Genomic DNA, 42,216 nt, shown 5'->3' with positions numbered 1-42,216 from the left:
ATCAAGCTGGGCTTTGTGCTTTGTGGCGTGCGCCCACCCGATGCGCAAGTGCCGTACCGGGCCGGAACCCAAGCCGCTGGCCCGCCGGCGTCCCCCGGTATTGAGTAGCACGTGACTTTAGAGTCCAATCCACCATGACACGGAGATTGGACATGAAGAAACGTTTCACCGAAGAACAGATCATCGGTTTCCTGCGCGAAGCAGAAGCCTGCATGCCCGTGGCCGAGCTGTGCCGCAAGCACGCTTTCTCGGAAGCCAGCTATTACCTCTGGCGCAGCAAGTTTGGCGGCATGAATGTCTCGGAGGCCAAACGCCTCAAAGAGCTGGAGACCGAGAACGCGCGGCTGAAGAAACTCCTGGCCGAGACGATGCTCGAGAACGAGATTGCCAAAGAGGCTCTGCGAAAAAAGTGGTGAGCGCACCGTCACGGCGGGAGCTGGTGCGCCATCTGGTGGGCAAGGGGCTCAGCGAGCGTCGATCACTGCGCCTGGCCGGCATGAGCCCCAGTTCATTCCGTTACCAGCCCGCCACCAACCGCAATGCCGCCTTGAAAGCGAAGATCATCGCACTCGCGCAACGTCACCGACGCTACGGTGTCGGCATGATTTACCTGAAGCTGCGGCAGAAAGGCATGCAGGTCAATCACAAGCGGGTGGATCGACTCTATGCCGAGGCGGGGCTGCAAATTCGCCGGCGTAAGCGCAAGAAGGTGCCGGTGGCAGACGGTCACCCGCTGACCCGCCCCTTGGCCGCCAATCAGGTCTGGTCGATGGACTTTGTGTTCGACCGGACGGCAGAGGGGCGTGTCATCAAGAGTCTGACCGTCGTCGATGACGCCACGCACGAGGCGGTAGCCATTGTGCCGGAGCGGGCGATGAGCGGCCTGCATCTGACACGTATCCTCGACCAGCTGGCGCAGACACGTGGTTTGCCCAAAGCGATCAGGACAGATAACGGCAAGGAGTTCTGCAGCCACGCCATGCTCACCTGGGCACATGCTCGTGGTGTTCAACTCTTCCTGATTGGGCCTGGCAAGCCCAATCAGAACGCCTACATCGAATCGTTCAACGGGCGCTTCCGGGATGAGTGTCTGAACGAACACTGGTTCACCAGCCTGCGCCATGCCCAGGTCGTCATCGAAGCCTGGCGTAGGGAATACAACAACGAAAGACCTAAGAAAGCGCTTGGCGGTTTGACGCCAGCGGCCTACGCCAAATCACTCGCTGAGAAATCAGGTAAATTAACCTCGGACTCTAATGCTCAGTGCTACTGAGAACGGGGGGGGGCGTCGCGCGCTACCGAGCGGACAGAAGCTGGCGTGGCAAACAGGGCCGCTTCACAGCAATCTATAAAACAGCCGGTCGATGCGCAGTTTTCCTAGCCGTCCGAGCAGTTTGCGCACTTTTTCCGGGTAGTCCCGCAGCTTCTGCAGCTGCCGGTAGTGGCTCAATACGGCGGTGTGCTGGCGGATGTTGGCCAGTTCCTGGGTGATTTGTGGTTTCAGGGTGTGGTGTGGGTCGTGGATGAGCAGGCCGTTTTCCAGGTCGAGGGTAAAAGCACGCGGGTTCAGGTTGTTGCCGGTGATCAGCATGTACTGCTGGTCTACCCAGAGCCCTTTCAGGTGGTAACTGTTGCCCTCGTGCTGCCACAGGCGCAGGGTCAGTTGGCCGCTTTGCAGATAGGTCTGGCGCTTGCGGGCAAAGCGGCGCAGGTTCATTTCGTACAGGTAAGGCAGGCAGCCAATGACCTTGAACGGTTGCTCCGGCGGGATGTAGAAGTCGTTGGCCTGCTTGTCGCCAACGATGATTTCGACCTTGATGCCGCGCGCGAGCAGGGCGTCAAGCTGTAGCAAGACGCTACGTGGCAGATTGAAATAGGGGGTGCAGATCACCAGTTGCTGCGTTGGCTGGCGCAATAACTGCAGTAGCAGGCTATTGAAAGGGTTGCCGCGCCCTTGCCCGCAAATCGGGTGGATGCTGGCGGAGCCACGCGTTACGGCAGGTAGCCGGCATTGTGTGTGTGCCAGCTTTTGCCGCAACTGGCGTATTAGTTGCCGTTGAGCGCGGGCATCTGGCTCAGGCGGGCGATCCAGACGGATAAGTGCCGGATCGGTGGCCAGTTGCGCAACCAGGTAGTGCGACATGCTGTCGGCCAGCTCGGCATGCTGCAGCAGGTGGTAGCGATCGTAACGATAGCGCTCGCCCACGTGCAGGTAGACGTTGTTGAGGCTGGCGCCGCTGTAGAGCACCGCATCATCGATAATGAAGCCCTTCAGGTGCATCACACCGAACAGCTCTTTGCTTTGCACCGGCACACCATAAATGGCCAGGTTGGCCAATGGCTGCTGCTGTGCGCGCTGCCGGTACCAGGCGGCATTGCCCGCCTGCTTGCCTTGGCCAATCAGGCCGCGTTGGGCGCGGTGGGCATCAACAAACAACCGTACATCCAGCCGCGGATTGCTGCTGGCGGCCTGGTACAGCGCTTCCAGCACCTCGGCGCCGGCTTCATCCTGCTGCAGGTAGAGTGCGGCCAGGTGAATGCGGGTTTTGGCGCTGCGAATCAGCCGGAGCAGGGTCTGACGGAACTCGCTGGCTGAATGCAGCGTTTGCATGCAGTCGGCTGGCATGGCGAAGCCGGGCAGGCTTGCCAGGTCTGGCTTGCGGGAGAAGAACGGCATGAGCGGATCGATTGTCGAGACAAGCTGCGATGCTACCACTTGTACCAGCAAAAAGGGCCGGCTAGGCCGGCCCTGCTTGGCTTACTTGCCGGTCTTGAATTCCTGCCACAGACGCGTGGTCAGGCGCTGGGTTTTCGGATCCATGCTCGGCATCACGAAGCTCTTGGCGACCACATCCTTGCCCGGGAAGATGGACGGGTTGGCCAGGTTTTGCTTGTCGATGAACGGGCGGGCGGCCAGGCTGCCCGGTGCATAGCTCACAGAGTTGGCATTGGCGGCCGCTACCTTGGCGTCCAGCATGTAGTTGATCCAGGTGTAGGCGTTATCCACGTTCTTGGCATCTTTCGGCATTACCATGCTGTCGACCCAGATCGCTACGCCCTGCTTCGGTACCAGCGGCTGTACCTTCACGCCGTTCTTGGCTTCTTCAGCACGTTTCTTGGCGATGTTCAGGTCGCCACCGTAGCCCAGTACCATGCACAGCGAACCGCCGGCCAGTTCGTTGATGTAGCCGGAAGAGGAGAAGCGGGTGATGCTGCTGCGCAGCGGCTTGAGCAGGGCGGCGGCGGCCTTGTAATCGGCTTCGCTGGTGCTGGCCGGGTTTTTGCCCATGTAGTGCAGGATCACCGGGAACACTTCCGCCGGGGAATCCAGCATGCTCACGCCGCAGCTCTTCAGCTTGGACAGGTATTCCGGCTTGAACAGCAGGTCCCACTGGTTGTCCGGCAGTTTGCCGCCCAGCGCCTTGTTGACCTTGTCCGGGTTGATGCCGATGGTGTTGATGCCCCAGAAGTACGGCACGGCGAACTTGTTGCCCGGGTCGAAAGCGGTCATCAGCTTCATCAGTTCCGGGTCTAGGTTCTTGTAGTTGGGGATCTTGGCGCGATCCAGCGGCTGATACAGGCCGCCCTGGATCTGCTTGGCCAGGAAGGTGTTGGACGGATGCACCAGGTCGTAGCCGGATTTGCCGGTCAGCATCTTGGCCTGCAGGATCTCGTTACTGTCGTAGACGTCGTAACGCACCTTGACGCCGGTGGCTTTCTGGAAGGCCGGGATGGTGGACTCGGCAATGTAGTCCGACCAGTTGTAGATGTTCAGTTCCTTGGTCGCGGCAGCGGCGCTACCGGTGATACCTGCCAGGGCCAGCCCAAGCGACAGGGCCAGGATAGATTTCTTCATGGTTTCTCCTTGAAGTGCTCCCGCAGAAGCCTGTAAGTGTTATATGCAACAAGCCTGCTAATTAAACCCCCCCGTAGGGGAGAAAACAACTCTGATGCGTTAATAAATCGGAGTGCATAAACCAATGGCACGGCTTACGCCTGATCCAGCAGATGGTGCTGTTCCCATGGCGTGATCTGCTGCTGGAAATCGGCCAGCTCCACCCGTTTCAGGGCAATGAACTGGCTGACAAATTCGCTGCCCAGCACTTGGCTCAGCCTGCTGTCGGCCGCCAGCAGGCTTAACGCGGTGGTCAGATCCGGCGGCAGGGTGGCCTGTTTGTTATAGGCGCTGCCACGCAGGGGCGGGGCGGCCGGCAACTCCGCCTGCAGGCCAAGCAAGCCGCAGGCCAGTGTGGCGGCCAATGCCAGGTAAGGGTTGCAGTCGATGCCGGGCAGGCGGTTTTCCACCCGCCGTGCCTGCGGAGCCGAGGCCGGTACGCGCAGACCGCAGCTGCGGTTGTCGTAACCCCACTCCACGTTGATCGGCGCCGCGGTGTTGGCCGCCAGCCGGCGATAGGCATTGGGGTTGGGCGCCAGCAGCGCCATGGCGGCCGGCAGATGCTGCTGCAGCCCGGCGATGTAGTGCGAAAAGCGTGGATGCTCGCTGCCATCGTCATGGCTGAAGGCATTGCGGCCAACCTTGTCCAGCAGGCTCTGGTGGATGTGCATGGCGCTGCCGGGCTGGCCGGCAAACGGCTTGGCCATGAAGCAGGCTTTCAGGCCATGCGCCGCGGCCAGCGCGCGCAGGGTGCGCTTCAGCAGAAAGACCTGGTCCGCCAGCTGCAGCGCCTCGCCGTGCTGCAGATTGAGTTCGTATTGGCCGTTGCCGACCTCGTGCAGCAGGATGTCGGTGGCGATACCCTGCTGATGACACTGCTGTTCCAGCGCGGCAAAAAAGCTTTCCTGGCGCTGGGCATGATCCAGCGAGTAGGCGGCGCCCGGCGCTTCCGCCTGCTGGCCGGCGGCATTCAGCAGGTAAAACTCGATTTCCGGCGCCACCTGCGGCGTGAGGCCGGCCAGCTGGTATTGCGCCAGCACGTGCCGGAGCACATTGCGCGGTGCAAACGGCACCATGCGGCCGTCTTCGTAATGGCAGTCGTGTATCAGCTGGGCGATGCGGCGGCCGCTGCCCGGCTTCAGGCGGAGGCTGCGCTCATCCGGCAGCAGCAGCATGTCCGGATCGTTGTCCGGCACCAGCTGCTGCTGCGGCTCGCCCATCAGAGTCTGCAGCAGGCTGACTTGCGGAAAGTGCAGCTGGCCGCTGGCTGGGTAGTGGCTGACCGGTACCAGCTTGCCGCGCGGCAGGCCGTTCAGGTCGGGAATCAGGCATTCAATGTGGGTGATGGCGTGCGCTTGCAGCCAGTCGTGGCGTGTTTGAGTCATGGGGCAGGTCCGTGCTGATGGCAGTGGCAAAACAGGCGAGGCGCTGTTTGTCGCGGCCGCCGACGGCGCTGAGCGGCTGTTCGAACACGCCAAACGCCAGCTGGCTGCCGCGGTGAACTGGCCGGGGTACGGAACTGCGGTCCATGCGTGGCTCCTGGGGGAGGTGTGTCTATTTTTTTAGCCGAATATTAAATATTTCGTCAATTTTATTTAACGTGGCGGCAGGCGATTGGCACGCCACTGTGACGCCGGCGCCACGCGCGCGGCAACCGGCGCTGCATGGCGCACAAATGCGAAATGTGCAAAAATCGAGCCAACTAACGAACTACAGGTTTTTCCATGCTGGACCGGGACGGATATCGCCCCAATGTCGGAATCATCCTCGTCAATGGCAAGAACGAGGTGTTCTGGGGCAAGCGGGTGCGTGAGCACTCGTGGCAATTTCCGCAAGGAGGCATCAAACCTGGCGAAAGCCCCGAGGCCGCGATGTACCGCGAGCTTCTGGAAGAAGTCGGCCTGCTGCCGCAACATGTCAAGATTCTGGGGCGCACCCGCGACTGGCTGCGCTACGACGTGCCCAGCAACTGGGTACGCCGCGAATGGCGCGGTAGCTACCGCGGCCAGAAGCAGATCTGGTTCCTGCTGCGCATGGTGGGCCGCGAGTGCGATGTCTGCCTGCGGGCAACCAGTCACCCCGAGTTTGACGGCTGGCGCTGGAACGACTACTGGGCGCCGGTGGATGCGGTGATTGAATTCAAGAAAGATGTGTACGAGCGTGCGCTGACCGAGCTGACCCGCTTCCTCAAGGGCGTGGAAAGCTACGGCGACTATCTGAAACGGACAGGCGGGGGCGGCACGCCCTAGCCCGGAGTGGCCGGACTCGTGATGATCTCTTCTTTGCCACGGCCACGTGCTGCCTTTGCAGCCGTGGCCGTTGTTGCTGCCTGGTCGGCATGGCGGCCGCACGATGCCGCCACCTGGTGGCTGGAGGCGCTGCCGGCGGTGCTCGGCCTGCCGCTGGTCTGGCTGCTGTGGGGGCGTTTCCCGTGGACAAGGTTGGCCGCATGGGCGATGGCGCTGCATGCGATCATCCTGCTGATCGGCGCGCACTACACCTATGCGCTGACACCGCTCGGCTTCTGGCTGCAGGAGCTGTTCGACTTCAGCCGCAACCATTACGACCGCATCGGCCACCTGGCGCAGGGCTTCTTTCCGGCGCTGCTGGCGCGCGAGGTACTCCGCCGCCGCACGCCGTTGCGCGGTAGCTGGCTGGCCTTTCTCACCACCTGCTTCTGCCTGGCATTTTCTGCACTGTACGAATTGATTGAATGGTGGACCGCGCTGGCGCTGGGTTCCGGCGCCGATGCCTTCCTCGCCACCCAGGGCGACCCGTGGGACACGCAATGGGACATGTTCCTGGCGCTGTGCGGCGCCTTGCTGGCGCAGCTGACACTGGCGCCGGCCCACAACCGACAACTCGCGACGCTGCAGGCGGCGCGCTACTGATCTGAATGACAGCCATGACACAACAAAGCTACGACGAATCCTCGGTACGGGTACTCAAGGGGCTGGAGCCGGTAAAAGAGCGGCCCGGCATGTACACCCGCACCACTGACCCTACTCACATCTGCCAGGAAGTGATCGACAACGCCGCCGACGAGGCACTGGGCGGCTTCGCCCGCAAGATCGCGGTCACCGTGCACCAGGATGGCTCGCTGACGGTGGAAGACGATGGCCGCGGCATTCCGGTGGGCCTGCACCCGCAGGAAGGCGTGCCGGTGGTGGAGCTGGTATTCACCCGCCTGCACGCCGGCGGCAAGTTCAACAAGAAGGACGGCGGCGCCTACGCCTTCTCCGGTGGCCTGCACGGTGTTGGCGTGTCGGTGACCAACGCGCTGTCCACCCGGCTGGAAGTGGAAGTGAAGCGCGAGGGCGGCGTGCACCGGCTGGTATTCGCCGGCGGTGACGTGATCGAACCGCTGGCCCGCATCGGCGACTGCGGCGCGCGCACCAGCGGCACCCGCGTGCGGGTGTGGCCGGACGGCAAGTATTTCGAAAGCCCGCGCTACTCGATGCAGGAACTGGAGCGCCTGCTGCGCGCCAAGGCGGTGCTGCTGCCCGGCGTGGCGGTGACGCTGACTGTGGAGCGCCCCAGCGGCGACGAGGTGAGGGTGTGGCAGTACCCGGAAGGGCTGAAGAGCTATCTCGCCGAGCTGTGCGGCGATGACGAGCCGGTGGCGCCGCTGTTCGCCGGCGAAGCCTATATCGGCGACGACCACGAGCAGTTTGCCCGCGGCGAGGGCGCGCAGTGGGCGATGGCCTGGTTCGAGGACGGCGCCAGCGGCGAAAGCTACGTCAACCTGATTCCCACCCCGGTGGGCGGCACCCACGAGGCCGGCCTGCGCGCCGGCGTGTACGAGGCGGTGAAGAGCTTCATCGACCACCACAACCTGCTGCCGCGCGGCGTGAAACTGATGGCGGAAGACGTGTGGAGCCGGGTGCGCTTCGTGCTGTCCGCCCGCGTGCTCGACCCGCAGTTCCAGGGCCAGACCAAGGACAAGCTCACCAGCCGCGATGCGCTGAAGCTGGTTTCCGGCCTGGCGCGCGACCCGGTGGAGCTGTGGCTGAACCAGCACGTGGAAGCTGGCAAGCGCATCGCCGAGCTGGCGATCCGCCAGGCGCAGAGCCGCCTGAAGTCGGTCAAGAAGGTAGAGAAGAAAAAGGGCTCCGGCGTGGCGGTGCTGCCGGGCAAGCTCACCGACTGCGAGAGCGAGGACATCGAGCGCAACGAGCTGTTCCTGGTGGAGGGCGACTCCGCCGGCGGTTCGGCCAAACTGGCGCGCGACAAGGAATACCAGGCCATCCTGCCGCTGCGCGGCAAGGTGCTCAACAGCTGGGAGACCGACCGCGACCAGCTGTTCTCCAATGCTGAGATCCACGACATCGCGGTGGCCATCGGCGTCGACCCGCACGGCCCGGACGACAGCCCGGAGCTGTCCGGCCTGCGCTACGGCAAGATCGCCATCCTGTCCGATGCCGACGTCGACGGTTCGCACATCCAGGTGCTGCTGCTGACACTGTTCTTCCGCCACTTCCCGCGCCTGATCGAGAACGGCAACATCTACATCGCGCAGCCGCCGCTGTTCCGCGTCGACGTGCCCGGGCAGGGCAAGAACCGGCCGCCGCGCAAGCTGTACGCGCTGGACGAGGGCGAGATGACGGCGATCCTCGACCGCCTGCGCAGCGAGGGGGTGAAGGAAAACGCCTGGAGCATCTCGCGCTTCAAGGGTCTGGGCGAGATGAACCCGGAGCAGCTGAAGGACACCACCATGAATCCGGATACCCGCCGGCTGTCCTGCGTGCAGGTGCGCCCCGGCGCGCTGCAGGAAACCCGCGACATGTTCATCAAGCTGATGGGCAAGGGCGAAGCCTCCAGCCGCCGCAGCTGGATGGAAGAGAAGGGCAACGAGGTGGAAGCGGACATCTGAGCGCGGCCGGCGACGCTTGCCGGCCACGGTTTGCACCATGGCCGGTGGCCGCCGCAGCGCCAGACAACAAGGCCCTTGCGCACTGCGCAAGGGCCTTGTGCATTGGCCCGGTTGGCAGCCTGCGGCCAACCTTGGCCGCAGCTACTTCAGCCGCGATGGATCGTGGCGGCGCTCGGTGCAGCCGGTGGATAGCGTGACGCCCAGCAGCTTGGCCAGCAGCCGGGCCTGACCGGCGCCCAGCTCGGCCACCGCCGCGCGCTGCTTGTCGCTGACCATGCTGCCGTCGGCGGCGAACGCCTCGTGCGCCGAGCCGATCGCCAGCTGCTCCGGCAGCACGATCACCCCCAGGTTGCCGAGGATGGCGCGCACATGCACCAGGCCGCGCAGGCCGCCGAAGCCGCCGGGCGAGGCGCTCATCAGCGTGGCCACCTTGCCGCTGAACGGCGACGGCCCGTTGCTGCCGGGCGCCGGGCGCGAGGCCCAGTCGATGACGTTCTTCAGCAGCGGCGAGATCGAGCCGTTGTATTCCGGCGAGGCCAGCAGCAGGCCCTGGTGCTCCAGCATCAGCTGGCGCAGCGTCAATACATTGGCCGGCATGCCGTATTCGCTTTCGTCGTCGCCGTCGTACAGCGGCGTCGGGTAATCGCGCAGGTCGATGTGCGTCACCTCGGCCCCGGCCATGGCCGCGCCTTCCGCCGCGATGGCGACCAGTTTCTTGTTCCAGGAATCCTTACGCGCGCTGCCGGCAAAGGCCAGGATTTTGGGGGCATTGCTCACACTGTTCTCCTTGTTGCTGGTCTTGCCCGGTGGCGGAGAAGACTCTGTTTCCAGTGTAGGTAACGGCAGCCAAAACCCAAGTCCGCGGCATGCCCCGGGGCGCGGTCGCTCAGGCGGCGCGGCCGTGGCGCGCCTGTGCCGCCAGCGCCAGCCAGCGCTGTACCGCCGGGCGTTGCCACTGCTGCTGCGCGTAGCGCGCCAGCGGCGCCGGTACCGCATCGCCGTGCAGCACCAGGCGATTGAGCGTGGCGGCCAGATCCAGGTCGGCGATGCTCCAGGCGCCGAACAGGTTGGCCGCATCGTCCGGTAGCAGCGCGCTGGCGATGTCGAACAGCTTCTGTGCCGCCTCCTGCGCCGCCGGCGTCAGCGGTACCTTGCGCGCACCGGCGAAGATCACGTCGCTGCTGCGCTCCTGGCGGATCAGCTGCAGGTCGCTGCGCAGCCAGGCCTGCAGCTGGCGGGCGCGGGCGCGCGCCTGCGGTTCGGTCGGGTACAGCGGGGCGCCGGGGAAGACCTCGTCCAGGTATTCGCTGATGGCGGAGGACTCCGACAACGCAAACTCGTCGTGGCGCAGCGTGGGCACGCGGCGGGTGAGCGACAGCGCGGCATAGGCCGGCTGCTGCTGGGCGCGGGCGGCCAGGTCGACGCCGTGGAGCTGGAAATCGAGGTTTTTCTCGGTCAGCGCCACGAATGCCGACAGCGCGTACAGGCTGGAAAACTGGCTATCGACATACAGGTGCAGTGCAGGTTGCGACAAGATGATCCCCTTGCTGGTAGGTGAACGGCGCCGCGGCGATGGCGCGGCCGGTGCAAGGGCAGGTATAGCAGCGGGGCAGGGCGCCACGAAGCGAGAAGAACTGCTAAGCAAATTCAATGCGGCCAACGTTGGCCGCACCGTGGGCCGAGCGCCGGCATGCCGGCCACTCGCCTGGGGGCGGGCAGCGGCGCCTGGGTTTACAACCGCGCCAGCAGCGCCGCCAGCTGGTCGGTGGTCTGCCCCCAGCCGGCATGAAAGCCCATCGCTTCGTGCGCCTCGCGGTCGGCCACGCTCCAGTGCCGCACCAGCGCGGTGTAGCGGGTGCCGCCGGCCTCGGCGGCAAAAGTGAGAATCAGGGTCATGAACGGTTTTTCCGCCGGCAACCAGGCTTCGCTGTAGGCGTCGGTGACCACCAGCTTCTGGTTGGGGATCACTTCCAGATAGACGCCGGCGTTGGGGTAGTCGTTGCCGTCCGGATCGCGCATCACCACCAGGCTGCGGCCGCCGGGGCGCACGTCCAGCTCGACATGCGGCGTGGTGTAGGGCAGTGGCGCGAACCACTGTTGCAGCAGTGCGGGCTCGGTCCAGGCGCGATAGACCGTTGCCGGGCTGGCCGGCAGCAGGCGCGTGAGCTGCAGTTCGCGTGCCGCGAGCGGGCTGGGGGTGGACATATGGCTCTCCTGGCGCCGGCGGCGCGGGCGGGAAAGCTTCAGTCTAGACCGTGACGACGGCATTGCCAGCGCCGTCCCCCTGGCTGCTGGCGGCCCAGTGCATGAAGGCCTGCACCGCGGCGGAAGCGGCGGCGCCGGCCGCCTGCACCAGCACCACCCGCTGCGGCGGCAGCGCTTCCAGCAGCGGGCGGCAGGCGATGGCCAGGCCGTCGTAGCTGATGTCACCGGTGGGCCGCATGCAGGCCAGCGCCACGCCGCAGCCGTGCGCCACCAGCCCGCGCTGCATCTCGAAGCTCTGCACCGCCTGCGCCACCCGCGGCGTCAGCTGCTGCTGCCAGAACAGCGACAGCAGGTACTCGCGGCTGTGCGGGATGTCCTCCAGGATCAGCGGTTCCGCCGCCAGCTGCTGCAGCGATACCGCCGGCTGTGCGGCCAGCGGGTGGCCGGCGGGCAGCAGCGCATACGGCGGCAGCTCGGCCAGTACCTGGCGCGGCAGCTGCGGCTCGCTGGCCAGCTCGTAGGTCAGCGCCAGCTCCGCCTTGCCGCTGCGCAGCGCCCGCTGCACGCTGGCCAGGTCGCCCTCCAGCAGCGTCAGCTCCACCTCCGGGTGCTGGCGGCGGAAACCGGCCAGCAGCCGCGGCGCGAAGTAGGGTGCCAGATCCTGGAAGCAGATCAGCGACAGCTTGCCGCGCAGGCTGTCGGCCTCCGGCTGCCGCCCCAGCGCCGCGGCCTGCGCCAGCAGCTGCCGTGCCTGCTGCAGCACGCGCACGCCGGCATCGGTCAGCTCCACGCGGCGGCTGGCCTGGCGATGGAACAGCGGCGTGCCCAGGCTGCGCTCCAGCTCGGCGATGGCCTGCGACACCGACGGCTGCGACACGTGGCGGGCACGGGCGGCGGCGTTCACCCCGCCGTGTTCGGCGGTGGCGACGAAGTATTCCAGCTGGCGCAGCGAGAAGGTGATCATGTTTTTCGATATTGCAGAATAGAAAAGAGATATTTTTATTATTACCCGCGGCGCGGGGATACTGCACGGGCAGCACTGTGCGCCACTAACAAAACCCCTGATCCGGCGTTGCGCCTCCTTGCCGTACGCTTTGTACTGTCTGCGTCGGCGCGCCTTGGCTCAGGTTCTCTGCGAGGTCTTGTTAGCGGCGCTTATTTCCCCCCACCGGAGGCTTGCATGTCCATGGTTACCCTCAGCCCGCAGCAGATTGCCGACTACCAGCGCGATGGCGCCATCATCCTGCGCGGCGTGTTCCGCGACTGGATCGATACCCTGCGCGATGGTTTCGAGCAGGTGTTGGCCGCACCCGGCCCGTTCGCCATCGAGAACGTCGGCAACGGCGAAGCCGGCCGCTTCTTCGAGGATTACTGCAACTGGCAGCGCATCGCGCCGTTCGGCCGCTTCATCCACGATTCGCCGGCCGCCGGCATTGCCGGCCTGCTGACGCAGTCGCAGCAGGTGCAAATCTTCCACGAGCACATCCTGGTGAAGGAGCCGGGCACCGCCAAGCCGACGCCGTGGCACCAGGACATTCCCTACTACTGCGTCAGCGGGCTGCAGACCGCCAGCTACTGGATTCCGCTGGACCCGGTGCGCAGCGACAACACCCTGCGCGTGGTGCTGGGCTCGCACCGCTGGCCCAAGCTGGTGCGCCCCAAGCGCTGGGCCAGCAACGAGAACTTCTTTGCCGGCGAAGACGATTTCATGGCGATGCCGGACGTGGACGACGGCAGCTACACCATCCTGGCGCCGGAGATGGAGCCGGGCGATGCGGTGGTGTTCGACTTCCACACCGTGCACGGCGCCGCCGGCAACCTGGGCGGCAACCGCCGCCGCGCGTTCTCGGCGCGCTTCATTGGCGACGACGTGCGCTTCGAGCAGCGTCCGGGCCGTACCTCGCCGCCGTTCCCCGGCATCAACCAGCAGCAGGGCGAGCGCCTGCGCGAGGACTGGTTCCCGGTAGTGTGGCGCGCGGATGCGGCGGGCTAGCGCGACGCTGCCGTCCAGTCCGTGGCGCGGCTACAATCGGAGTATCTCCTCCGGGTAGCCGCGCCATGTCCCGTCTGCTGTATCTGCAATCCGGCGGCCCCACCGCCGTACTGAACACCTCCGCCCAGGGCGTGATCGAAACCGCGCGCGCCATGGGCGTGCCGGTGTGCGCCGCCGCCGACGGCCTGTTCGGCCTGCTGGGCGGGCGGCTGCTGGACTGCGATGCGCCGTCTGCCGCCGACATCGCCCAGCTGGGCCGGCTGCCGGGCGCGGCCTTCGGCAGCAGCCGCGACATCCTGCCACCGTATGACGAGGCGCCGCAGCTGTGGCAACAGCTGGCCGAGGTGCTGCAGCGTCACGGGATCCGCCAGCTGCTGCTCAATGGCGGCAACGGTTCGATGGAAACCGCGCTGCTGCTGCAACAGCTGGCCGAGCGCTTCTCGCTGCCGCTGAGCGTGGTCGGCATCCCCAAGACCATAGACAACGACTTGGAAGCCACCGACTTCAGCCCCGGCTTTCCCTCCGCCGCCAAATACCTGGCCAGCAGCCTGCGCGAGGTGCTGTTCGACATGCGCAGCATGGCGCAGGGGCGGGTGTTCATTCTGGAAACCATGGGCCGCCATGTGGGCTGGCTGGCCGCCGCCGGCTGCCTGGCGGCGTTGCCGGATGAGGCGCCGCCCTTGCTGTTGCTGCCGGAGGTGGCCTACGACGAGGCGCGGCTGTTCGCCGCCGTGCGCCGGCAGATCGCCGCACAGGGCTATTGCGCCATCGTAGTGTCCGAAGGGCTGCGCAGCGCCGATGGCCGCTTCGTGGCGCAGATGCATGCCGACAAGGTGTACGGCCACGAGCAGCTGGGCGGTGCCGGTAACTGGCTGGCGCAGCGCATCCAGCACGGCCTGCGGCTGCATGCCCACGTGGCGGTGGCCGACTGCCTGCAGCGCGCCGCCCGCCACCTGCTGTCGGCGGTAGACGCACGCCTGGCCTATGAGGTTGGCCGCAAGGCGGTAGCGTGGGCCGTAGCCGGGCAGAGCGGGGTGATGGCCGCCATCGAGCGCTTTGCCACCGCCGATGGCTGCGACTGGCGGGTAGTGCCGCAGCCGCTGGCGGCGGTGGCCAATCTGGAACGTGCGCTGCCGGCCGCTTTCATCGCCGCCGACGGTCTGGACGTGACAGCGGCCTGCCGCGCCTGGCTGCAACCCTTGCTGGCCGGCGAAGTGGCGCTGCCGTTTGCCGACGGCCTGCCGGCCATGCGCCGGCTGCACTTCCCACCGCTGGCAGCCACCGCGTAGCCCGGATAAGCCGCAGGCGCATCCGGGGATGCGCGGGTGACGGCTGCCGCCATGCCAGCCCCGGATGCGCTGCGCTTATCCGGGCGACTGCTTGTCCGGGCCAGCCTTTAGCCGGGCTGGCAGGCGTGGCGCATCGCGGCGAACGCCCCGGCGAGCCGGCACCCCGCCAGGGTTGACCGCATGCATGCGGCCAACCTTTCAGGCACCTTCCCCTTCCTCCTCCAGCCAGGCGCAGAAGTCGGCGCACAGCGGGTCTTCCGCCAGCGCCAGCGGCAGCACCCAGGAATAGCCGCGCACCCGCACCCGCGGGCCGGCCAGCGGCGCCACCAGCTTGCCGCTGGCCAGCAGCTCCTCGATCACCGGCAGCGGCCCCAGCGTGATGCCCAGGCCGTCGATGGCCGCCTGCAGCGCCAGGTAGTAGTGGTCGAAGTGCTGGTGGCCGGCGGCTTGCAGCGCCGGCTGCCCGGCGGCGGCCAGCCAGCGCTCCCACGCCACCGGGCGGGTTTCCGAATGCAGCAGGGTGTGCTGCGCCAGGTCGGCGGCGTCGCGCAGCGGCTGCCGCGCCAGCAGCGCCGGGCTGGCGGCCGGCAGCTCGTGCTCGGTGAGGAAGGTATGCGACACGAAGCCGTGCCAGTGGTCGTTGCCGCGGCGGATGGCGATGTCGAAGTCGGCATGCTGGTTGTTGATGGCGGCGTCCGAGGTGGCCAGCCGCAGCTCCACGCCGGGGTGGCGGCGCTGGAAGCGGGTCAGCCGCGGCAGCAGCCAGTGCATGGCCAGGGTGGGGGTGACGTTGATGCGCAGCAGCCGCGGCCGGTTGCTTGTGAGTTTTTCGGTGGCGCTGGCAATGTTGTCGAAGGCGCTCTGCAGCACCGGCAGGTACTGGCGGCCGGCATCGCTCAGCTGCACGCGGCGGCCGTGGCGCAGGAACAGTGCCACCCCCAGCCAGTCTTCCAGCTGGGCGATCTGGCGGCTGACGGCGCCGTGGGTGACATTGAGCTGCTCGGCGGCGGCGGAGAAGCTCTCCAGCCGGGCGGCGGCTTCGAACACGCGCAGGGCGTTGAGCGGGGGCAGGCGGCGATTCATGCATGTGAGTTTAATGCACAAACGATGGCGAAAAAACTCGTTTGTGGCCGCGCTGGCGGCGGGGCTAAGCTGGGCACATGGATACGACCGTGGTGCCCGACCGGCGGGCCTTGTTTGCCGGTTTCTTCATGGTGGGGCTGTCCGGCTTCGGCGGCGTGCTGCCGCATGCGCAGCACATGCTGGTGGAGCGGCGGCGCTGGCTGTCGGAGCAGCAGTTCGCCGAGGTGCTGGGCCTGGGCCAGGTGCTGCCGGGGCCGAACATCGTCAACGTGGCGGTGGCGGTGGGAGCGCGTTTTCACGGCGTCGGCGGCGCGCTGGCAGCCTGCGGTGGCCTGCTGCTGGCGCCGCTGGGCGTGGTGCTGCTGTTGGCCGCGCTGTATGCCGGCTACCGGCAGCAGCCGCTGGTACAGGGGCTGCTGCACGGGCTGGCGCCCACCGCCATCGGCCTGATCTTCGGCATGGCGCTGAAGCTGGCCAGCCGGCTGCCGCGGCACTGGCGGCCGTGGCTGCTGGCGGCGCTGACCTTCGGCGCGGTGGCGTTGTGGCAGCTGCCGCTGCTGCTGGTGTTGCTGTTGCTGGCGCCGCTGGGGGTGGCGCTGGCCTGGTACTGGCCGGAAGGGGGACGATGATGCTGTGGACCTTGTCTATGCTGTGTGCGCAGTTTTCGCTGCTGGGGCTGAGCTTCGCCGCGCTGGCGCTGTGGCAGCTGCCGCTGCTGCTGGTGTTCGCTGGGGCTGCTGTTGGCCTGCTACTGGCCGGAGGAGGCGCAATGATGCTGTGGACCTTGTTCATCCTGTTTGCGCAGTTTTCGCTGCTGGCGGTGGGCGGCGCCAATGCGGTGGTGCCGGAGATCCACCGCGTGGTGGTGGGCGAGCTGGGCTGGCTCAGCGGCGCGCAGTTCGCCGACCTGTTCGCCATCGCCCAGGCAGCGCCGGGGCCGAACGTGCTGGTGGTCAGCCTGATCGGCTGGCATATGGCCGGGGTGGCCGGCGCGGTGGTGAGCCTGCTCGGCATCTGCCTGCCGTCGTCGCTGTTGAGCTTCGCGGTAGCGCGCTGGTGGCAGCGGGTGCAGGGCGGCCGGCTGGCGCTGGCCATCGAGCGCGGCCTGGCGCCGCTGACGGTGGGGCTGGTGCTGGCCGGCGCCAGCTCGATGCTGCAGGCGCTGGCGCCGTCGTCCGCCGGGCTGCTGCTGTGCGCCGCCAGCGCGCTGCTGGCGTGGCGGCTGCGCCTCAACCCGCTGTGGCTGCTGGCCGGCGGCGGGCTCATGGGGATGCTGGGCTGGGTGTAGCGGCGTCCGGGCGCGGGGCGTCCTCGTCGTCGAACTGGCAGCCGCACAGCGGCTCGTCCACCGGCGGCGGCGGGGTGTCGCACCAGCTGGCGCGGAAGAAACGCGGCGAATCCCAGCGCTGGTGCGGCTGCCAGCCGTCCGGCGGCAGCTGCAGCCGGGTGATGCCGAAGCGCGCCAGAACCTGCGGCGAGTAGTCGAAGCCCAGCGCCTGCGGTACTGCCTGCCGCCACTGCGCATGTTGGCCGCAGACGGTAATCAGCTGGCTGACGCCGATGGCGGCGTAGAAGTCGCGCTCCTGCTGCTGCCATAGCGCGAGGTCGTCGCGCGCCGCCTGCTGCCGCGCCGGGTTGTGCGGCCAGCGGGCGCGGATGATGGCCTGCCAGTCCGGCTGCAGTGCGCCACCGTGCCACAGCAGCATGCTGCCGGCTTCCAGGTATTTGTTGCGCCCGGCCGGGAACACGTAGTTGGCGCAGGACGACGCGCACTGCTCGCGCACGCGCACGTCCAGCCCCCAGCCGTATACCAGGTAGCCCAGCAGCAGGCCGAGGCGCGCATCGCCGCCGGGGCTGTTGATCAGCAGCTGGCGCGGTTTGGCCGCGCTCTGCCAGTACAGCTGCTGCAGTTGCTGGATGGCGTCCGCCGCCAGCAGGCCGTCGTACTGCAGGGTCTGCCCGTCGGCGCTGAGGGTTACCTGGGCGCTGGCGCTGGCGGCCTCGTCGGCGTGGGCGCCGCCGCCCAGCAGTAGCAGCACGGCGGCGAGCAGGTGGCGGCGGGACATGATGGCTCCGTTGGCAAGGGTTGGCCGCAAGCGCGCAGGCTCAGTCGGCCAGCGCGATCACCACCCGCTTGTTGCGCGCGCCCTTGCTCTCGATTTTTTTCACCACCACCTGGCCGATCTCGGCGGTGCTGCGCACATGGGTGCCGCCACAGGGCTGCAGGTCGATGCCGTCGATGGCGATCAGGCGGATTTCCGGCAGCTCCAGCGGCGGCGTCACCGACATGGTCTTGATCAGCTCCGGCTGCGCCTTCAGCGCCGCGCCGCTGGTCATCTGCACCGATACCGCGTGGTCGGCGGCGATCAGCGCGTTCAGCTCGCGTTCGATGTGCTCCTTGTCCAGTTCCATGCCTTCCGGCAGGTCGAAATCCAGACGCCCGGATTCGGCGCTGAGGTTGCCGCCGGTAACGCCGGCCTTGATCACGCAGGACAGCAGGTGCAGACAGGTGTGGATGCGCATGTGGCGGTGGCGGCGCGCCCAGTCCAGCTCCAGCGTTACCGCCGTGCCGGCGGCCAGCCGCGGCGCGTCGGCGGCCACCTGGTGCACGATGGCGCGGCTGACCTTGTCGCGGCGGGTGTCGCCGACGGCGAGACGGCTGCCGTCGGCCAGCAGCAGGCTGGCGCTGTCGCCGGGCTGGCCGCCGCCCAGCGGGTAGCACAGGGTGTCGGCCAGCACGATGCCGGCGTCGTCATGGCTGAGCACGGTGGTGGCGAGGCTGGTCTGGTAGGGGGCGATGTAGAAACGTTCCGGCATGATGTCCTCTGCTGTTATGCGGCGCGTGCGCCGTGAGGGCGCCCCGAAAACCCGGATTGCTACGCGAGACAAGGCGCGAACGAAAAATCCCGACGCCGCATAGGGGTGCTATGTCAGGAGGGGGTTTTTTGTGAGTAACGCCGTATCGCAACGAAAGCCGGTGTTTTTCGAGGTGTCCGAGAATGACACAGTGCTGGCGACCGGCGCGCTTTTCAAGTGACATGGCGGCTGGCGGGCGCTTGCGCGATAATCGCCGGCTGCATTTTCACGCCACCACGCCATGTCGCCGCACACCCTGGAACACTATACGCCGCCGCCGGACGAGGGGCTGACGCTGCTGTACGCCGACGAGGCGCTGCTGCTGCTGGACAAGCCGTCCGGCCTGCTGAGCGTGCCCGGGCGCGGCGAAGGCTTCGCCGACTGCCTGATCGCCCGCGCCCAGCGGCAGTTTCCGGATGCGCTGGTGGTGCACCGGCTGGACATGGCCACCTCCGGCATCCTGCTGCTGGCGCGCGGCGCCGCGATGCAGCGCGCGCTGTCGCTGCTGTTCGCCGGCCGCGCGGTGCGCAAGCGCTATGTCGCGGTGGTGGCCGGCCACTTGCCAGGCGAGGGCCGCATCATGCTGCCGCTGGGGCGCGACTGGCCGAACCGGCCGCGGCAGAAGGTGGATCTGCTGGCCGGCAAGCCGGCGCACACCGACTGGCGGGCGCTGCACTACGATGCGGCCAACGTGTGCAGCCGGGTGGAACTGTGGCCGCATACCGGGCGCACCCATCAGCTGCGCGCGCACATGCAGGCGCTGGGGCACCCGATCCTGGGCGACAGCCTGTACGCCCCGTCGGCCGCCCTGGCCGCCGCACCGCGGCTGCTGCTGCATGCCAGCCGCCTGCAATTGCCGCATCCGCTGAGTGGCGCGCCGCTCGACATCCACTGCCCGCCGCCGTTCTAAGGCGAAAACCCCCGCTTTCGTCGCGATACCGCGTTGTCCACTTAGAAAGCGGGGTTTTCGGGCTGCTTCCTAGGCGCTGAAGATCAGCGCGCCGCCGAACACCGCCAGCATGGCGAAGGCGCAGGCGATCTTCACCGCGGTGCCGGCCAGAAAGCCGACAAAGGTGGCCACGCCGACCTTGCCGGCCTGCGGCAGCGAGCGCCGCGCCTGCAGCTCGCCTAGCACCGCGCCGACGATGGGGCCGACGATGGCGCCGAACAAACCGAGGAACATGCCCACCACGCCGCCGATGAAGGCGCCGAGCAGTGCCTGGCGGCTGGCGCCGCTTTTCCGGGCGCCGAGCAAGCCGGCCAGGTTCTCCACCAGCATGCCCAGCAGCGCCAGCACGCCGATGACGAGCAGCGGCCACATGCCGACGTGGCCGAAATCGCCCAGCCAGGCTGCCAGCAGCATGCCGCCGGCCAGCAGCAACAGGCCGGGCAGCGCCGGGTAGACGGTGCCGGCGAGGCCAGCCAGCATCAGTAGTACGGCAAGGGCGTAGCCCAGCCAGCTCCAGTCCATGAAGGGGCTCCTGCATTGGGTAATGGCAGAAAAGAACACGGCGCCGGCGGTAAGTTCCGCCGGCGCCGTGCTGTTGCGGCCAACCTTGGCCGTTAGCTGGTGTATTCCAGCTGCAGGATTTCCTGCGCGCAACGGCCCTTGCCGCGCGCCACGCGGCGGCGATAGCTGCCGTCAGACTGCATTTCCCAGGTATTGGCGTTGTCTTCCAGGTAGATCTTCAGGCCTTCCTTGATGATGCGGCGCTTGAGCTTGGCGTCCAAGATCGGCACGCAGGTCTCGATGCGGCGGAACAGGTTGCGGCCCATCCAGTCGGCGCTGGCGATGAACAGGTTCTCCGCCTTGTCGTTGTGGAAGTAGAACACGCGGGTGTGCTCCAGAAAGCGGCCGACGATGGAGCGCACAGTGATGTTCTCCGACAGCCCGTCCACCCCGGGGCGCAGCGCGCACACGCCGCGGATGATCAGCTGGATCTTCACCCCGGCCTGGCTGGCGCGGTACAGCGCGTCGATCACCTGCGGCTCCAGCAGCGCGTTCATCTTGGCGATGATGTGCGCCGGGCGGCCGGCCTGCGCATGCTGGATCTCGCGGTCGATGGCGCTCATCAGCATGTTGTTGAGGGTGAACGGCGACTGGTACAGGTGCTTGAGCTCGCCGGCGTGGCCGAGGCCGGTGATCTGCACGAACAGGTCGTTGACGTCGCTGGCGATCTCCTCGTTGGCGGTGAGCAGGCCGAAGTCGGTGTACAGCCGCGCGGTGCGCGGGTGGTAGTTGCCGGTGCCCAGGTGCACGTAGCGTTTGAGCTGGCCTTCCTCGCGGCGCACCAGCAGCAGCATCTTGGCGTGCACCTTGTAGCCGAACACGCCGAACACCACGTGGGCGCCGGCGTCTTCCAGCCGGTTGGCCCAGCTGATGTTGGCCTCTTCGTCGAAGCGCGCCATCAGTTCCACCACCACGGTCACTTCCTTGCCGGCGCGGGCGGCGGCGATCAGTGAGTCCATCAGCACCGAGTCGGTGCCGGTGCGGTACACCGTCATCTTGATGGCCAGCACGTCCGGGTCGGTGGCGGCCTCATTCAGCAGGTCGATCACCGGCTGGAAGCTCTGGAACGGGTGGTGCAGCAGGATGTCTTCCTGGCGGATGGCATCGAACAGCGGCGTCTTGCGCGCCAGCACCGCCGGCAGCGATGGCTCGAACGGGGTGAATTTCAGTTCCGGCCGTTCCACCTTGTCCGGCACCTGCATCAGCCGCACCAGGTTCACCGGGCCGTCGACGCGGAACACGTGCTCCTTGCTGAGGTTCAGCGTGGCGGTGAGGAAGTCCTCGACATGCTGCGGGCAGGTGTCGGCGATTTCCAGCCGCACCGCATCGCCGAACTGGCGCTGGCGCAGTTCGCCCTGCAGCGCGGTGCGCAGGTTTTTCACGTCCTCGTCTTCCACGTTCAGCTCGCTGTCGCGGGTGACGCGGAACTGGTAGCAGCCTTTCACCGTCATGCCGGGGAACAGCTCCTGCACGTGCGAGTGCAGGATGGAGGACAGGAACACGAAGGTGTCCGGGTTGCCGCCGCAGATCTCGGCCGGCAGCTTGATCACCCGCGGCAGGATGCGTGGCGCCTGCACGATGGCGATGCCGGATTCGCGGCCGAAGGCGTCGGTGCCTTCCAGCTCGACGATGAAGTTCAGGCTCTTGTTGAGCAGGCGCGGGAACGGATGCGACGGGTCCAGCCCGATCGGGGTGAGGATCGGCATCAGCTCGCGGAAGAAGTAGCTGCGCACCCACTCGCGGTGCTGGTGGTCCCACTCGTTGCGGCGCAGGAACACGATGTTGTGCTCGCGCAGCGCCGGCAGGATCTCCTCGCGCAGCAGCCGGTACTGCTCGCGCACCAGTTCGTGCGCCGCGCTGGCCAGCCGGCTCAGCGCCTCGCCCGGGGTGCTGCCATCGGCCAGGATGCGCTTGGGGGTCAGTACCGCGGCTTCTTTCAGCCACGCCACCCGCACTTCGTAGAACTCGTCCATATTGGACGACACGATGCACAGGAACTTGAGCCGCTCGAGCAGGGGCAGGCGTTCTTCTTCGGCCTGCGCCATCACGCGGCGGTTGAATTCGATCAGACCCAGTTCACGGTTGAGCAGATTGTCGTTTGGCGTGGTCATTTTTTATGCTGTCTAAATCGGGCGGGCGGAAAAAAAAGCCCTCTTGCGAGGGCCTGTTGCTTACTGCTGTGGCGTGAAGCCGGCCACCTGGTCGGCACCCTGGCCGAAGAAGTAGGCCTCCAGCTGGGCGGCCAGGTACTGGCGGGCGCGCTGGTCGGCCAGGCTCAGGCGGTTCTCGTTGATCAGCATGGTCTGGTAACGCAGCCAGCCTTGCCAGGCTTCCTTGGACACGTTGTCGAATACGCGCTGGCCCAGTGCGCCCGGCAGCGGCGGGAAGTCCATACCTTCAGCTTCGCGGCCGAGTTTCACACAGTTAACCATTCTTGCCATGGTGCAGTCCTTACAAAAAGTTTTGACACAGTAGAGGGCAATTGTGACACAGCGATGACAGGTCACCAACCTTGCCGCCGCGATCGCCTGTCGCCGCTCAAGCCAGCGGCTTGATGAACACCTTGGAGCGGCGGTTGTGGTTGTACAGTTCCTTGCGCGCCGCCGGCAGGTCGGCGATTTCGGCCGGCTGGAAGCCGCGCTCCATGAACCAGTGCGCGGTCTGGGTAGTGAGGATGAACAGCTTCTTCAACCCGCGCAGCTGCGCCTGTTTCTCCACGTGCCCCAGCAGCAGGTCGCCGAAGCCGCCCTTGCGCCGCTCCTGGCTGACCGCCAGGCAGGCCAGCTCCGCCATGCCCTCGTCGGGGAAGCTGAACATCGCCACGCAGCCGCAGATGCGCTCGTCGTGCTCCACCACGAAATACTGGCGGATGCTGATCTCGAAATGCTCACGGCTGCGCTTGATCAGGATGCCCTGTTCTTCCAGCGGGCGGATCAGCGCCATGATGTCGCCGACATCGTCGATGGTGGCCTCGCGCACCTTCACCAGCGCATCGCGGGCGATCATGGTGCCGGTGCCGTAGTCGGTGAACAGCTCCACCAGCAGTGCGCCGTCCTCGGCGTGGCTCACCAGATGGCTGCGGCCAACCCCTTCGCGGGTGGCGCGGATGGCGTAGGGCAGGCTGGCGTTCACCTCGTCGCTGTCGATGCCGCGCTGCTGGATGGTTTCCGCCTGCTCGGCGGAGATGGCGCTGTGCAGCACGCCGTCGGCATCGACCAGGCCGTTGCTCTGCAGCATGAAGATCAGCTTCTCCGCCTTCAGCTCGATGGCGGCCTGGCAGGCGACTTCTTCCATGGTCATGTTGAAGGCTTCGCCGGTGGGCGAGTAGCCGATCAGTGACATCAGCACCAGCTCGCCCTGGTCCAGGCGCTTGTTGATGGCGCCGGTGTCGATCTTGCGCACGCGGCCGCTGTACTGCATGTCCATGCCGTCGATCACCCCCAGCGGCTGGGCGGTGACGAAGTTGCCGCCGGCCACATGCAGGCAGGCGCCATGCATCGGCGAATTGGGCATGCCCATCGACATCACCGCTTCCAGGTCGTGGCGCATGCCGCCGACCGCGGCTTTCACCGCCTCCAGCGTGGCGGCGTCGGTGACGCGGCGGCCGTGGTGGAACTGGCGCGGCAGGTTGCGGATGCGCAGCTGCTCGTCGATCTGCGGCCGGGCGCCGTGCACCAGCACGATGCGCACGCCCAGGCTGACCAGCAGGTTGATGTCCTGTGCCAGGCCGTACAGATTGCCGCGGGCGATGCACTCGCCGTTGACGGCGATGACGAAAGTCTTGCCACGGAAGGTGTTGATGTAGGGCGCGGCCTCGCGGAAGGCCAGCACGAAATCGGGATGCAGCATGCACAGCTCCAGACAGAGGGGGCCGGAAAAAGCGCAAGGGTAGCAGGAATGCGGCGCGCACGGGGCGGCCAACGTTGGCCGCCGCCGCTCAGCGCTCCAGCCGCAGCTCGTCCGGGGTGTCGTCGTGGTCGCCGTGTGGGTGCTGCTGGTACAGCCGGCAGTACAGCTCGCGCGTCCTGGCGGCGCCGTCCGGGCATTCCAGATTGTCCAGCTGCACGGCTTCGCTGTAGCCGATCAGGCGGCAGTACGCGCGCTGCCACCAGCTGTCGGCTAGGCGGAAGCCGGCGGCGGCCAGCGCCGGCAGCAGCTGCGCCAGGCTGTGCTGCGGCAGCTCGTAATGCAGGACCAGCCGTGACAGCTGCGGCAGCGCCAGCACCTGCAGGCCGAACTGCTGGCGCAAAAAAACGGCCGCACGCTCCACCTGCTGCGTATCAGCCAGGTGCAGGGTGCGGCACTTGCGGGTGTCTGCGGCGGTCATGGTGGCGCTCCGGTCTGCGGCCAACCATGCGCCGCCAGCTTAGGACGGGTTTTTCTTCAGCAGGATCTGCTGCACCTTGAGCACATTCAAGGCCTGCTCCAGCTGGCTGTCAACCGCCTTGGCGCTGCCGTCGGCATCGCCGTTCTTGGCGACTGGCTTGGGCTGCTGCTGGGCCGGCTTGCTGCCGGTCTTGCTCGGCGCTTCGTCGCCGCCGTTCGGGTTGCTCAGGTGCTTGTCCAGATCGGCCTCGCGGATGCGGAAGCCGGCATCGCTGTTGTCCTCGGCATTGATGTCCGGGGTGATGCCCTTGGCCTGGATGGAGCGGCCGCTCGGGGTGAAGTAGCGCGCGGTGGTGAGCTTGATGCCGCCCTCGTTGGACAGCGGCAGCACCGACTGCACCGAGCCCTTGCCGAAGGTCTGGGTGCCGACGATCAGCGCGCGCTTGTGATCCTGCAGCGCGCCGGCGACGATCTCCGACGCCGAGGCCGAGCCGCCGTTCACCAGCACCACCAGCGGCACGGTTTTCAGTTCCGCCGGGCTCTTGGTGTAGTAGTCGCTGCCGCCGCGCAGATAGTATTTCGGGCTGGCATACAGGCGCATCTGGGCATCGGCCACGCGGCCTTCGGTGTACACCACCAGCGCATCCTTGGGCAGGAAGGCGGCGGACACGCCCACCGCGCCGTTGAGCAGGCCGCCCGGGTCGTCACGCAGGTCGAGGATCAGGCCGTTGAGCGGCGCCTTGTTGTCCTTGTACAGGCTGCCCAGCGCGCTGGCGAAGTTCTCCACCGTGTGCTCCTGGAACTGCGATACACGCACGTAGCCGAAGCCCGGCTCCAGCAGCCGCGATTTCACGCTGCGGGTCTGGATGGTGGCGCGGGTCAGCGTCAGCACGATGGGCTTGGTTTCGGTCTTGCGGGCGATGGTCAGCGTCACCTTGGTATTGGGCAGGCCGCGCATGCGCTTGACGGCATCGTTGATCGACAGGCCGCGTACCGGGGTGTCGTCGATCTTGACGATGAAGTCGCCGCTCTTGATGCCGGCCTTCTGCGCCGGGGTGTCCTCGATCGGCGACACCACTTTCACCAGCCCGTCCTCCATGCTGATCTCGATGCCGAGACCGACGAACTCGCCCTGGGTGCCTTCCTTGAAGTCCTTGAATTCCTTGGGATCGAAGTAGTCCGAGTGCGGGTCCAGCCCGGACAGCATGCCGCGGATGGCCTCGTTGATCAGCTTCTTGTCTTCCACCGGCTCAACGTAGTCCTGCTTGATGCGGCCGAACACCTCGGCGAAGGTGCGCAGCTCGTTCAGCGGCAGCACGCTGTCGCCCTTGTCGGCGAAAGCCTGGATGCTGAGGGTGAGCGCGCCGCCGAGCAGGGCGCCGGTGGTCAGCAGGGTCAGCTTGCGGATGCGTGTATTCATGTCGGGTTCTCGTCTGTTGCCTGCCTGCCGTCAGCGTGCCCACGAAAGCGGGTTGATCGGTCTGCCCAGGTAGCGTAATTCAAAATAAAGGCCGGTTTCGCCGCTTTCCATGCTGCCGGAGGTGCCCAGCACGTCGCCGCCGCGGATCGGGGCGCCGTTGCCGCGCACCATGGTGCCAAAGCCGGTGTACACGGTGAGATAGCCACCGCCGTGATCGACAATCATCGCATTGCCGAAGCCGCGCAGCCAATCGGCATAGACCACGGTGCCATCGGCCACCGCACGCACCGGCGTGCCGGCGGTGGTGCGGATGTAGATGCCTTTCCAGCTGTTGCCCTCGCCGCGGCGGGCGCCGAAGCGGCCGGCGATATCGCCGGACACCGGCAGCTTGAGCTTGCCCTGCAGGCTGCGGAACGCCTTGCCGGCGGCGCTGCCGTCCACCACGTCATCCACGGTTTCGACTGGAGGCGGTGATTTCGGTTCCGGCGGCGGCGCCTTGCCCTGTTTCTTGGCCTCAGCCACCTGCTGGCGGCGTTTTTCTGCGGCCAACCTGTTGGCTTCTTCGCGTGCCTTCTTGCGTTCTGCCGCCTTGCGCATGGCGTCCTGGCGGCGGCGCTCGAGGTCGGCGTTGATGCGGGCGATCAGGTTGGCCAGCTGTTTCTCGTCTTCCTTCAGCTGCAGCAGTTTGCCCTGCTGCGCCTTGATGCTGGCGTCCAGCTGGGTGGCCTGCGCCAGGCGCTGGTTCTTGGCAGCCTGCAGCTGGCGCTTCTCGCGCACCTTGTCGGCGGACAGTCGCCCCAGCCGCACCAGTTCGTCTTCCAGCCGCTCGGCCACCGCCGCCAGCTGGATTTCCTGCTCGTGCAGCTTCTCGATCTGCTGCTGCTGCGCGCGCGAGATGTGGGTGTAGTAGGTGAGGTCGCGGCCGGCCTGGTTGGGGTCGGCCTGGTTGAACATCAGCGCCATGGCATCGTGCTGACCGCGCTTGTAGCTGCCCTGCAGCAGCTTGCCCACCCGCTGCCGCGTTTCCGCCACCTTGAAGCGGATGGCCTGCAGCTCCTGCTGGTACTGCTCCAGCTGGTTGCTGGAACTGCCTTTTTTCTGTTCCAGCGCCGACAGCGCCTGATGCGTCTCTTGTAGCGCCTCTTCCGATTCGGCTATCGCGCTGGCCGCCTGCTGGCGTACCACTTCCTTCTTGGCGATGTCCTGCTGCAGGGTGGAGATTTCCTTGCGCACGGCCTGCAGATCCCGCTGCGGCGCAGCGGGGTCGGACTGGGTGTTGCCTGCTGCCAGTGCGGGGTTGGCCGCAGCGGCAAGCAGGGTGAGCAACAGCAGTTTGTTCACTGGAATTCGATCAGCGATTGGCCGGTCATCTCGGCCGGTTGCGCCAGGCCCATCATCGCCAGCAGGCTGGGAGCGATGTCGCGCAGCGCGCCACCCTGCTTGATGGCGGCGTTGCGGCCAACGTACAGGAACGGCACTTTTTCCAGCGTGTGCTGGGTATGCGCCTGGTGATGCAGTGCATCGTGCATCTGCTCGCAGTTGCCGTGGTCGGCGGTGATCAGCACTTCGCCGCCGTTGGCCAGCATGGCGTCTACGCAGCGCTGTACGCAGCCGTCCAATGTCTCCACCGCTTTCACCGCGGCGTCGAAGATGCCGGTGTGGCCGACCATGTCGCAGTTGGCGTAGTTGCAGATGATGGCGGCGTACTGCTGGCTGTTGATGGCGGCCACGATCTTGTCGGTGACTTCCGGCGCGCTCATTTCCGGCTGCAGATCGTAGGTGGCCACTTTCGGCGACGCCACCAGGATGCGGTCTTCGCCCGGGTACACCTGCTCTTCGCCACCGTTGAAGAAGTAGGTGACGTGCGGGTATTTCTCGGTCTCGGCGATGCGCAGCTGCTTCAGGCCCTTGGCGGCCAGGTATTCGCCCAGGCCGTTGCTGATCTTCTGCGGCGCGTAGGCCACCGGATTCTTGTACGCCTCGCCGTAGCTGGTCAGCGTCACGTAGGCGGCGAACTTGGGCTGGCGCGCGGCAAAGCCGTCAAACGCCGGGTCGGTCAGCGCGCTGGTGAGCTGGCGGGCGCGGTCGGCGCGGAAGTTCATGAACACCACCACGTCGCCGTCCTGCATTGGCAGCGCTTCGCCGATCACGGTGGCTTTGACGAATTCGTCGTTCTCGCCGCGTTCATAGGCGGCGGCCAGCGCGGCTTCGGGGCTGGCGGCGCTGAATTCGCCGACGCCGTCCACCAGCGCGTTGTAGGCGGTAATCACCCGTTCCCAGCGCTTGTCGCGGTCCATCGCCCAGTAGCGGCCGCAGACGGTGGCGACGCGGGCGTGCGGGCAGTCGGCCAGTACCGCGGCCAGACGTGCCAGATAGGTTTCGGCGCTACGCGGCGGGGTGTCGCGGCCGTCGAGGAAGGCGTGGATGGCGATGCGGCCAACCCCGGCGGCTTCCGCGGCGCGGATCAGCGCGAAGATGTGGTTTTCGTGGCTGTGCACGCCGCCGTCGGACATCAGGCCCATGATGTGCAGGGTGCTGTCCTGCTGCTTGGCGGTAGCGATGGCCTGCGCCAGTACCGGGTTCTGCGCGAAGCTGCCGTTCTCGATGTCGCAATCGATGCGGCTGATGTCCTGCTGTACCACACGGCCGGCGCCGATATTCAGATGCCCCACCTCGGAGTTGCCGAACTGGCCGGACGGCAGGCCGACCGAGCCTTCGGAGGCATCGATCACACCGTAGGCGTAGCGGGTTTTTAGGGCGTCGATATTGGGGGTGTTGGCGGCCAGGATGGCGTTGTCGTCGCCGTCCAGGCGATGGCCGAAACCGTCAAGAATCAGCAGAAGAACCGGCTTTACCGTACTCATGTCTTTTCCGTGCGTGCAATGTCGTGGGTGGGGCAGCGTGCAGGTGCTGGTAGGCCCCGCAGAGGCGCAAGCACGGCATAGTAGCAGGCCGCGCCGTCGGGGGGCGAGTGCCTGCCGGCACCCGAAGGCTGTAGCGGCGATGGTATTGGATCGCGACGTGGCTGTCAGGTGCGGCGCGGCAGGGTGTTGGTAGCCCGCCCGTTACGGGCTTAGCGGCCCTGCTTGCGGCGGATGTACAGCGTCTTGTGCACCCGTGCCACCACCTCGCCGTGGCGGTCGGTGATGTCCACCGTCAGCTGCGGCAGGTGCTTGCTGCCGTCGGCGGTGGCGGCGCGCGCCTGTTCCAGCCAGTCGGGGTCGATGTGGAAGCGCGCGGTGACGGTGCCGCGCCCCGGCTTGAGGTAGTCGATGCTGCCGGCCTTGTCCCACACGATGTAATCCTTGCCCAGGTTCTGCAGTGTCATCAGCATGAAGAAAGGGTCGGTCATCGAGTACAGGCTGCCGCCGTAGTGCACGCCGACGTAGTTGCGGTTGGTCAGCCCCAGGCGCAGGCGCACTTCCACCTGTCGCCAGTCCGGGCTGATGCGGCCAACCCGGATGCCGGCGCCGAGGAACGGCGGCCACAGATTGAAGATGGTTTTGGCGAGACGATGGTGCATTGCGGTGGTGTAAAACGGTTGTTTGAATGCCTTGCATCGTCGGGAAAACCTCCCGCCGCGTCAAGCCCTTGCCGCGCTCAGACCACGCTGCTGGCGGCCAGCACGCCGCCCAGCGTGGCGAGTATCGCGCCGATCACACGATTGAGCTGCTGCTGCCGTTGCAATAGCTGCGCGCGCAGGCTGGCGCTGGACAGGCACAGCGCCACCAGCGCGAACCACAGCAGGTGGGCCGCCGCCATGAACAGGCCGTAAGCCGCCTGCTGCCACAGCGGCGTGCCGGGGCTGACCAGCTGGCTGAAGGTGCTGACTACGAACAGCGTGGTCTTCGGGTTGAGTGCATTGCACAAGAGGCCGCTGCGCAGCGCCTGCCAGCCGCTGTGGCAGGGTTTGGCCGCCGCGGCGCTGTGCGCCGGCAGCGGCGGGCTGCGGAAAGTCTGGATGCCGATGTAGACCAGGTACGCCGCGCCCAGCCACTTGAGCAGGTTCAGCCACAGCGGCGAGGCGGCCAGCAGCAGGCCGACGCCCAGCAGGGTGTACAGCACATGCAGCAGCACCCCCAGCGCGATGCCCAGCGCTGCCAGCAGGCCGGCGCGGCGGCCATGCAGCAGGCTGTAGCGGGTGATCATGGCGAAATCGGCGCCCGGGCTGATGACGGCAAGAATGGTGATGGTGGCGACGGCCAGCAGTTCCAGCATGGTGTGTTCTCCTAATCGATGATCGTGGCTCACGCATTGCCGGCTGCCATGCGGCAGGGGCTTGCGGCTGGTAGCCATTTTCTGCATTGTCGCCGGCAAGGAAAAACGATGATTGCGAACACCGATGCGTGAAGAAAACTCACTGATGTTGCGTGGCCTGCCCAGCCTGAACAGCCTGCGGGTGTTCGAGGCGGCGGCGCGCTGGCAGAGCTTTGTCCGCGCGGCGGACGAGTTGTGCGTCACCCACGGCGCAGTCAGCCGCCAGGTGCGCCAGCTGGAGCAGTACCTGGGAGTGGAACTGTTCGAACGGCGCAACCGCGCGGTGTTCTTGACCCAGGCCGGCCAGCTGCTGCTGTCCGGCTGCAGCGAGGCGCTGGCCACCCTGGCCACCACGCTGGCCGCGGTGCGGGTGCAGCCGGCGCTGCGGCCGCTGGTGTTGTCCTGCGAGCCGACACTGGCCATGCGCTGGCTGATTCCGCGCCTGCCGCGCTGGCAGCAACGGGCGCCGGAGCTGCCGCTGCACCTGTTGGCCGCCGGCGGGGCGGTGGATTTCGCCCGCGCCGGGGTGGATGTCGCCCTGCGGCGCAACGATTTTGCCTGGGGCAGCGACTGCCACGCCGAAACGGTGGCGCCGGAGCTGATGGCGGCGGTGTGCGCCGTGGGGGCGAGCCCGGAGCAGGGCGCGCTGTTGCACAGCCTGAGCCGGCCGCAGGCCTGGCCGCGCTGGCAGGCCCTGGGCATGCCGCTGCCGCCATGCGCGGCACAGCAGCGCTTCGAGCATTTCTATCTCAGCCTGCAGGCGGCGCAGGCCGGCGTCGGCTATGCGCAGGCGTCGCTGTATATGGTGGCGGACGAATTGTGCGCTGGCCGGCTGGTGGCGCCGTACGGCGCGCTGGCCGATGGTTCGCACTATGTGCTGCTCTGCGCCAGCGGGCGACAGCAGGAGCCGGCGCTACAGCGTCTGCTGGCCTGGCTGCGCGAGGAGATGCAGCTCAGCCGCGAACAGCTGCAAGGCGTGGCCGGGCTGGCGCTGCCGGCGGGCTGAGCGGCGGCTGCGGCCAACCTTTCAGAACGGCAGCTGGCTCTGGGTGCCGTGTTCCAGTTCCACCCGTGCCCGTGCGCTGCCCTCGGCCAGCTGCAGGCGGATGGCCTCGCCCTCGTGCAGCTCGGTGGGCGAGTGGATCACCTTGCCGGCCGCGTTCTGCACGATGGCGTAACCGCGCGCCAGCACCGCCTGCGGGTTCATCGCCAGCAGGGTGGCTTCCAGCCGGCCCAGCGCCAGCTGCTGTTGCGCCAGCTGGCGATGCACCGCGCCCTGCAGCTGCTGCTGGCGTTGCTGCAGTGCCTGCTGCAGCCGCGGTAGCGCCGGTTTGCCCTGCACCAGCTGGTAGCGCAGCGAGTCCAGCCGCCATTGCCGCTGCCGCAGCATGTGTTGCAGCCGCTGCTGCAGTTGCTGCCGGTACTGCACCAGCCGGCTCTGCTGCTGTTGCAGCTGCTCGCCCGGGTGCTGCAGGCGGCGCCCCAGGTAGTCCAGCTGCTGCGCCTTGTCGGTGAGCAGCCGCGCCAGCGCGCGTTCCAGTTGGCGGCGGGTGAGGTCCAGCTGCTGCTGCAGCGCCTCGCGGCTGGGCGACACCATCTCCGCCGCCGCGGTGGGGGTGGGTGCGCGGCGGTCGGCGACGAAGTCGGCAATGGTGAAGTCGGTTTCATGGCCGACGCCGCTGACCACCGGCAACTTGCTGGCGGCAATGGCGCGTGCCACCGCCTCGTCGTTGAACGCCCACAGGTCTTCGATGCTGCCGCCGCCGCGGCAGACGAGCAGCACGTCGACCTCGGCGCGCAGGTTGGCCGCATTGATGGCGGCCACGATCTGTGCCGGTGCGCTACTGCCCTGCACCTGGCTGGGGTAGAGGATCACCTCGATGCCGGGCATGCGCCGGCGCAGGGTGGTGACCACGTCGCGCAGCGCCGCCGCCGCCGGCGAGGTGACGATGCCGACGCGGCGCGGGTTGGCCGGCAGCGGCTGCTTGCGTTGATTGTCGAACAATCCTTCGGCCTCGAGCTTGGCCTTCAGGCGGGCGAACGCCTCGTACAGCCGGCCCAGCCCGGCGGCGCGCAGGGTGTCGACGTTGATCTGGTAGTCGCCGCGCGCCTCGTACAGGGTGACGGTGCCGCGCAGCTCCACCTGCATGCCCTCGCTGAGGCGAAAATCCAGTTGCGACAACTTGTTACGGAACATCACGCAGCGGATCTGCGCGCTGCCGTCCTTCAGCGAAAAGTAGCCGTGGCCGGAGGCGGCCAGCGTGAGGTTGGAAATCTCGCCGCCGATCCACATCGGCGGCAGGCCGGATTCCAGCAGGTCGCGCGCCATGCGGTTGAGGGTGGCGACCGAAATGACATCGTTTTGGTTGGTGGGGAAAAACATGCTTGTCAAGTCATCCACAGCGGGTTGTGAGCGGGGGCGGGCGGTGATTGCATATCATGGATGTCATGCGATATATGCATAAATAAAATCAAAAACCTTTATAAACAATGGTTTAGCTTGGTGGTGCATTTTGTGGGCAGCGGGGTGGCAGGCTTGTGGCAGCTGGTTTTTTTAGCATTGGCCGCTATTGATCCACAGAGTTGTCCACAGCTTTTGTGGATGAAAGGCAAAAGCCCTGCAAAAATCGATACTTAGCCCGGGAACTTAAATAGCATTCAAGAAGCATGATGCGGCAGCCAAGCGTGTTGCGCCGATGCAGCCTACCCGATAAAGTTTAGCGCTTGCCCAATGAAGGGAGAATCCCCATCGTGTTGTCTATCATCGAGGCCGCCGGCTGGCCGATCTGGACCATTATCCTCGCCTCTGTCATCTCCCTCACCATCACCCTGGAACGCTTTTACAGCCTGCGGGCGCCGCTGGTGGTGCCCAAAGGCCTGCTGGCGCAGACCTTGCAGGAATTCCGCCGCAGCGGCGCCTCGCGCGACGCCATCGTGGAACTGCAACGCCATTCGCCGCTGGGCCGCCTGTTTGCCGCCGGCCTGCGCCAGGTGGGCAGCTCGCGCGAAGTGATGAAGGAGGCCATCGAAGACGAGGGCCGCATCGTGGTGCACCAGCTGGGCCGCTACCTCACCACGCTGGGCACCATCGCCGCCATGTCGCCGCTGCTGGGCCTGCTGGGCACCGTGATCGGCATGATCGAAATCTTCGGCTCGCAATCGCCGGCCGGCACCGACCCGCGCGTGCTGGCGCACGGCATCTCGGTGGCGCTGTACAACACCGCCATGGGTCTGGTGGTGGCGATCCCCAGCATGATGTTCTACCGCTACTTCCGCGCCCGGGTGGATGACTTCCTGGTGGAAATGGAAGCGCAGGCGGTGCGGTTGGTGGAAGCGATTCACGGCGACCGCCGCGGAGACTGAGCATGAATTTTCGCCGCCACGGCCAACGTGAAGAGCCGGAAATCAATTTCATCCCGCTGATCGACCTGCTGCTGGTGATCCTGATCTTCCTGATGGTCACCACCACTTACTCGCATTTCTCCGAGCTGCAGGTGAACCTGCCGCAGGCGGAGGGCAAGACGGACGAACCGAAGAACAGCCCGCTGCGGGTGGAGGTGAGCCAGCGCGGCGAGTACCGCGTCAACGGCCAGCCGCCGGCCGCCGCCACGGTCAGCGCGCTGAGCGAGCTGCTGAAGGCGCAGGCCGCCGGCAAGACGCAGCCGGTGGTGATCATCAATGCCGACGCCCAGGCCACCCACCAGGCGGTGGTGACGGTGATGGAGGCGGCGCGTTATGCCGGCCTGGCGCAGCTGACCTTCGCCACCCAGATGGGGCCGAAGTGAATCGGCTGGAACAACACTGGTACCAGCCACGCTGGTGGATGACAGCCCTTCTGGCCCTGCCCGAAGGGCTGTTTGCCCTGTTGGCCGCCGCGCGCCGCCTGCTGTTCCGCTACGGCCTCAAGCGCAGCCGCGCGCTGCCGGTGCCGGTAGTGGTGATCGGCAATATCAATGTCGGCGGCGTCGGCAAGACGCCGCTGACGCTGGCGTTGCTACAGGCGTTTGCCACCCGCGGCGTGAAGGTGGGGGTGATCAGCCGCGGTTACGGCGGCAGCCACCGCCAGCCCACCGAGGTTGGCCGCGACACGCCGGCCAGCCTGGTGGGTGACGAGCCGCTGTTGCTGGCCGCCGCCGGCGCGCCGGTGGTGGTGGGGCGCGACCGGGTGGCGGCCGGGCAATTGCTGCTGGCGCGGCATCCGAAAGTCGAATTGCTGCTCAGCGACGACGGGCTGCAACATTACGCCTTGCGGCGCACGCTGGAGATCGTGGTGATCGACGGCGAGCGCGGGCTGGGCAACGGTCACCTGCTGCCGGCCGGGCCGCTGCGCGAACCGGCGTCGCGGCTGGCCAGCGTGGATGCCGTGGTGGTCAACGGCGAGCAGCGCACGGCAATAGACTGGCCGCCGCGGCTGCCATTGTTCCGCCAACGCCTGCTGCCGGGCAGCTTCCAGCATCTGGTCGGCAGCCAGCCGCCGCGCCAGGCGGCCGACTTTGCCGGCCTGAAAGTGGTGGCGCTGGCCGGCATCGGCAACCCGCAGCGCTTCTTCGATACCCTGCGTGGTCTGGGCTTGGTGTTGCAGCGCACGATCAGCTTTCCGGACCACCACGACTTTGTAGCGACGGACATTCCAGACGATGCCGATGCGGTGATCGTGACCAGCAAGGACGCGGTGAAGTTGCAGTGCGTCAATCATGCTAGACTATGGTTCCTGCCGGTTACGGCACAGCTGCAGCCTGATCTGGCCGGCTGGATTTTGTCCCGATTGAAAGAACTCCATGGACGCTAAATTTCTCGAGATTCTGGTTTGCCCACTGTGCAAAGGCCCGCTGCTGCTGGACAAGGCCAAGCAGGAACTGATCTGCAAGGGCGACCGCCTGGCCTTCCCGCTGCGCGACGGCATCCCGATGATGCTGGAAAGCGAAGCGCGCGAACTGGCGCCCGAGGAAGAGGTGCAATGACCGGCTTCCTGGTGGTGATTCCGGCGCGGCTGTCTTCCAGCCGGCTGCCGGAAAAACCGCTGGCCGACATCGGCGGCAAGCCGATGGTGGTGCGCGTGGCCGAGCGCGCGCGCCTGTCTGCGGCCAAGCGTGTGGTGGTGGCTACCGACCATCCGCGCATCCTGGCCGTATGCGAACAGTACGGCGTGGAAGCGGTGCTGACCCGCGCCGACCACCCCAGCGGCACCGACCGTCTGGCCGAGGTAGCCAGCCTGCTGGCACTGCCGGACGATGCCGTGGTGGTGAACGTGCAGGGCGACGAGCCGCTGATCGAACCGGCGCTGATCGACCGCCTGGCCGCCTTGCTGGGCGAGAGCCGCGCGCCGATGGCGACCCTGGCCCACGATATCCACAGCGCCGCCGACATGTTCAACCCGAACGTGGTCAAGGTGGTGCTGGATAAACAGGGGCATGCGCTGTACTTCAGCCGTGCGCCCATCCCCTTCGCGCGCGATGCCTTTGCCACCAGCAAAGAATCGTTGCCGGCCGGTTTGCCGGTATATCGCCACATCGGCATGTACGCCTACCGCGCCAGCCTGCTGCATACCTACAGCCAGCTGGCCCCCGCCCCCCTGGAGCAGTTCGAGGCGCTGGAACAGCTGCGCATGCTGTGGCATGGCCATGCCATTGCCGTGGAATGCGTCGCCGATGCGCCCGCTGCCGGCGTGGACACCCCGGAAGACCTGGAACGGGTGCGCGCCGTGGTGGCCGGATACACCGCATAACACAACAATTAACTGAATGGGAGTAAACGATGAAGCTGATTCTGTTGGGCGCTCCGGGCGCTGGTAAAGGCACCCAGGCCAACTACATCAAGGAAAAGTTCGGCATTCCGCAGATTTCCACCGGCGACATGCTGCGTGCCGCGGTGAAGGCCGGCACCCCGCTGGGCCTGGAAGCCAAGGCGATCATGGATGCCGGCGGCCTGGTGCGTGACGACATCATCATCGGCCTGGTGAAAGAGCGCATCGCCGAGGCCGATTGCGCCAACGGCTTCCTGTTCGACGGCTTCCCGCGCACCATTCCGCAGGCCGAGGCCATGAAAGAGGCCGGCGTGGACATCGACTACGTGGTGGAAATCGACGTACCGGACGCCACCATCATCGACCGCATGTCCGGCCGCCGCGTGCACGTGGCTTCCGGTCGTACCTACCACGTGAAATACAACCCGCCGAAAGCGGAAGGCGTGGACGACGTGAGCGGCGAGCCGCTGGTGCAGCGTGACGACGACAAGGCCGAAACCGTGAAGAAGCGCCTGGACGTGTACCACGAGCAGACCGAAGTGCTGGTCGGCTTCTACTCGCAGATGGCGGCTTCCGGCGACAGCAAGGCACCGCAATACGTGAAAGTGAACGGCGTGCAGGCGGTGGAAACCGTGCGCGACCAGGTGTTTGCCGCGCTGGGTGCCTGATGCCCTGATGGCGAGCAACAGAAAAGGCGGGGGCAACCCCGCCTTTTTTCATGCCTGCGGCCAACCTTGCGCCGCGTCGGCAGCGTCAGCGCACTAGCCGTGTTGCAGCGGCCCCAGCAGCAGTGGCGGCAGCTTGTGCTGCTGGATCAGCCGCTGCAGCGCTTCCACCACCTTGGGGTCGAACTGGGTACCGGCGCGGCCGGCGATGTAGTCCATCACCTGTTGTAGCGGCCACGGCTGCTTGTACGGCCGCTTGTGCAGCAGCGCGTCGAACACGTCCACTACCGCCACGATGCGCGCCGACAAGGGAATCGTCTGCCCCAGCAGCTGATGCGGGTAGCCGCTGCCGTCGAAATACTCGTGGTGGCCGCCGGCGATTTCCGCCCCCATCGACAGATAGCTGGCGCCTTCCACCATCGCGCTGGCCTTGGACAGGATGCTGGCGCCGATGCCGGCATGCTGTTCCATGATGATGCGTTCGTCCGGGTCCAGCTTGCCCGGCTTGAACAGGATGTGATCCGGGGTGGCCACCTTGCCCACGTCGTGCAGGATACTGGCCATGCCGATCATGTCCATGAACGCCGGCGTCAGCACCGCCGGATACTCGCCCATCGCCAGCAGCTCGCCGGCGATGGCATCGCTCAGCTGTTGCACTCGCAGCACGTGCTCGCCGGTGTCGCTGTCGCGGAATTCCGCCAGGTCGGCCAGCGCCACCACGGTGGCCTCCTGCGATTTCAGCAGCTGGGTGTACAGGTACAGGTTGTCGTAGGCGGAGGAAATGCGCTGGCAGAACACCTCCAGCAGGTTGCGCTCCACGTCCTCCAGCGGCCACGGCGGCGAGAAATGCACCACGAACTCGCGGCCGTTCTGCGAGGCGATGTACAGCACGTCCACCGGGTGGCGGAACAGGCTGTGCTTGCACTGCAGCGTCTCGATGATGGCGGCGTGCAATTCGGGGTAGAGCGGCGCCATCTCCTCGGCTGAGCGGCCCAGCAGCGGCTCGAAGGCGCCGGTGGCGGCCAGCACTTCCAGCAGGGGGCGGTTGTGGTCCTGCTGGTGGGTGTTTTCCATGCACAGCACACCGTCGGTGCCGATGTCGAGGATGGCGCTGATCTGCTTGAGCACGCCGGAGGCGAACTCCTTCAGCGAGCGCAGCTGGTACAGGTCGGCGGCGCCTTCTAGGATCTTGGCCAGCCCCTGGCGGTTTTTCTCGATGGCCACCAGGTTTTCATAGGCGCGCAGCGAGGCGATCACGGTGGTGAACAGCTTCTGCACCGTCAGCTCGGTCTTGGTCTTGTAGTCATTGATGTCGTAGTCGAGGATGACTTCCTGCTCCGGCGCCTGCCCCGGTTGCCCGGTGCGCAGCACGATGCGCGCCAGGTGGTTGCCCAGCTCGTCGCGGATGCGGCGCACCAGCAGCAGGCCGGCGTTATCGGTTTCCATCACTACGTCCAGCAGGATCAGCGCCACGTCGTCGTGCTGGCGCAGCATGTCGTAGCCCTCGCGCGCGCTGTAGGCGCTCAGCAGCTGCAGCGGCCGCTCCTTGTACTGCATATCCTTGATCGCCAGCCGCGTGGCGCTGTGCACGTCCTTCTCGTCGTCGATGATCAGGATCTTCCACGGCTTGCGGGCCGGGCATGCCTCTTCCGCCTGGTCGGCCTCGTCGTCCAGCAGCCAGTCGTCGTTATTGTTGTCAATGCTGCTCATGATTGCTCCTCATGCTTGGGTTCCGGGGCGTTGCAGGGCAGTACCAGGGTAAATCGGGTCCCCTTTCCCGGGGTACTGTCTACATTGATCACGCCGCCCAGACGTTTGAACACGATGTTGAACACGATATGCAGGCCAAGGCCGCTGCCGCCGCTACCGCGCCGGGTGGTGAAAAACGGTTCGAAAATGCGGCCCATGTTTTCCGCCGCGATGCCCTTGCCATCGTCACTCACCACCAGCCGCACCTGGCTGTCGCCCTGCCGGCTGGCGCGCAGGGCGATGGTGCCTTCCTGCTCTTCATCATAGGCATGCAGCAGCGCGTTCATGACCAGGTTGGTAATCACCTGCGACAGCGCGCCGGGGTAGCTGTCCATCTGCAGCTGCGGCGGGCAGTCGATCAGCACCTGCAGCTGGCTGCGGCGCAGCTTGGGGCGCAGGCTGGTGATGATTTCGTTCAGGTAGTCGCTGAGGTCGAAGGCGCGGCGCGCCTCACTGGTCTGGTCCACCGCCACCTGCTTGAAGCTGTGGATCAGGTTGGCCGCACGTTCGGCGTTGGACAGGATCAGGTCGGTGGATTCCTGCGCATTGAGCAGGTAGTCCTGCAGGTCGCTCTTGCGGATCTGGCCGCCGCTGAACTGCTGGTTGATCTGCGCCGTGGTCAGCGACAGGTGCGAGGCGGCGGTGAGGGTGATGCCCACCGGGGTGTTGATCTCGTGCGCCACGCCGGCCACCAGCGAGCCCAGCGACGCCAGCTTCTCGGTCTTGATCAGCGTGTCCTGGGTGTCCAGCAGCTGGCGGTAGGCCGACTCGGCGCGCTCCTTCTCCGCCAGCGCGGTGGTTTCCGCCTGGCGGCGCAGCCCCAGCTCGTTGCTGATCTTGCGGATGATGGCGTTGACGCCGTAGACCAGCTCGGCGAATTCGCTGAAGCGCGCTTCCGGCAGCTGCGGGTTGTCGCTGCCCTCCAGCGCCGCGGCCCGTTGCAGCGCCTGTTGCAGCTGCTTGAGCGGGGCGAACACATAGCTGCGCAGCAGCAGGGTGAGGATGACGGACAGCATCACGGCAATCAGCAGCGCCTGCATGCCCTGGTGCAGCAGCTCGCGCTCCAGCCGTTCCATGATGCGCGCCCGCGACAGATACACCTTCACCGTGCCCAGGTTGTCGCGCTGCTGGTAGATCACCGGCAGCGCCAGCAGCTCGTCGCTGGCCGGCGCGACATTGCGGCCCAGGTACACCGGCTCGCCGCTGCTGTTGCGCTGGCGGCCCAGGTACAGCCCGGCATCGCCCTCCACCCGCAGGGCCACCACGGCCGGGGATTTCAGCTCGGCATCCAGCGTCAGGCGGATGAACTCGTCGTCCAGCTGCCACACGCCGTGCGGCAGCGACAGCGACAGCCGTTGCTTCAGGCCTTCCTTCTGCGCCGCATAGTCGCGTTCCTCGCTGGCCAGCGTGGTCTGATAGGACACATAGCCGGTGGTGCCCAATACCAGCAGCAGCACCAGCACAATCCAGATGATCAGTCGCGTCTTGATACTACGCATTGCGGGCTTCCAGGCAGCGCAGACGGCCTTATATTAAGCCATCTACCTGGGCATCATGGCTAAATTCTGCCGCGCCCGGCGCGCCGTGCAGCGTCGCCGCCACGGCCCTGCCGCTGGCGTGGCTATTGAAATACGCCGCGGCGGCCCTATTTGCTCCCTGTCTTGTTCAACCTCACTACACCCATATCATGAGCGCACAGAAAGAAACCCTGGGTTTTCAGACCGAAGTCAAACAGCTGCTGAAACTGATGATCCACTCCCTGTATTCCAACAAGGAGATCTTCCTGCGTGAGCTGGTGTCCAACGCCAGCGACGCGGCCGACAAGCTGCGCTTCGAAGGGCTCAACAATGCCGCACTGTTCGAGAACGATCCGGAGCTGAAAATCCGCATCAGCTTCGACGCGGCAGCCAAGACCATCACCATCGCCGACAACGGCATCGGCATGAACCGCGACGAGGTGATCGCCAACATCGGCACCATCGCCAAATCCGGCACCAAGGCCTTCTTCGAGCAGCTGTCCGGCGACGCCAAGAAAGACGCCAACCTGATCGGCCAGTTCGGTGTCGGCTTCTACTCCGCCTTCATCGTCGCCGACAAGGTAACGCTGACCACCCGCCGTGCCGGCAGCCCGGTAGGCGAAGGCGTGCGCTGGGAATCGCAGGGCGAGGGCGAATTCACCCTGGAGCAGCTGGACAAGGTTGGCCGCGGCACCGAGATCGTGCTGCACCTGAAGGAAGGCCAGGACGAGCTGCTGAACGACTGGGCGCTCAAGCGCATCGTGCGCACCTACTCCGACCACATCTCCATCCCGATCGAGATGAAGAAGGGCAACGGCTACGGTGAGAACGGCGAAGTGATCGTCAGCGACGACTTCGAGGTGGTGAACGAGGCTTCCGCGCTGTGGACCCGCAGCAAGAACGACATCAGCGACGAGCAGTACCAGGAATTCTACAAGCACGTCGCCCACGATTTCACCGAGCCGCTGGCGTGGAGCCATGCCCGCGTGGAAGGCCGCCAGGAGTACACCGAGCTGCTGTATATCCCGTCGCGCGCGCCGTTCGACATGTGGGACCGCGACCGCAAGCAGGGGGTGAAACTGTACGTGCGCCGCGTGTTCATCATGGAAGACAGCAACAAGCTGATGCCGCAGTACCTGCGCTTCGTGCGCGGCGTGATCGACAGCAACGACCTGCCGCTGAACGTCTCGCGTGAGATCCTGCAGGAATCCAAGGACATCGACGCCATCCGCGCCGGCTGCGTGAAGAAGGTGCTGGGCCTGCTGGAAGACCTGGCGGCCAACGATCAGGACAAATACGCCAGCTTCTGGCAGGAATTCGGCCAGGTGCTGAAAGAGGGCGTCGGCGAGGACTTCGCCAACAAGGAGCGCATCGCCAAGCTGCTGCGCTTCGTGTCCACCGCTTCCGAAGGCGACGTGCCGGCGGTATCGCTGGGTGACTACGTTGGCCGCATGAAGGAAGGCCAGGACAAGATCTACTTCATTACCGCCGACAGCCTGTCCGCCGCGCGCAACAGCCCGCACCTAGAAGTGTTCAAGAAGAAGGGCGTGGAAGTGCTGCTGCTCACCGACCGCGTGGACGAGTGGGTAAGCGGTTCGCTCACCGAGTTCGACGGCAAGAAGCTGCAGTCGGTAGCCAAGGGCGCGCTGGACCTGGGCGCGCTGGAAGACGAAGCCGACAAGGCCGCGCAGAAGCAGGTGGAAGAAGCCGCCAAGCCGCTGGTGGAACTGGTGCAGAAGGCGCTGGGCCAACGCGTGCAGGAAGTGCGCGCCACCGCGCGCCTGACCGACAGCCCGGCCTGCCTGGTGGTGGGCGAGCACGATATGAGCGCCCACCTGGAGCGCATGCTGAAGGCCGCCGGCCAGCCGGTGCCGGAAGGCGCCAAGCCGACGCTAGAGATCAACCCGGAGCACGTGCTGGTGAAACGCCTGGCCGCGGAAAGCGATGACGGTCGCCGCGAAGACCTGGCGCATGTGCTGTACGACCAGGCGCTGCTGGCCGAAGGCGGCAAGCTGGAAGACCCGGCGGCATTCGTGAAGCGCATCAACAAGCTGATGCTGGAACTGTCGGCCTGAGCCACACCAAGGTTGGCCGCAAAAAAACCGCCCCACGCGTGGGGCGGTTTTTTTATTACCTGTGGCTGGCGGTGGCTTACTCGAACGGGCAGGCGAGGAAGGCCGGGTGCGTCTCCGCCTGCACGCTCCAGGCGCGCAAGCCGGGGTAGGCGTCGGCCGCGATGTGCTCCGCCGCGCGCTCGGCGATGAAGCGCCAGGCCACGGCGATGCTGAGTGTGGCCTGATCCAGCTGCGCCACCGCTGGTGGCTGGCGCTGCAGAAAGCTTTCCATCAATGCGCAGGCGGCGTTCAGCTGCTCCGCCACCCGTGCCAGCCAGGGTTCGTGGCGCGCTTCGGCCGGGCGCAGATTGCGTTCGTAGTAGGCCTGCACCGCCTTCTCCATCGCCGCCAGCGCCAGGCCCACGCCGTGCAGGCAGTGCTGCCGCGCCGGCAGCGCTTCCGGCGTCAGCCGCCGTTCTGCCGGCGCCAGCCGTTCCAGGTAGTCGAGGATCAGGCTGGAATCCATCAGCAGCTCGCCGTCGTCGCACACCAGGGTCGGCACCTTGAGCACCGGGTTGATCTGGCGGAACTCCGGCATGTTGCGGAACACCGACAGCGGCAGGTGCTGGTAGCCGATATCCATCAGCCGCAGCGCAATTGCCACCCTTCTGACATAGGGTGAATCCAGCATGCCTATCAGTTGCATGACACCTCCCTTTGCTCGTTGCGTACCGAAATAAAGCCCAGTTGCAGGGCGCCGCCTTGCGGCGCGGGGGCGCTC

At 66.3% G+C, this 42,216-nt stretch carries 42 protein-coding genes (1 of these 42 only partly in view); 17 read left to right on the top strand and 25 right to left on the bottom strand.

The features are described from left to right. Positions 1-152 precede the first annotated feature (152 nt). A protein-coding gene (locus tag ACFOLG_RS18095) for an IS3 family transposase (RefSeq protein ID WP_386094786.1) occupies positions 153-1,273 on the top strand; the annotation gives its coding sequence in 2 pieces (ribosomal slippage) (positions 153-393 and positions 393-1,273; 1,122 coding nt in all). A 63-nt stretch (positions 1,274-1,336) separates the two neighbouring features. Here ACFOLG_RS18095 and pssA read toward each other — a convergent pair. From pssA to ACFOLG_RS18080, 3 genes are all read right to left on the bottom strand, one after another. Next, positions 1,337-2,677 (bottom strand): CDP-diacylglycerol--serine O-phosphatidyltransferase, encoded by a 1,341-nt coding sequence (gene pssA, locus ACFOLG_RS18090; protein WP_386094783.1) that lies wholly within the window; start codon positions 2,675-2,677, stop codon positions 1,337-1,339. An 81-nt stretch (positions 2,678-2,758) separates the two neighbouring features. Beyond that, the gene (locus ACFOLG_RS18085) at positions 2,759-3,856 is read right to left on the bottom strand and encodes a polyamine ABC transporter substrate-binding protein (protein ID WP_386094780.1); all 1,098 of its coding nucleotides are present in this window, start codon (positions 3,854-3,856) and stop codon (positions 2,759-2,761) included. Positions 3,857-3,990: 134 nt separating this feature from the next. Beyond that, a complete protein-coding gene (locus tag ACFOLG_RS18080) occupies positions 3,991-5,280 on the bottom strand; it encodes a glutamine synthetase family protein (RefSeq protein ID WP_386094778.1) in 1,290 nt (429 codons plus the stop codon). Positions 5,281-5,619: 339 nt separating this feature from the next. Here ACFOLG_RS18080 and ACFOLG_RS18075 point away from each other — a divergent pair, with 339 nt between their 5' ends. From ACFOLG_RS18075 to parE, 3 genes are read left to right on the top strand one after another with little or no spacing between them, the layout of a single operon-like run. Further along, positions 5,620-6,144: an RNA pyrophosphohydrolase gene (locus tag ACFOLG_RS18075; protein ID WP_386094775.1), complete on the top strand. Its 525-nt coding sequence runs from the start codon at positions 5,620-5,622 to the stop codon at positions 6,142-6,144. A 21-nt stretch (positions 6,145-6,165) separates the two neighbouring features. After that, on the top strand, positions 6,166-6,786 hold the full coding sequence (locus ACFOLG_RS18070) for a DUF2238 domain-containing protein (RefSeq protein ID WP_386094772.1): 621 nt from the start codon (positions 6,166-6,168) through the stop codon (positions 6,784-6,786). A 14-nt stretch (positions 6,787-6,800) separates the two neighbouring features. Then, on the top strand, positions 6,801-8,768 hold the full coding sequence (parE, locus tag ACFOLG_RS18065; RefSeq protein ID WP_386094769.1) for a DNA topoisomerase IV subunit B: 1,968 nt from the start codon (positions 6,801-6,803) through the stop codon (positions 8,766-8,768). A 141-nt stretch (positions 8,769-8,909) separates the two neighbouring features. Here the strand turns inward: parE and ACFOLG_RS18060 are convergent, their stop codons facing one another. The 4 genes from ACFOLG_RS18060 to ACFOLG_RS18045 all read right to left on the bottom strand — a co-directional run bounded on the left by ACFOLG_RS18060 (position 8,910) and on the right by ACFOLG_RS18045 (position 11,937). After that, entirely contained in the window at positions 8,910-9,545 is a 636-nt protein-coding gene (locus tag ACFOLG_RS18060; RefSeq protein ID WP_386094766.1) for an NADPH-dependent FMN reductase, read from the bottom strand. A gap of 109 nt (positions 9,546-9,654) precedes the next feature. Next, positions 9,655-10,302, bottom strand: a complete 648-nt coding sequence (gene yfcF / locus ACFOLG_RS18055) for a glutathione transferase (protein ID WP_386094763.1) — start codon at positions 10,300-10,302, stop codon at positions 9,655-9,657. A 197-nt stretch (positions 10,303-10,499) separates the two neighbouring features. Then, positions 10,500-10,973, bottom strand: coding sequence for an SRPBCC family protein (locus tag ACFOLG_RS18050; protein ID WP_386094760.1), 474 nt, complete (start codon positions 10,971-10,973; stop codon positions 10,500-10,502). A 43-nt stretch (positions 10,974-11,016) separates the two neighbouring features. Then, a complete protein-coding gene (locus ACFOLG_RS18045) occupies positions 11,017-11,937 on the bottom strand; it encodes a LysR family transcriptional regulator (RefSeq protein ID WP_386094757.1) in 921 nt (306 codons plus the stop codon). Between the two features lie 216 nt (positions 11,938-12,153). Here ACFOLG_RS18045 and ACFOLG_RS18040 point away from each other — a divergent pair, with 216 nt between their 5' ends. After that, positions 12,154-12,966 (top strand): phytanoyl-CoA dioxygenase family protein, encoded by an 813-nt coding sequence (locus tag ACFOLG_RS18040; RefSeq protein WP_386094754.1) that lies wholly within the window; start codon positions 12,154-12,156, stop codon positions 12,964-12,966. A 65-nt stretch (positions 12,967-13,031) separates the two neighbouring features. After that, a complete protein-coding gene (locus ACFOLG_RS18035; RefSeq protein ID WP_386094751.1) occupies positions 13,032-14,255 on the top strand; it encodes a diphosphate--fructose-6-phosphate 1-phosphotransferase in 1,224 nt (407 codons plus the stop codon). Between the two features lie 198 nt (positions 14,256-14,453). Here the strand turns inward: ACFOLG_RS18035 and gcvA are convergent, their stop codons facing one another. Further along, the gene (gene gcvA, locus ACFOLG_RS18030; RefSeq protein WP_386094748.1) at positions 14,454-15,338 is read right to left on the bottom strand and encodes a transcriptional regulator GcvA; all 885 of its coding nucleotides are present in this window, start codon (positions 15,336-15,338) and stop codon (positions 14,454-14,456) included. A gap of 77 nt (positions 15,339-15,415) precedes the next feature. On the opposite strand from gcvA, the gene ACFOLG_RS18025 reads away from it, so the two are divergent. Both ACFOLG_RS18025 and ACFOLG_RS18020 read left to right on the top strand, forming a co-directional pair. Next, positions 15,416-15,967: a chromate transporter gene (locus ACFOLG_RS18025; RefSeq protein WP_386094745.1), complete on the top strand. Its 552-nt coding sequence runs from the start codon at positions 15,416-15,418 to the stop codon at positions 15,965-15,967. Further along, positions 15,964-16,626 carry a chromate transporter gene (locus tag ACFOLG_RS18020; RefSeq protein ID WP_386094742.1) on the top strand — a complete coding sequence of 221 codons (663 nt, stop codon included), beginning with the start codon at positions 15,964-15,966 and terminating at the stop codon, positions 16,624-16,626. Before ACFOLG_RS18025 ends, ACFOLG_RS18020 begins: the two co-directional genes overlap by 4 nt. Here the strand turns inward: ACFOLG_RS18020 and ACFOLG_RS18015 are convergent. After that, the gene (locus ACFOLG_RS18015; protein WP_386094740.1) at positions 16,601-17,404 is read right to left on the bottom strand and encodes a hypothetical protein; all 804 of its coding nucleotides are present in this window, start codon (positions 17,402-17,404) and stop codon (positions 16,601-16,603) included. The two genes, ACFOLG_RS18020 and ACFOLG_RS18015, sit on opposite strands and share 26 nt — an antisense overlap. A 40-nt stretch (positions 17,405-17,444) precedes the next feature. Beyond that, positions 17,445-18,155 (bottom strand): alanyl-tRNA editing protein, encoded by a 711-nt coding sequence (locus ACFOLG_RS18010; protein WP_386094737.1) that lies wholly within the window; start codon positions 18,153-18,155, stop codon positions 17,445-17,447. Positions 18,156-18,435: 280 nt separating this feature from the next. Between ACFOLG_RS18010 and ACFOLG_RS18005 the strand changes: the two genes are divergently transcribed. Then, positions 18,436-19,104 carry a pseudouridine synthase gene (locus ACFOLG_RS18005; RefSeq protein WP_386094734.1) on the top strand — a complete coding sequence of 223 codons (669 nt, stop codon included), beginning with the start codon at positions 18,436-18,438 and terminating at the stop codon, positions 19,102-19,104. 69 nt (positions 19,105-19,173) lie between these two features. Here the strand turns inward: ACFOLG_RS18005 and ACFOLG_RS18000 are convergent, their stop codons facing one another. The 10 genes from ACFOLG_RS18000 to ACFOLG_RS17955 all read right to left on the bottom strand — a co-directional run bounded on the left by ACFOLG_RS18000 (position 19,174) and on the right by ACFOLG_RS17955 (position 29,668). Then, positions 19,174-19,665, bottom strand: a complete 492-nt coding sequence (locus ACFOLG_RS18000; RefSeq protein WP_386094731.1) for a DUF456 domain-containing protein — start codon at positions 19,663-19,665, stop codon at positions 19,174-19,176. 92 nt (positions 19,666-19,757) lie between these two features. Then, the gene (gene ppk1, locus ACFOLG_RS17995) at positions 19,758-21,815 is read right to left on the bottom strand and encodes a polyphosphate kinase 1 (RefSeq protein ID WP_386094728.1); all 2,058 of its coding nucleotides are present in this window, start codon (positions 21,813-21,815) and stop codon (positions 19,758-19,760) included. A gap of 60 nt (positions 21,816-21,875) precedes the next feature. After that, on the bottom strand, positions 21,876-22,145 hold the full coding sequence (locus ACFOLG_RS17990) for an oxidative damage protection protein (RefSeq protein WP_386094725.1): 270 nt from the start codon (positions 22,143-22,145) through the stop codon (positions 21,876-21,878). Between the two features lie 97 nt (positions 22,146-22,242). Continuing rightward, positions 22,243-23,553, bottom strand: a complete 1,311-nt coding sequence (gene argA, locus ACFOLG_RS17985) for an amino-acid N-acetyltransferase (protein WP_386094723.1) — start codon at positions 23,551-23,553, stop codon at positions 22,243-22,245. Between the two features lie 88 nt (positions 23,554-23,641). Continuing rightward, positions 23,642-24,031 carry a hypothetical protein gene (locus tag ACFOLG_RS17980; RefSeq protein ID WP_386094720.1) on the bottom strand — a complete coding sequence of 130 codons (390 nt, stop codon included), beginning with the start codon at positions 24,029-24,031 and terminating at the stop codon, positions 23,642-23,644. Positions 24,032-24,070: 39 nt separating this feature from the next. Then, positions 24,071-25,450, bottom strand: a complete 1,380-nt coding sequence (locus ACFOLG_RS17975) for a S41 family peptidase (protein ID WP_386094718.1) — start codon at positions 25,448-25,450, stop codon at positions 24,071-24,073. 30 nt (positions 25,451-25,480) lie between these two features. Next, positions 25,481-26,791 (bottom strand): murein hydrolase activator EnvC family protein, encoded by a 1,311-nt coding sequence (locus tag ACFOLG_RS17970; RefSeq protein ID WP_386094715.1) that lies wholly within the window; start codon positions 26,789-26,791, stop codon positions 25,481-25,483. Continuing rightward, positions 26,788-28,314, bottom strand: a complete 1,527-nt coding sequence (gene gpmI / locus ACFOLG_RS17965) for a 2,3-bisphosphoglycerate-independent phosphoglycerate mutase (RefSeq protein ID WP_386094712.1) — start codon at positions 28,312-28,314, stop codon at positions 26,788-26,790. The genes ACFOLG_RS17970 and gpmI overlap by 4 nt, the downstream gene beginning before the upstream one ends. Positions 28,315-28,523: 209 nt before the next feature. Continuing rightward, on the bottom strand, positions 28,524-28,973 hold the full coding sequence (locus ACFOLG_RS17960; RefSeq protein ID WP_386094709.1) for a DUF4442 domain-containing protein: 450 nt from the start codon (positions 28,971-28,973) through the stop codon (positions 28,524-28,526). 77 nt (positions 28,974-29,050) lie between these two features. Continuing rightward, positions 29,051-29,668, bottom strand: a complete 618-nt coding sequence (locus ACFOLG_RS17955; RefSeq protein WP_386094706.1) for a LysE family translocator — start codon at positions 29,666-29,668, stop codon at positions 29,051-29,053. A 124-nt stretch (positions 29,669-29,792) separates the two neighbouring features. On the opposite strand from ACFOLG_RS17955, the gene ACFOLG_RS17950 reads away from it, so the two are divergent. Further along, positions 29,793-30,713, top strand: a complete 921-nt coding sequence (locus ACFOLG_RS17950; protein WP_386094703.1) for a LysR family transcriptional regulator — start codon at positions 29,793-29,795, stop codon at positions 30,711-30,713. Positions 30,714-30,734: 21 nt separating this feature from the next. Here the strand turns inward: ACFOLG_RS17950 and xseA are convergent, their stop codons facing one another. After that, complete coding sequence (gene xseA / locus ACFOLG_RS17945) at positions 30,735-32,090, bottom strand: exodeoxyribonuclease VII large subunit (RefSeq protein ID WP_386094700.1); 1,356 nt, start codon at positions 32,088-32,090, stop codon at positions 30,735-30,737. A gap of 368 nt (positions 32,091-32,458) precedes the next feature. Between xseA and ACFOLG_RS17940 the strand changes: the two genes are divergently transcribed. From ACFOLG_RS17940 to adk, 6 genes are read left to right on the top strand one after another with little or no spacing between them, the layout of a single operon-like run. Further along, entirely contained in the window at positions 32,459-33,070 is a 612-nt protein-coding gene (locus tag ACFOLG_RS17940; RefSeq protein ID WP_386094697.1) for a MotA/TolQ/ExbB proton channel family protein, read from the top strand. A 2-nt stretch (positions 33,071-33,072) separates the two neighbouring features. Next, a complete protein-coding gene (locus tag ACFOLG_RS17935) occupies positions 33,073-33,492 on the top strand; it encodes an ExbD/TolR family protein (protein ID WP_386094694.1) in 420 nt (139 codons plus the stop codon). 38 nt (positions 33,493-33,530) lie between these two features. Beyond that, entirely contained in the window at positions 33,531-34,496 is a 966-nt protein-coding gene (gene lpxK / locus ACFOLG_RS17930) for a tetraacyldisaccharide 4'-kinase (RefSeq protein WP_386094691.1), read from the top strand. Next, on the top strand, positions 34,486-34,668 hold the full coding sequence (locus ACFOLG_RS17925) for a Trm112 family protein (RefSeq protein WP_386094688.1): 183 nt from the start codon (positions 34,486-34,488) through the stop codon (positions 34,666-34,668). The genes lpxK and ACFOLG_RS17925 overlap by 11 nt, the downstream gene beginning before the upstream one ends. Further along, positions 34,665-35,432 (top strand): 3-deoxy-manno-octulosonate cytidylyltransferase, encoded by a 768-nt coding sequence (kdsB, locus tag ACFOLG_RS17920; RefSeq protein ID WP_386094685.1) that lies wholly within the window; start codon positions 34,665-34,667, stop codon positions 35,430-35,432. The genes ACFOLG_RS17925 and kdsB overlap by 4 nt, the downstream gene beginning before the upstream one ends. 29 nt (positions 35,433-35,461) lie before the next feature. Then, the gene (gene adk, locus ACFOLG_RS17915) at positions 35,462-36,118 is read left to right on the top strand and encodes an adenylate kinase (protein WP_386094682.1); all 657 of its coding nucleotides are present in this window, start codon (positions 35,462-35,464) and stop codon (positions 36,116-36,118) included. A 93-nt stretch (positions 36,119-36,211) separates the two neighbouring features. On the opposite strand, the gene ACFOLG_RS17910 is transcribed toward adk, so the two are convergent. Together ACFOLG_RS17910 and ACFOLG_RS17905 are read right to left on the bottom strand one after the other, a co-directional pair. Next, on the bottom strand, positions 36,212-37,825 hold the full coding sequence (locus ACFOLG_RS17910; protein WP_386094679.1) for a DUF3369 domain-containing protein: 1,614 nt from the start codon (positions 37,823-37,825) through the stop codon (positions 36,212-36,214). Then, positions 37,822-39,363: a sensor histidine kinase gene (locus ACFOLG_RS17905; RefSeq protein ID WP_386094676.1), complete on the bottom strand. Its 1,542-nt coding sequence runs from the start codon at positions 39,361-39,363 to the stop codon at positions 37,822-37,824. The genes ACFOLG_RS17910 and ACFOLG_RS17905 overlap by 4 nt, the downstream gene beginning before the upstream one ends. A gap of 188 nt (positions 39,364-39,551) precedes the next feature. On the opposite strand from ACFOLG_RS17905, the gene htpG reads away from it, so the two are divergent. Next, complete coding sequence (gene htpG, locus ACFOLG_RS17900) at positions 39,552-41,456, top strand: molecular chaperone HtpG (RefSeq protein WP_386094673.1); 1,905 nt, start codon at positions 39,552-39,554, stop codon at positions 41,454-41,456. Between the two features lie 76 nt (positions 41,457-41,532). On the opposite strand, the gene ACFOLG_RS17895 is transcribed toward htpG, so the two are convergent. After that, positions 41,533-42,141, bottom strand: coding sequence for a glutathione S-transferase family protein (locus ACFOLG_RS17895; RefSeq protein WP_386094670.1), 609 nt, complete (start codon positions 42,139-42,141; stop codon positions 41,533-41,535). Then, positions 42,132-42,216, bottom strand: partial view of a DUF2917 domain-containing protein gene (locus tag ACFOLG_RS17890; protein ID WP_386094667.1) — the final stretch only. 206 nt of this gene lie beyond the right edge of the window; the window shows 85 of its 291 coding nt (coding positions 207-291); the start codon falls outside the window, past its right edge; the stop codon is at positions 42,132-42,134. Before ACFOLG_RS17890 ends, ACFOLG_RS17895 begins: the two co-directional genes overlap by 10 nt.

It is taken from the genome of Vogesella facilis (genome assembly GCF_042648525.1).
Lineage (GTDB): Bacteria > Pseudomonadota > Gammaproteobacteria > Burkholderiales > Chromobacteriaceae > Vogesella > Vogesella facilis.
Note: the sequence above shows the minus strand (reverse complement) of the source record. Positions and strands in the feature narration are given on the sequence as shown.

What these genes read in the sequence shown, in the direction of transcription:
- ACFOLG_RS18075 (WP_386094775.1), top strand. Translation starts at nt 5,620, where the DNA reads ATGCTGGACCGGGACGGATATCGCCCCAATGTCGGAATCATCCTCGTC.
- ACFOLG_RS17960 (WP_386094709.1), bottom strand. Translation starts at nt 28,973, where the DNA reads ATGCACCATCGTCTCGCCAAAACCATCTTCAATCTGTGGCCGCCGTTC.
- ACFOLG_RS18035 (WP_386094751.1), top strand. Translation starts at nt 13,032, where the DNA reads ATGTCCCGTCTGCTGTATCTGCAATCCGGCGGCCCCACCGCCGTACTG.
- ACFOLG_RS17925 (WP_386094688.1), top strand. Translation starts at nt 34,486, where the DNA reads ATGGACGCTAAATTTCTCGAGATTCTGGTTTGCCCACTGTGCAAAGGC.
- ACFOLG_RS18000 (WP_386094731.1), bottom strand. Translation starts at nt 19,665, where the DNA reads ATGGACTGGAGCTGGCTGGGCTACGCCCTTGCCGTACTACTGATGCTG.
- ACFOLG_RS18050 (WP_386094760.1), bottom strand. Translation starts at nt 10,973, where the DNA reads ATGTCCACCCCCAGCCCGCTCGCGGCACGCGAACTGCAGCTCACGCGC.
- ACFOLG_RS17955 (WP_386094706.1), bottom strand. Translation starts at nt 29,668, where the DNA reads ATGCTGGAACTGCTGGCCGTCGCCACCATCACCATTCTTGCCGTCATC.
- pssA (WP_386094783.1), bottom strand. Translation starts at nt 2,677, where the DNA reads ATGCCGTTCTTCTCCCGCAAGCCAGACCTGGCAAGCCTGCCCGGCTTC.
- ACFOLG_RS18025 (WP_386094745.1), top strand. Translation starts at nt 15,416, where the DNA reads ATGGATACGACCGTGGTGCCCGACCGGCGGGCCTTGTTTGCCGGTTTC.
- kdsB (WP_386094685.1), top strand. Translation starts at nt 34,665, where the DNA reads ATGACCGGCTTCCTGGTGGTGATTCCGGCGCGGCTGTCTTCCAGCCGG.
- ACFOLG_RS17935 (WP_386094694.1), top strand. Translation starts at nt 33,073, where the DNA reads ATGAATTTTCGCCGCCACGGCCAACGTGAAGAGCCGGAAATCAATTTC.
- ACFOLG_RS18010 (WP_386094737.1), bottom strand. Translation starts at nt 18,155, where the DNA reads ATGCCGGAACGTTTCTACATCGCCCCCTACCAGACCAGCCTCGCCACC.
- ACFOLG_RS17950 (WP_386094703.1), top strand. Translation starts at nt 29,793, where the DNA reads ATGCGTGAAGAAAACTCACTGATGTTGCGTGGCCTGCCCAGCCTGAAC.
- gcvA (WP_386094748.1), bottom strand. Translation starts at nt 15,338, where the DNA reads ATGAATCGCCGCCTGCCCCCGCTCAACGCCCTGCGCGTGTTCGAAGCC.
- ACFOLG_RS17980 (WP_386094720.1), bottom strand. Translation starts at nt 24,031, where the DNA reads ATGACCGCCGCAGACACCCGCAAGTGCCGCACCCTGCACCTGGCTGAT.
- parE (WP_386094769.1), top strand. Translation starts at nt 6,801, where the DNA reads ATGACACAACAAAGCTACGACGAATCCTCGGTACGGGTACTCAAGGGG.
- ACFOLG_RS18020 (WP_386094742.1), top strand. Translation starts at nt 15,964, where the DNA reads ATGATGCTGTGGACCTTGTCTATGCTGTGTGCGCAGTTTTCGCTGCTG.
- xseA (WP_386094700.1), bottom strand. Translation starts at nt 32,090, where the DNA reads ATGTTTTTCCCCACCAACCAAAACGATGTCATTTCGGTCGCCACCCTC.
- ACFOLG_RS17905 (WP_386094676.1), bottom strand. Translation starts at nt 39,363, where the DNA reads ATGCGTAGTATCAAGACGCGACTGATCATCTGGATTGTGCTGGTGCTG.
- ACFOLG_RS17990 (WP_386094725.1), bottom strand. Translation starts at nt 22,145, where the DNA reads ATGGCAAGAATGGTTAACTGTGTGAAACTCGGCCGCGAAGCTGAAGGT.
- ACFOLG_RS18045 (WP_386094757.1), bottom strand. Translation starts at nt 11,937, where the DNA reads ATGATCACCTTCTCGCTGCGCCAGCTGGAATACTTCGTCGCCACCGCC.
- ACFOLG_RS17910 (WP_386094679.1), bottom strand. Translation starts at nt 37,825, where the DNA reads ATGAGCAGCATTGACAACAATAACGACGACTGGCTGCTGGACGACGAG.
- ACFOLG_RS17975 (WP_386094718.1), bottom strand. Translation starts at nt 25,450, where the DNA reads ATGAATACACGCATCCGCAAGCTGACCCTGCTGACCACCGGCGCCCTG.
- ppk1 (WP_386094728.1), bottom strand. Translation starts at nt 21,815, where the DNA reads ATGACCACGCCAAACGACAATCTGCTCAACCGTGAACTGGGTCTGATC.
- ACFOLG_RS18005 (WP_386094734.1), top strand. Translation starts at nt 18,436, where the DNA reads ATGTCGCCGCACACCCTGGAACACTATACGCCGCCGCCGGACGAGGGG.
- ACFOLG_RS18015 (WP_386094740.1), bottom strand. Translation starts at nt 17,404, where the DNA reads ATGTCCCGCCGCCACCTGCTCGCCGCCGTGCTGCTACTGCTGGGCGGC.
- gpmI (WP_386094712.1), bottom strand. Translation starts at nt 28,314, where the DNA reads ATGAGTACGGTAAAGCCGGTTCTTCTGCTGATTCTTGACGGTTTCGGC.
- argA (WP_386094723.1), bottom strand. Translation starts at nt 23,553, where the DNA reads ATGCTGCATCCCGATTTCGTGCTGGCCTTCCGCGAGGCCGCGCCCTAC.
- lpxK (WP_386094691.1), top strand. Translation starts at nt 33,531, where the DNA reads ATGACAGCCCTTCTGGCCCTGCCCGAAGGGCTGTTTGCCCTGTTGGCC.
- ACFOLG_RS17895 (WP_386094670.1), bottom strand. Translation starts at nt 42,141, where the DNA reads ATGCAACTGATAGGCATGCTGGATTCACCCTATGTCAGAAGGGTGGCA.
- htpG (WP_386094673.1), top strand. Translation starts at nt 39,552, where the DNA reads ATGAGCGCACAGAAAGAAACCCTGGGTTTTCAGACCGAAGTCAAACAG.
- ACFOLG_RS18040 (WP_386094754.1), top strand. Translation starts at nt 12,154, where the DNA reads ATGTCCATGGTTACCCTCAGCCCGCAGCAGATTGCCGACTACCAGCGC.
- adk (WP_386094682.1), top strand. Translation starts at nt 35,462, where the DNA reads ATGAAGCTGATTCTGTTGGGCGCTCCGGGCGCTGGTAAAGGCACCCAG.
- ACFOLG_RS18080 (WP_386094778.1), bottom strand. Translation starts at nt 5,280, where the DNA reads ATGACTCAAACACGCCACGACTGGCTGCAAGCGCACGCCATCACCCAC.
- ACFOLG_RS18085 (WP_386094780.1), bottom strand. Translation starts at nt 3,856, where the DNA reads ATGAAGAAATCTATCCTGGCCCTGTCGCTTGGGCTGGCCCTGGCAGGT.
- ACFOLG_RS18070 (WP_386094772.1), top strand. Translation starts at nt 6,166, where the DNA reads ATGATCTCTTCTTTGCCACGGCCACGTGCTGCCTTTGCAGCCGTGGCC.